Below are 57671 nucleotides of genomic sequence, written 5' to 3'. Positions count from 1 at the left end.
CCGCATCATTACTCACCTCATTTTTACACAATCTATTCTTATCTTATCAGAGAGTACAGGAAAAGGAAATATGAAATCGCTTCATGATTAACGTTTCCATTGAATATTATGTAGGAAGACAAGGAAGAGGAGGATAGCCTATGATGGTGACCATTAACCCTTGCTTTCATTGGATTGGATATCACCTGACATCAAGTCTTCTTCAGGAAGGTATCGAAGTCATCGGTATTGACCCCATCGAGGATTCGAAGAGCGATCTCCTATATATGTATGTAGGCAGAAACAGTAATTTTCAACATTTTTTTCAACGAAGTGATAAAGAAAATCACGTCCAACAATCAAATGACGAGTGGGAAGTGGACTTAGTGGATGAGGGGTTGCTGGTCAGGCAAGGAGATACAGAGGAAAATTGGATTGAGACGCCCCTTCTTTATGGTGAATGGATGGATATCCGGAAGACAGGGGCTCAGGGAAAAGGTGAACTGGTGCAATGGATCATGGATCACCAGGCGACCTATATCGGGGATTTTATGGATGCCTTCCTGAGAAGCTTTCTTGATCAGGAACCGTTTCGTGTAGGAGAGCGACTCGAAGACAAGGATATCATCACAGAAAGAGTGGATGCTTTGTGGCGCTGTGAGCAGCTGCTTCGCAATGTCTAGAGGTCTCCATGTTGTCATTTACTTTTGATATGAAAAAAATGTAGAATAGGGAGAGGATATAAGTAGGTACTTAGGAGTGCTTGAATGTGAAATTACAGTCCATCATGATCCTCTCTCTATTATTTTCCCTTGTCGCATGTCAAGGTTTGCCAGATTATAAAAAAGATATAAAGGTCGGTATGCTGGTTGAAACGACGATCCATGACAAAGCATGGGGGCAGCAAGGGTATAAAGGATTGCAAGCCATCCAGGAGGAATATGGAGTAGACATTTACTTTAAAGAAGGTATACGCACATATCAACATACAGCCGAGGCCGTCGATGAGTTTGCAGCTAAAGGAATTGACGTCATCTTCGGACATAGCAGCTTATATGGAAATCACTTCAGGGAATTGCATGAGGTTTATCCTGATATGGATTTCGTCTATTTTAATGGCCAATTCTCAGCCGAAAATGTAACCAGCCTCAATTTCGATGCGCAAGCGATGGGTTTTTTCGCAGGAATGGTAGCTGGGGAGATGACTAAAACCGATCGTGTTGGAATCATTGGAGTATTTGAATGGCAACCAGAAGTAGAAGGATTTTATGAAGGTGTCATCTATCAAAATCCTGACGCTCAAGTTGACATTTCACTGACCAACAGCTGGGAGAACACGGAGATGGCCCTCATGTATTATGACTCGATGAAAGAAGAGGGTGTGGATGTGTTTTATCCAGCAGGAGATGTTTTTAATGTTGCGGTCATTGAAAGGGCCCAAAATGACGGGAATTTTGCCATCGGTTATGTACAGGACCAATCTTCCGTAGCTGAAAATACGGTGCTCACAAGTACTGTCCAAAAGGTAGATGAAGTATATAAACTAGCGATGGAGCGTTATATGAATGAGGACCTACCTGGAGAAATGCTTACATTTGATTTTCAGGAAGGTGCTATAAAAATGGGGGACTACAGCCCAAGTATCCCGGAAAATTTCCAAAGCAAAATGGAAGAAGTCGTAGAAACTTATAAAGAAACAGGAGATCTCCCTGAAAAAGACCTCTGAAGCAGACAAACAGCTTCAGAGGTTTTCTTATGAATTCATTTCAGATTTAAGGAACTAATTTTTATTTCTTAAACTTATCCATCATTGGTTTGATCATCGGTGAGACGGACTTCCATGTTTTTGAAGCTTCTTGAAACAGATCATTGAGTTTTGGTTGCGAACCTTTCTTCCCTTCATGATCTTCTTGCTGACGGAATCCCCAGAAATCATCAAATGGGGATGACTTTCTTTTGCCCATACAAGCACACCTCCTCTGTTACAATTTATGAAAGATCTCCCTGTATTTTGTAGGCAGGTACAACAGATAGTAAAAAGAAGTACAAGTTCAAGGATAGACTTCTGTAAAACTTGCAGATTAGTCCAAGATGAATTAAAATTAGTACCAAGTCATAAGAATTGATATTAGATATTACCTTTAAGGGGATGAATATATGAACGCAGGATTCTTGGGCGTTGGACACTACGCGCCGGAAAAAGTGCTGACCAACAAAGACTTAGAGGAAATGGTGGAGACAAGTGATGAGTGGATTCGTACGCGAACTGGAATTGAAGAACGTCGAATCGCTTCAGACGAGATGGATACTTCTGACTTAGCTTTTCGTGCAGCAGAAGAAGCCTTGAAAGATGCAGATATGAAAGCAGAGGACCTTGATATGATCCTCGTTGCAACGGTTACTCCAGATACGCCATTCCCATCTGTAGCTGCCATGCTTCAACATAGGCTTGGTGCCAACAAAGTTGCTGCTATGGACGTGAGTGCAGCCTGTGCTGGGTTCATGTATGGTGTCATCACAGCTAAGCAATTTATTGAAACGAATGCCTACAAAAATGTTCTTGTTGTAGGGGTAGAGAAACTCTCGAAAATCACGGACTGGACAGACCGTAATACTTGTGTCCTGTTTGGTGATGGAGCAGGAGCTGCTGTCATTGGGCCGGTAAGTGATGATAAAGGAATTCTTTCCTTTGAACTTGGTGCTGATGGAGCAGGAGGACCGCACTTGTATCAGACTCCTGAGGACACATTGTTCATGAATGGTCGTGAAGTATTCAAGTTCGCTGTCAGACAAATGCCTGAATCCTCAGTCAATGTCGTTAAAAAAATCGGCTTGAGTGAACAGGATGTTGATTATTTAGTGCCACACCAGGCGAACATAAGAATAATGGAAGCAGCCAGACAACGCTTAGGAATCCCTGAAGAAAAAATGTCTACGCAGGTGAAGCGTTATGGAAATACTTCTTCAGCGTCTATTCCAATCGCTTTGTCAGAGGACGTGAAGGCAGGAAAAATTAAAGAAAATGATCTAGTCGTTCTTGTCGGATTCGGTGGCGGGCTCACATGGGGAGCCGTTGCCCTTCGATGGGGGAAGTAACCAAGGAGGTATGGAATGATGGATAAACATCGTGTAGTCATTACCGGAATGGGAGCGGTGACTCCTGTCGGTAATTCAGTAGAAGAAATGTGGAACAATATTAAAAATGGTGTCTCCGGAGTCGGAGAGATTACGAAAGTGAATAAAGAAGACTATCCTGTCCATGTGGCAGCAGAACTGAAAGATTTCGACCCTTCTGATTATGTGGATCGTAAAGATGCACGTCGCATGGACCCGTTCGTCCAATATGCGATGGTGGCTGCTCATATGGCTGTAGAAGATGCAAAGCTCGAGATCACAGACGATGTCGCTCATCGAACAGGTGTATGGATTGGCTCTGGAATCGGTGGTATGGGTACGTATGAATCCCAATTTGAAACGTTTCAGAAGAAAGGTTACCGCCGTGTCAGCCCGTTTTTCATTCCTATGATGATCCCGGACATGGCTGCAGGTCAGGTTTCTATTGCGCTTGGAGCTAAAGGGATAAACTCCTGTACAGTAACGGCCTGTTCTTCAGGTGCAAACTCCATCGGGGATGCTTTTAAAGTCATTCAACGGGGCGATGCGGATATTATGATTGCTGGTGGTACAGAAGCACCGATGAATAAAATGTCATTTGCAGGTTTCGCATCTGCGCGTGCGTTATCCCTTAATGAAGATCCACAAACAGCCAGCCGTCCATTTGATAAAAACCGTGATGGTTTTGTCATGGGTGAAGGTGCAGGTATTCTCATCATGGAAACGCTGGAATCCGCGAAAAAACGTGGAGCGAAAATCTATGGTGAGCTTAAAGGCTATGGTTCGACAGGAGATGCTTATCACATCACTTCCCCAGCGCCTGAAGGAGACGGTGCGGCGCGTGCGATGAAACAAGCGATTGATGATGCAGGGTTGAAACCGGAAGATATCGATTACTTGAACGCTCACGGAACGTCGACAGAACTGAATGATAAATTCGAAACTCATGCTGCCAAGACAGTATTCCAAGAACATGCGAATAAATTTGCCATTTCTTCAACAAAATCGATGACTGGGCACCTTTTGGGTGCGGCAGGTGCGGTTGAAGCGGTTATTTCCCTAAAAGCAATTAATGATGGAATACTGCCACCGACGATCAATTACGAAACTCCAGATCCAGAGTGTGATCTTGATTATGTTCCGAATGAGGCGCGTAAACAAGACGTCAACACCGTAATGAGTAACTCGCTCGGTTTTGGCGGTCATAATGCTAGTCTGATCTTCCAAAAATACGAAGAATAAAAAAAGCCCGATGTCTGCTATTCAGACATCGGGTTTTCTTTTAGTTCCTTTTTAAAAAAATGCTGAAGCGTTTGTTTTGTAGCTTCCTCATCGTGGTTAAGGACCAGGCCGATCGGATAAGGCTTCCGTTCATCCCATACATTATCTGTTGTAGGGATGCTGATCATATCCATGGATTCCACAGGGTTCAGCAAAAGGTCTTTCCCGATCTGGATCATTTTACTTCCTTCGAGATTTGTATCAATATAAGGCTGAATGTTTCCAATCAACCGTGGTGCTTTAAGGACCCCTTGGAAAGAAAGAAGTTCCTTTTTCATCAATTGAATGACCTTCTGTTGTCTCTCTACTCTGGCAAAATCCCCTCGTGCATCACTTCGATATCTCACATAACCAAGAAGTTCTCCCCCATTAAGGGTTTGTAATCCTTCTTGTACTTGGATGTCCGTCGTTCCATCCCCAGAGCGGTAATGCATGTTCTTTTCTACATCCACTTTCATTCCATCCGGTGATAAGGTGTCCACAATTTGAGTAAACCCTTGAAAGTCCACGATCGAATAGTATTCGGCTTCAATACCTAAATTAACCTCAATAGTCTCACGTAGGAGTTCCGGGCCCCCTAAAGCAAATGCAGCATTCAGTTTATTGTATCCGTGCCCCGGGATATCAACATAAAGGTCTCTCATTAATGAAGCAATCTTTGCTTCTTTAGAAGCGGGCTCATATTCAGCAATCATGATCGTGTCCGTTCTTGCAATCTCTGACCCTCGCTGATCCACTCCCAATAGCAGCACGGTTATCTTCCCGTCACCGTTGTCTTTTCCTTTGAAGTCTTCTTTATACACACTTTCGACCGTTTCTACCTGGTCTATACTCTCGGCAGCAGAGGCCTGTTGACTCATCGCTTGATGTTTGCCTGCTAAGTATTCATACCCAGAATAACTGATGATTAGTAGAAAAATAAGAGCATACATACCAATAAATAACTTGCGTTTTCGCCTTCTTTTGCTGCGTTTCCGCAAGGATCTCGACTGTGACAAGGTCATCATCCTTTCAAACTTAACCCACTCTAAAAGCTTGTTTAAAAAAATTATCTGTAATTAAATGTACCTGTTCTTGCCAATGAAGTAAAGACTAGGATTTAAAGGGAATTCACCGCATGACAAAGCACTTCCTCTCATAAGATAGCAATAGGAGGACGAGCCGGAGGGGATGGAGTTATGTGGTATTGGATGCTGTTGTTGACAGGGTTTGGTTTTGCTGTCGCAGGAGGAACGGTAACAATCACGTATTTGAACCTCGTTCCTGCCGGGTTAAGTTGGATTGAATTCTTTATCCTGATTCGTACACGGGTGGAGTGCTATCTTTTTCCTATTGGATTGATCTTCATTACGACAGCCTTAATTATGATGGAAGATTAATTTTCTAAAATATGGTTTCAAAGAATAAAAAAGCCAGCATTGGTCATAATGTAACCAAAAGAGATCACCGAGTGAAAGTGAGGGTCCGAAATGTTATACATGCATGATCTGTGGGTGAACTGGTTTGAAGGTGAAGAGAATGGGTATAACGTCTGTCGTTTTCATGAATGGCGCAAAGAGGATGGAATTGAACTGATCGATCAAATACCTTTGATTTTAATCAGTGATGAATTATTTAATTTTATTGAAAATGATTTGCAAGACCTACCAGCTTCGTTACTCCAGGATGTCCACCGCAAAACGTATATGAAGAAAAATCAAGAACGTCACACAGTTGAATATGCAGCCGTTGTAACGAATGGCAAGGATGTTATGGTGTTTGATACGATTGGCTATACGCTCCCTGTTAAGAAAAGCCGCTTAATTCCTAGACAGGAGCGACTCGTGTTTGAAATGGTTCAAGGCAAAGAGCCCGAGCACTATTTAATAGAAGAAAGAGTTTTAAAAGAACATCATATCTTATCATTAGCCCCAACGAAAATGTCTGGATTGACGCGGAGAGAACGACAGTTAAAACAGCTCTTAATGATGGCACTTGATCAGTTGAAACAATCCGACCATCCCGAAGAGATCCGCTACTGGTTGACGGAATGGAACCCTGCACAATATCCAACGATCAAGCAATTCTCGAACGATGAAGCATGGGATCGTTTATATGAAGGAACATGTAATGGATGGTCAATGGCTCACGAAGAACTATGCAAAAAGATGGTGAAAGGTCAGCCATTCTTTGAAACCATATGGCAAGGGGAGAATGAAGGGGTCTCTCAACATATGAAAAGCCAGAATTGAGGAGAAAACTCAATTCTGGCTTTTTATTATTTCTTCTTCTTCACGCGGCCAAGGCCCATAGCTTTCTTTGCTTTGCGAATCATTTTATTTGCTTCAAAGGATGCTTTTTCCGCCCCTGTATCTAGGATATCATCCAATTCTTCTGATTGAATCAATGTCTCGTAACGTTCTTGAATCGGTTTTAAAACGGAAATGACCGCCTCTGCGACCCCCACTTTGAAATCGCCATAGCCTTTCCCTTCATACTTCTGCTCTAACTCTTCGATACTTGCGCCACTACAAGCGGATTCAATCGTTAACAGGTTAGATACACCAGGCTTGTTTTCTTTATCATACTTCACAATGCCATCTGAATCTGTAACGGCACTTTTAATTTTCTTCATTATTTTCTTTTCATCATCCAGCATGGAAATGAACGCTTTTTGATTTTCATCAGACTTGCTCATTTTTTTCGTAGGTTCCTGAAGGGACATGATGCGCGCACCTTCTTTTGGAATACTTACTTCAGGAACGGTGAAAATATCATTGAACTTATTATTGAATCGTTGAGCTAAGTTTCTCGTAAGTTCCAGGTGCTGTTTTTGATCGTCCCCGACAGGCACGATGTCTGTTTTGTAAAGGAGAATATCTGCCGCCATCAACGGAGGGTAAGTAAGAAGGCCGGAAGATACGCCTTCCTTTCCACCTGCAGATTTGTCTTTGAATTGCGTCATTCGCTCCAGCTCACCAATGTAGCTGACGCATTGTAACATCCAACCCAGCTGGGTGTGGGCGGGGACTTCCGATTGAATGAAAAGGGTCGCTTTCTCAGGATCAATCCCTGAAGCTAAGTATAGAGCTGCGAGTGAACGGATGTTTTCTCTCAACTTAAGGCGCTCTTGCGGAACAGTAATCGCGTGTTCATCAACGATACAAAAATAGCAATGGTTATCATCCTGCAATTTTGTAAAGTGTTTCATAGCTCCAATGTAGTTTCCAAGTGTTAGCGTACCACTTGGTTGAATGCCTGAAAAAATTGTTTTTGTCATCATCATCACCTCATCGTTTATTTTTGAACAAAAAAAGATCATTCATCTCTTCCATATTGGAAGGGACGAATGATCCGCGGTGCCACCCTGTTTACTTCTATATAAGTAGAAGTCGTCTTGAATCGTTAACGCCGATTTACGTCTTTAGAAGCTCCGAAGGCCCAATTCCGTATAGTGTCCTCAGCTGTTTTCACCGACCACAGCCTCTCTGTAGAGGGTCCACCCTACGTACTTATCCTTCTTCATTGCTTTTCGTACTATATTAGTAAGTCAGTATTATATCGGATTCATTCCCAGGATGCAAGCTCTTATGCTGAATAGTAAAGGAAAAGTAAAGCGAGCAAACTTATGCTTAACAATGTCCCGTGAAACAAGAAGAACTTGGGTAGAGATTGATGGACAGTTTGAGAGGGGAGGGGTTTCTCTTCCCAATCATCCAAGTAATCTCTTTGTTTAGACATTCGGTTAGTAAAACGTCTGAATCCGTAAGTGATGCCGTCAAAGAATCCACCACGCACGACCCACATTATAATACCAATGAAGATATAGAAGTATGCGATGTAAAAGAGTTGGTTAATATAATGAAATAAATCGTAAGCAGGGGCAAGGACGATAAACAGGATCGAAACGATCGCCATATTCAAACTGAAAATCAACCATTTATTCTTAATGATCGTCACATGACTTCCACCTTTCATACAAACTCGAACTATATTATAGCATGTTTATCAAGTATGAAGGAATTGTTAACACAATAAATAAACTGAAAATTCAGCTTTGGTAAAATAATGAATGGTGTATTCAAACGCTTTAACGGATAACCGTAATAAATAACATTGTTTCAAAATCCCATATCTTTTTTTATGCATATGAGCTTATAAATAATAAGTTATGGTCTATAATATTGTAAAATAAACTAGGTAAATAGTCTCATTTTGTGTTACTGAAACGTAATAATGGTGGGAATCCTGACGATTTTCAAAAAAAAAGGTAATGCAAAATAGTTAGAAAACTTGTATAATTCGATATGTGGACAAAACGCCACAACAAATTTTTAGAAAATTTTTAGGGGAGGTCATTTTCTATCATGAAAAAGACAAATTGGTTATTGCTAGTACTTGCACTAGTACTTAGCATGTTCCTCGCAGCTTGTTCTGGTGGATCAGACGATACGTCAAATTCCACAGACGATGCTGACTCCGAGGAAACAACAGAAACTGAAGACACTTCCGGTGAAGAGGGAGAAGCTTCAGGTGAACAAGTACTTAACATTACAGACAGTGCAGAGATCCCAACAATGGATGCATCTCTAGCAACTGACGCTGTAGCATTCCAATGGTTAGGTTCTACGACAGACGGTCTTTATCGTCTTGGTGAGAACGCTCAGCCAGAACCAGGAATTGCTACAGACCACGAAGTAAGTGAAGACGGTCTTACTTGGACGTTCAATCTTCGTGAAGACGCTGTTTGGTCAAACGGCGATCCTGTCACAGCGAACGATTTCGTTTACGCTTGGCAACGTGCTGTAAACCCTGATACAGGTTCTGAGTACGGCCCTTACATGATGGGTGGCGTAATCAAGAACGCACAAGCTGTCGTAGACGGGGAAGCTCCTGTCGAAGAGCTTGGTGTTAAAGCTGATGGCGACTACACACTAGTTGTTGAGCTTGAAAAACCAGTTCCTTACTTCGAATCCTTGACTACTTTTGGTACTTTCCTTCCATTGAATCAAGCATTCGTTGAAGAGCAAGGTGATCAATATGCACTTGAAGCGGACACGCTACTTTCCAACGGTCCATTCGTTCTAACTGAGTGGAACCACGGTGAAGGCTGGACGCTTGAAAAGAACCAGGATTACTGGGATGCAGAAAATGTACAACTTGAAACAATCAACGTTAAAGTTGTTAAAGAAACATCTACGGCTGTAAACCTTTATGACACTGGTGAAATTGACCGTACTGGTCTTTCTGCAGAATTCGTTGACCAATACCGCACTTCTGATGATTTCAAAGTTGAAGAAGAGCCTGTATTGTTCTACTTGAAGATGAACCAAGAGAATGAAGTATTGGGTAACGTTAATGCTCGTAAAGCGATCCAAATGGTCATCGACCGTCAATCTATGGTTGATGTTATCTTGAATAATGGATCTATTCCTTCTGTAGGTCACGTACCACAGAACTTCACGAAGCACCCTGAAACAGAAGAAGATTTCCGTGAGCTTAACGGTGATCTAATCGAAACAAATGTTGAACAAGCTAAAGAGCTTTGGGCTACGGCTAAAGAAGAGCTTGGCATGGACACAGTTGAACTTGGCTACCTTGGTGGCGATAGTGAAGTAGCTATGAACATGGATGCTTACATTAAGGACCAGCTTGAGCAACTAGAAGGTCTAACTGTTAATGTTCAGTCCGTACCTTTCAAAGAGCGCCTTCAGCGTGATGAAAACATGGAATATGATATCCAGAACTCCGGTTGGGGTCCTGACTACATCGATCCGAACACATTCTTGAATATGTTCGTAACCGATGGCGGAAACAATAAGACTGGATACTCTTCTGAAGAGTACGATGGTCTAATTGAAAAAGCGAACACTGAGCTTGCACAAGAGCCAGTTGAACGTTTCGAAACATTCCTAGAAGCTGAGAAAATTCTAATTCAAGATGATGCAGTTCTTGCACCGCTTTACCAGCGTGCAGTTGCTCAACTTTGGAAGCCTTATGTTAAGGGTGTAATCACTCAGCCTATGGGACCTGACTACACTTACAAGTATGCTTATATCGAAGGTAAATAATTGAAATAAGAATTTCCAACCACATATAGGCTTGCTTTACAGGGGAGAGAGAGTATATGTCCAACGTGTTGGCGTATGCTCTCTTTTTCCCTGCCAACAAATTATTCAGATTATAGACAAATTTCTGTCAATTATGACAACATGATAAGTTTGTAGGTTTACACATTTGGAGGTGTTGATATGACTCGTTATATAATCCAGCGACTATTGTATATGGTTATAACGATGTTTTTAATTGCTACCTTAACGTTCTTCCTGATGAAGTTTTTACCAGGTACTCCCCTAAGTGCTGCAGATAAATTGTCAGATGAACAGCAAGCGGTAGTTTTAGAAAAGTATGGATTGAATGATCCTGTTCCTGTTCAGTATTTCAACTATATGGTTAACCTGGCTCAGGGTGATTTAGGTATCTCGTTTCAGTTCGACAATCGAGAGGTCACTACCATTATTATGGAGAGAATTGGCCCTTCGGTTCAGCTAGGTTTCCAAGCGATGATTATCGGAACAATCATAGGTATGTTATTGGGACTTGTATCTGCCATTTACCATAATGGAATCATGGACTATACGTCTACATTCCTTGCTGTATTAGGACAGTCCATACCATCATTTGTATTTGCAGGTTTATTACAGTTTTATATTGGTGTTAAGTTTGGCTGGCTGCCAGTTGCCCTGTGGGAAGGCTGGGAATACACTATATTACCAACCATTTCGTTGGCCATCTTCCCAATTGCAATTGCTGCCCGTTTTATGAGAACAGAAATGCTTGAAGTAATGGGCTCTGATTATATCGTGACCGCCCGCGCCAAAGGCGTAAATAAAGTCGGTGTTGTATTTAAGCACGGTTTAAGAAACGCTTTAATTCCATTGATTACAGTGTTAGGACCGCTAGCTGTAGGATTGATGACAGGTACGCTTGTTATTGAAAATATCTTTGCTGTGCCTGGAATTGGTGAGCAGTTCGTTAAGGCGATCAATATGAATGATTTCCCAATCATTATGGGTACAACGCTCTTAATCGCTTTCTTATTCATCTTCATCATCCTGGTCATCGACTTGCTTTATGGAGTCATTGACCCTAGAATTCGTCTGGCGGAAGGAGAGTAATCGACTATGGATAACCACAAACCATCGAAAGACTTATTTGTGCCCGTAGAAACGACAGAAACAGAAAATGAGAAGATAACACGGCCGAGCCTTTCCTTCTGGCAGGATTCCTTCATCCGTCTCCGCAAGAACGTTGGAGCGATGATTGGACTGGCTGTTTTAATTGTCTTAGGTTTAATGGCTGCCTTTGGTCCATATATGAATGACTATGACCAATATGAACAAGACCTTTCCCGTGCTAAAATGCCACCTAAGGTAGAAGGTCTAGCTTGGCTAGGTATGGATGGTACACTTTCTGATGTTCAGTCTGCTGACACATTAGAAGACGCCCAAACGAAAGCCTTGATGCGTTTTAACAACCAGGAAGAGTTTATCACTACAGAAGTATTGAATGATGGATCCAATGGTGAGCAAGCAGAAGTAAGAGCCACTTATGATGTTTATGCTGCCAAAGACATGGATGAGAACTTCTGGTTCGGTACTGACGGATTGGGCCGTGACCAGTGGTCTCGTACATGGATGGGAACTCGTGTCTCCCTTTACATTGCCCTGCTTGCTGCAGCTATAGATATGGTTATTGGGGTTGCTTATGGTGGAATTTCAGCGTATTACGGCGGTCGTGTGGATAACTACATGCAACGTTTTATTGAAATTCTAGTCGGTATTCCGAACTTGGTTCTTATCATCTTAATGATTCTAATCTTAGAACCAGGGATTATGTCTATTACCATAGCCCTTGCCATATCGGGATGGATATCCATGGCACGTATTGTCCGAGGTCAAATATTGAAATTGAAAAACCAAGAGTTCGTTCTTGCATCCAGAACATTAGGTGCGAAAGATGGACGAATATTGCAAAGACATTTAATTCCGAACACATTAGGATTAATTATTATTAACACGATGTTCTCGATTCCTTCAGCGATTTTCTTTGAAGCTTTCCTAAGCTTTATCGGGTTAGGTCTACCAACTCCGATGGCATCTTTAGGTACACTTATTGATGCAGGTTTCGATTCATTGCAGATTTATCCGCATATTCTATTATTCCCGGCAATTATAATCTCCCTTATCATGATTGCCTTTAACGTCTTAGCTGATGGTCTTCGTGATGCATTTGATCCGAAGATGCGCGAATAGGAGGTAGGTGTACACAATGGAAAAACTTCTAGATGTTAAAAACTTGCACGTATCCTTTGACACCTACGGTGGTGAAGTCAAAGCAGTACGTGGTGTTAATTTTGATGTAAAAAAAGGTGAAACACTAGCAATTGTAGGAGAGTCTGGTTCCGGTAAATCCGTTACAACCAAAGCTCTTATGCACTTGATTCCAAAACCGCCAGGTCGTATCAAAGAAGGAGAGATCCTTTTTGAAGGCCGTGACCTTGCAAAAATGTCTGAAAAACAGATGCAAAAGATTCGCGGTAAAGAGATATCAATGATTTTCCAGGATCCTATGACATCACTGAACCCGACGATGAAAGTCGGGAATCAGATCATGGAAGGTCTGATCAAGCACCAAAAAATGAGTAAGCCTCAAGCCCGGAAGCGTGTTGTGGAACTATTGGAACTTGTAGGGATTCCTGATGCGGAAAACCGTATGAAACAATATCCCCACCAGTTCTCAGGTGGAATGAGGCAGCGTGTGGTTGTTGCCATCGCGCTTGCGTGTAATCCAAAACTGTTGATTGCCGATGAGCCTACAACCGCCTTGGATGTAACGATCCAAGCTCAAATCTTAGAGCTGATGAAGGACATTCAAAAGAAAACAGATTCAGCGACCATTTTCATCACTCACGACCTTGGTGTAGTGGCGAACGTTGCCGATCGAGTAGCGGTTATGTATGCTGGTAAAATTGTCGAAGTTGGTACAGTAGATGATATATTCTACAATCCTCAACATCCATACACATGGGGGTTATTAGGGTCTATGCCTTCTCTTGATAGTGCAGATGAAGAGCTGTTTGCCATTCCTGGTACACCGCCGGATTTGCTGGACCCACCAAAAGGAGACGCTTTTGCCGCTCGTAATAAATACGCAATGAAGATCGACTTTGAACAAGAACCACCAATGTTTAAGGTGAGCGATACGCATTACGCAGCTACATGGTTGTTACATGAGCATGCACCAAAGATTGAACCACCAGAAGCGGTGAAAAAGCGTATGGAAGGTATGGCGAATTCATCCAGCAGTTCGGAAGGTGAACGAGTATGAGTCAAGAAAAACTAGTCGAAATTAAAAATCTAAAACAACATTTTAAAACAGGCCGCCAGAGTGTAGTAAAAGCCGTGGACGGTTTGAATTTCAACATCTACAAAGGTGAAACATTCGGTCTTGTTGGGGAGTCTGGTTGTGGGAAGTCCACAACTGGAAGAACCATCATCCGTTTGTACGATGCAACAGATGGAGAAGTCATTTTTGACGGGGAAAACGTACACGGAAAGAAGTCTCGTGAAGACTTGAAAAAGTTTAACCGTGAAATGCAAATGATTTTCCAGGATCCTTATGCATCGTTAAACCCTCGTATGAAGGTTGAAGATATTATCGCAGAAGGCATGGACATCCATGGGCTAGCGAAAGATTCAAAAGCGCGTAAAGCGAAAGTCCACGAGCTGTTGGAGACAGTCGGATTGAATAAAGAGCACGCCAACCGTTACCCGCACGAATTCAGTGGCGGTCAGCGTCAACGTATCGGGATCGCACGTGCCCTTGCTGTAGACCCAAGCTTTATTATCGCCGACGAGCCAATTTCTGCTCTTGATGTTTCCATTCAAGCACAAGTGGTTAACCTTTTGAAAAAGCTTCAAGAAGAAAAAGGTTTAACTTATTTGTTCATCGCCCACGATTTGTCGATGGTCAAATATATCAGTGATCGAATCGGCGTTATGTACTTTGGTAAAATGGTTGAGCTTGCTGATGCAGATGAATTGTACAAGCACCCGATTCATCCTTATACACAGTCTCTACTATCTGCCATTCCATTACCTGATCCGGACTACGAACGTTCTCGTGAGCGTTTCACATATGATCCTACGAAACATGATACGAGTGAAGAGCCAGAGTTCCGGGAAGTGCGCCCTGGTCACTTTGTACTTTGTACCACAAAAGAATTCGAACAGTACCAACGCGAGCACGGTACAGGAGAATAATCTATTAAAAAGGCTCTGTCGAGATGACAGAGCCTTTTTTCTTTTTGTTTAGGAAAATGGTCGTGTTGTAGGGAAAAATTATGAAAAATTGTCAGGCAGCTCTGTTATAAATTGACTTCCTCTTTTATAATGAGATTAGAAGAATTTAGGATAGGAGAAGGATGCACATGGGGAAAAGACAACTTTGGATGACAATATTCACGGGGATTCTCCTTTTTGGAATGATGGGATCATTACATAACGTGAAGGCGGAAGATGGAGAAGGAACGAAAGAGGTCGCTATGCTTACAAAGAAACAATTGGGTTTGAAAGAATTGGCCGTTCCTAGTCCGGCGGCAAGATTTACATACAACTCTGGGCTGTCTTTTGAATACCCAGATGCCGTCAGAGGTATTTTTGTAACAGGACCTTCTGCCGGTGGAGCGAAGATGGCAGAGCTAACCAAACTCGTTGAGGACACTGAACTAAACGCCATGGTCATTGATATAAAGGAGGATAACGGGAATATCACGTTTGAACCCGAAGAAGGTTCTCCTTATGAGGACGTGGCGGAGGGATTTATTGACGACCCTCGTGCGATGCTTGAAGAGCTTGAAGAAAAAGGAATTTATCCGATTGCTCGCGTTGTCGTATTTAAAGACAGCTTGCTAGCGAAGAAACGACCAGACTTATCTTTCACACAAAACGGAGAAGTTTGGAAAAATGGAAAAGGGGAATCATTCGTCAATCCATTTATGGAGGAAGTTTGGGAATATAACGTAGAGCTTGCGAAAATTGCAGCAGAAATGGGCTTTGAAGAAATTCAGTACGATTATGTTCGCTTCCCAGAAGGTTTCGGAAGCCGTGACGATGTCCTTGAATACGGCCAAGGGAAATACGGAGACATGGATATGGACAATGTGCAAAAACGGGTGCAGGCTGTTACGGACTTCGTAGAATATGCCAGTAAAGAGTTGGAGTACTATGGAGTGGATGTATCTGTCGATATCTTTGGTTACGCTGCGACCATTACAGAAGCACCGAATATCGGACAGAACTTCTCTAAGATTTCATCCAATGTTGATGTCATCTCTTCTATGATTTATCCAAGTCACTGGGGACCGTATTTTGGGATTTCTAAACCGGATACAGAACCTTACCGTCTTATTAGTGAATACGCTAAAGTAGAAAACGAGGTATTGGGAGCGTTAGAGAATGCGCCGACCTCCCGTCCATGGCTTCAGGATTTTGAAGCCCCTTGGCTTTACTCCGGACCTACGAAACAATATGGAAAAGCAGAAGTTGAAGCTCAAATTCGTGCTTTAAACGAAAACGGAATTAATGAATTCCTTCTATGGAATGCTGGAAATAACTATACCAAAAACGTAGACTATACACCCTTAGATTAGCAAAAAGGTGTGGAATCAAAAAGATTCCGCACCTTTTCCTATATTCAAAATAATTGCAGGAGTGTGGAGGACTGGATTTTGAGATGTTTGTGTGCGTTTATGGGCTCCGGGAAACCGCTCGCTTTCCATGGGACGGGCGGTGAGCCTACTCTGACTTGGAGAGACCCCGCAGAGCTTTAGCTCGAGTAGAGGCTCTCCGTCACCCCCCCGAAGGAAAGCGAGCAGCTTCCTAACCACCCTTAAAGCTCAATATGGCAAACGCCCCCGGTTATCTCGAAACTGAGTCTTCCACAATTGGGAGCTTAACCGGAATAATGAAGGTGAGAGACGGAAAGATGTTTTTTCGTGTTCATTTTAGGAAATGGATATATAGAGCATAGCATAAAGGGATCCTTCACATTCTATACACAGTTGACACTACAAATGCAAAAGAAAGTGTATAGAATAGCATTTAACAACTGAATGATTATTCGGTATAATAGAAGATGACTAAGGATAAGGGAGTAGATCAATGAATTGGTATGAGAAGTTGAACGAGTATTTCCCAGTAGAGGAAATGAAATCGAAAGAACACATGGAAGCATTATTGAAAGAGAAAAGTGATGTGTACTACAAAGATGAAGGAGAAAACCACGTGCTTATGTACGCGGAGTTTGAATCTTTTCTTTTCATCGACTATGTATACGTTTCCACTGCTTCACGTGGTCAAGGACTTGGTCATAAACTCATTGAAAAAATGAAGGCAAAAGGGAAACCGATCATCCTTGAAGTTGAACCTGTCGATTATGAGGACTCGGATACCGAAGCAAGGCTCCGCTTCTATCAGCGTGAAGGATTTAAACATGCGAAATCCATCGGGTATACTAGGCGTTCGGTTGTAACAGATGAACTCAATCAGATGGAAATCCTTTACTGGTCTCCAGAAGATGCATCGGAAGAACAGATTTATGAGCAAATGAAAGAGATGTACACTGAAATTCATACCTATAAGGATAAAGAATTTTATGGGAAATCTTATCAGCCAGTTGATGAAGTTCTGACTCATGATGAAGATCGTGATATGAAAAATATCTTAAAAGAACTGGATAAAACAAAAAACTGATCCCCTATACCCACCGTTAGTTAAGGTGGGTATTTTCAATGGAAGGCTGTTAGTTGAAAATAGAACAGTTTTATCTTTTCTATAAAAAAGATGTTTAACCCTACATATTACGTGGTATAAGTACATGGAAACGATTTATAATTGCTTTCTGTAACATATGTTCGTGTTTTTATAGATAAAACTTGACAGGTGTGTTATAGTAGAATCATGGTTAGATTATATTGATTACAAATAAAACAAGCAATTAAAGTTCTACCATAAAATATTGAGGAGTGAAGTTTCTGTATGGTTACACTTTATACCTCACCAAGTTGTACATCATGTCGAAAAGCTAAAGCATGGCTGGAAGAGCACGATATTCCTTACACGGAACGAAACATCTTTTCTGAGCCGCTAACGTTGGATGAGATCAAGGAAATTCTTCGTATGACGGAGGATGGGACGGAAGAAATCATCTCTACACGCTCAAAAGTATTCCAAAAATTGAAGGTGGATTTCGATCAGCTGCCAATGCAAGATCTCTTTGACTTGATTCAGGAGAACCCCGGTTTGTTACGTCGCCCAATCATTTTGGATGACAAACGACTACAGGTAGGTTATAACGAAGATGAAATTCGACGTTTCTTACCTCGAAGTGTACGCACATTCCAATTGAAAGAAGCACAACGCTTAGTCAATTAATAAATGAAAAAGCTGTGAAGGTGATTTTTACCCTCACAGCTTTTTTTATTTCCCTTGTCTTTCCTTAGAAAATGGGTGTTTTTTTTGTTAGACTGCCGTGCCTTTTCGTTTGTTTGAAAAATAACCTAGAGTAACGACTGTAATAACCATAGCCACTGCAAACCACTGATGGATGAGTGGGTAAGCCTCCATATACTGGAGAATATAGCGGTCTTCCATGATCATTTCGGCAGCTGTGTAGCTCAGTATTCCAGCGCCGAAATAAATGAGGAGTGGAAACTTGTCCATGAGCACGAGAATGATTCGACTTCCCCAAACAATGATAGGAACAGACACGAGTAGGCCAATGATGACTAGCATGATGTTGTTGTGAGAAGCTCCCGCTATAGCCAGGACATTATCGAAACCCATCACGATATCTGCAAAGACAATGGTTTTTACAGCAGCAGCCAGGCTGTCACCTGCTTTGATGTGATCGTTCTCTTCTGTATCAGTTAGCAGTTTCATGGCAATATAAAAGAGAAGCAATCCACCGATTAATTGAAGGTAAGGGATTTGGAGAAGATAAAGAGCAACCATAGTCAAAAGGACTCTGGCAGCGATGGCTAAGCCTGTCCCAAGAAGAATTGCTTTGTTTCTTTGCTCAGGGGGTAAATTGCGGCTAGCCAGTGCTATGACTACGGCATTATCACCGCCAAGAATGATGTCAATACTGATAATGATAAGTAGTGGTTCAAGCAAGTCCCAGTTCATTGAAAAATCCTCCTGCTATGTAGTGACAAACCTAAGGGAATAAGCTAAAATATAAAGTCAATCAACCGAATGAGGGCCTATTTCCATGTTTATTCATGACACAAATGGTTATATGCTGAAATCGAGCATTTTGTTTTCCAAACAGCCTTTGCTGTCATACAATAGAAGTACATCAACCCTTATCTCTACACATCATGACGGTTGAAGCTTTGGCCTAACGGGTAAGGTTTTATAAGCGACGCAAGGGTGAGTGTTCCCTTCCCCCTTAAAACATGACAAGAAGGGAGAGAAACGTATGGAAATCGAACGCATTAATGAAAATACCGTTAAATTTTACGTAACATATCAGGATGTAGAACAAAGAGGTTTTGACAGAGAAGAAATCTGGTACAACCGAGAACGCAGTGAACAGCTCTTTTGGGAAATGATGGATGAAGTGAACGATCAGGAAAACTTCCAGGCTGACGGGCCATTGTGGATCCAGGTTCAGGCAATGGACAAAGGACTAGAAGTGATTGTGACTAAGGCCCAAGTATCCCAGGATGGCCAAAAGCTCGAACTTCCGAATGAGGACGGTAAGGCAATTGATGTTCCAGTGGATGAAAAACTGGAATCACTGCTTGACGATAAATTCCATTCTTCCGAAGACTATGATCAAAGGAATGAGTACGAAGAGGATCAGGAGGAGTCAGATGAACCTCTGACATTCACACTCAAGTTCAATGATTTTGAAGATGTGATTCAACTGAGCCACTACGTGTTACCTGTTGAATCCATGGAGCAGCGCTTATTCCATTTTGAAGATCGTTACTATTTATATATTCAATTCAATGATGAAAATATGAGTGATGATGACCAAGAAAATGTACTGAGTCAGCTTATGGAATATGGCCATGAGTCATCCCTTACGATTCACAGGTTGGAGGAGTATGGAAAAACGATATTCAACGAGCAGGCATTGGATTCAGTAAAAGAATATTTTCCTGTCGATTAATTCGACGAGCACACAACTACGTGTGCTTATTTTTTTGTCTTTAAAAACAACCATTGAAATTCAATTTGCATGCCTTAATTTACTTAGTCGTAGGGGGCGTTAGCAGGATTATTGGTGGCTTTTGTCGAATAAAAGGGATAGGAGGTGATTAAGCGGTGTTGTATGCTTTAAATACAAATGGAGAATTACAATCATTGTATCAGCTGACTCAAGCGGAAATAGAATTAGTCAGGAAGACTCCTTATGTTTGTCCAGTTTGTCATGAGTTGTTGCAAATTCGATCGGGGAGACGTACGATTCCTCATTTCTCCCATTTTCCCAAGAGTAATTGTGCTGTTATAAAGGGAGGGGAAACTGTCGAACATGATCGTGGAAAATGGAGGTTGTTTACATGGTTGAAAAATCAAGGTTATGAAGTGCACCTGGAACAATACTTGCCAGAGATTAGGCAAAGACCTGACATATACTTACTCGTAAATGGAAAGAAAATAGCGATTGAGTATCAGTGTGCTTCTGTCACAAATCAAGAAATCAATAAACGTACTCTCTCCTACCGGGATGCAGGGATTTTCCCTCTTTGGATTCTTGGTACAAAACATCTTCATTCCTCTAACTCCTATCATCTTTCTCTCAGTGATTTTACCCGTTCTTTCTTTTATTACTTAAATGATGATTATTACTTATATTTTTTTCATGCTTCAAAAGGTCAGATTTGTGTGCTTTCCAATGTGAAATCAGCAGGTGGCCGCCGGGTCTTTGCAAAAACTTTCTCCTCAGCTATAACTAACCTTCGTTTTCCTCAGTTATTTACCCCGGGATCATATGATTACGGTGATGAACCTTTCTTAAGAGAAGTGGAGAGGTTGTGGTATAAGAATCGTACGGTTTATCAAAGTCAAGTAAGCTCTGAAGAACGCCAGTATCGTCAGTATCTTTACCTAAGGGGCTATCATTTCTCGTTAATCCCCAGCATTTGTTATCTGCCTGTCCCCGGCCAAGTTCAAACCGTCATGAGGCCATATGTGTGGCAGACCCGTCTTTTTCTCGATCATTTCTTTCACCTTCCTATAGAATCTTCCGTGGAATTCCCCATCCTGAGTATCGGTTCAACCCCAAACGGTTATGCCCCTCATTTAAGCCAACAATATTTGGACTTACTTACTCGATTAAATATCATAGAAAAAACAGGGAAGAATATTTATATCAAGATCAAACAGGTCTCCTTCCATAAACGGGTCGAGGATGCACTGGAAGATGACCGTAGGACGTTGGAACAATTGAAAAATTTACAAAGAATTAAGATTTAGGAAGGGATTTGCACCTCAATCGAGAAATTTTTAGGGTGACGAATTAATTTGAAGGAGGATGTTGGATGTCGTCTGCGAAAGAGCTACCCAAAAGAGAAGAAATACCTGTTGAGAAAACATGGGACCTTGAGGCCATGTTTGCAACAGATGAAGAATGGTATAAAGAATTAGAAGAAGCGAAGGAGCTGCTTCCTGAATTAGAAAAGTACCAAGGTAAACTTGGGGAATCAGCGGAACAGTTGCATGAGCTTCTTTCCTTTCAAGATAAAATTTCACATAAAATCGGTCTGTTGTACACTTATGCACATATGAGAAATGACCAGGATACGACAAATGCTCATTATCAGGAGATGAATGCAAAGGCCGAGAACTTATACACAAAAATCGCGTCGGCGATGAGTTTTATCGTTCCAGAGATTCTCGCTCTTCCTGAGGGGAAAGTGAAAAGCTTTATTGAATCTTATGAGCCTTTGGAGCTGTATGAACATACACTCGATGAAATCACACGTCAACGGGCTCATGTATTAAGTGAAAAAGAGGAGAAGTTATTGGCTGGATTCTCTGAGATCGGTGCCAACCCTTCGCAAACCTTCGGCGCCTTAAATAATGCGGATCTCACTTTTCCAACCATAAAGAATGAAAAAGGAGAAGAGGTCGATCTAACACACGGACGCTACATCAATTTTCTGAAGTCAGATGATCGTGAAGTGAGGAAATCTGCGTTTGATGCCATGTACGATACGTTTGGATCATTCAAGAATACATTTGCTTCAACGCTCGGGGGACATGTGAAGAAAAATAATTTTAATGCGTCTGTAAGAAAGTATGACAGGGCGCGACAAGCCAAATTGGACAACAATAATATTCCGGAGTCGGTTTATGATAATTTGTTGGAAGCCGTAAATGAGAGACTTCCTCTATTGCATCGCTATGCAGAGCTCCGAAAAGAAGTCCTCGATCTTGATGAAGTTCATATGTACGACTTGTACACTCCACTTGTGAAAGATGCAGAGATGGAAGTTTCATACGAAGAAGCTCAGGACCTGGTTACCAAAGGCTTGGAGCCACTCGGTGAAGAATACGTCAATATCGTCAAAGAAGGATTCGAAAATCGCTGGATTGACGTAGAAGAGAATAAAGGGAAACGAAGCGGTGCATATTCATCTGGACATTATGGAACGAACCCGTATATTCTTATGAACTGGCAGGATAATGTGAACAATTTATTTACCTTAGCTCATGAACTCGGTCATTCCCTTCATAGCTATTACACTCATAAAAATCAGCCATATCGTTATGGGAATTATTCTATTTTTGTCGCCGAGGTAGCGTCTACCTGTAATGAAGCGCTTCTTAATGACTATATGATTAAGAAAACCAACAGTGAAAAAGAGAAGCTCTATTTGTTGAATAACTTCTTGGAAGGCTTCCGTGGGACGGTTTTCCGTCAGACGATGTTTGCGGAATTTGAACATGAGATTCACATGCAAGCCCAGAACGGGGAAGCTCTGACGGCCGAAAAACTGACAGAAATTTATTATGATCTTAATAAGAAATACTTCGGTGATAACATTGTTATTGATGAGAAAATTGGTCTTGAGTGGGCGCGTATTCCGCATTTCTACATGGGATATTACGTGTACCAGTACTCTACAGGCTATGCAGCAGCGCAGGCATTGGCAGGGCAGATCCTTGAAGAAGGCGAGCCGGCTGTTGAACGGTACAAGAACTTCTTGAAGGCTGGCAGCAGTGACTATCCGATTGAGGTCCTAAAGCAGGCAGGAGTCGATATGACATCCAAAGATCCGATTTTATCAGCGTTGGATGTTTTTGAAGAAAAATTAAATGAAATGGAACAGCTTTTGAAAAAATGACACAGATAAACCCACAGAACCATTTGGTTCTGTGGGTTTATTTATTTAAAGCCCCGAAAAGTTTTCTTGTGGCTTGGTATGGATACAATGAGGTAAATAGCAAGGAACAATAAAGGGGAACTAATGTAAATCGGATATAAATTCATGAGTGCGAACAAATGGAAAGCAGCAAGAAATAAAGTGCTGATGATAAAGAGAAGGACTACCCAAATTTTCATCTTACCCCCACCTCCATGGTTTATTTTATGGAGAGGATTGGATGGCCATGACTCCTTGTAATAGAAAAACTCCCGTTTCAGGGAGTTTTAACTTTCAATATATTGCCAAAAAGCTCCATGCTTAACGGGAATTTCACGCACTTTTTGCTTGAGTACAAGCTTCTTCATTTCCCGTTTGGCTTCTTGTTCTGTCCAGTCATATACGACGGCAATCTCTTTGTTGGCAACGAAGCGATAGTGTTGCAAGAAATCCTCCAAAGCTGGTTTTATTCCTGGCTTTGGATCTTTTTGCAGCATTTCTTTCAACACTTTCACATAAACGTCGTACGTGTATAATCCTGTAATTTTTAACCCGGCATCTTCTTCTGATTCGTTAAACACGACAATGGTAGGAGTGGAATCCACATCCATCTCATGAGCTAACTTCAAGTCACACTGCAAAGCTCTTCTTGCAGCGTCCCCGTGAAGGTCTTTTTTGAATTCAGTTACATCAAGGCGGGACTTTTCAGCACATTCGATTAACACGGATTCGTCTGAAATGTTTTGTTTTTCCAAGAAAACATATTCCTGTACTTTTCGTAAGAAGCGCATTCCAGCTTTTTTTCCTTGTAATTCAGCCGCTTTTACAGCAAGAGCCGTGGCAAACGGGGAGGATACAGGATTTTCAAGCCATACATCCCCATCACAGCACATCCCTGTCCGAGAACCGGTCTTGTCCCACGCCTCTTTTAAGTTTTCAGGCTTTTTCATTTTATTCTGGTGTAAAGAAGATAGCTTCCCGCTGATGATCGGCCGGAGAGTAAAGAAGCGTCCGTATTCGATCGTGAGCTTTTTGAGGAAGGGTTCCAGTGACCAGCATTCAGGGCATAGGGGATCAATGAATACATAGATCTCAATCGGTCGTTTCAGTAAATCGAAAAAACCGCTTGCTGTACCTGCTGTATCACGGTCACTGTTTAAACTTTTCCAACTCACATCGATTCTCCTTTCTCATCTTCTGGTGAATTCATCATATGGTTTGCAGTCATCGTAAGCCTCTCAAACATAAAAGAACGATGAGGTTCTTGAATATCCACCTCATTCATGGCTCCGGACATGCAGGATAACCATGCGTCTCTCCTTGTAGGCGTTATTTTAAAAGGCAGGTGTCGTGCCCGTAACATGGGATGGCCGTGTTCCTCAACATAGAGGGGAGGGCCGCCGAAGAACTGGGTTAAAAATTGCTTTTGTTTTCGTATGGTTTCTGTAAGGTCGTCCGGGAAAATGGGAATTAAATCCGGGTGATTACTTACACGTTTATAAAAAGCTTCTACAAGTTCGTCGATTTTTTCTTTTCCAATTTCCTCAAAAAACGTTTCTCGTTGTTGCATAGCATCCCTTCCTGTCTGTTCATCATTTTAGCAATGAGGGCTGGAGAACGGCAACTATTCTGATTGCAGTTGCTTTCTGTCGTAGAAACGTTTAATTTTATTATCTGTTTCACGGGCCGGAATATTGCATGAATGCAGAATTTCGTCGATCACATTCTTTCCAGTTTCTTTTGAGCTGGCTTCTACTTCCAGCTCATAGTCTTCTTTGTCATAGTAAAGGCTGTGATCAAGAACGACGATCGCTCCTTTGTACTCGAGTTCTTTTCTTCTCGTCGTTAGCGAACCAAGGTAGTGAAGATCCTCTAAAGAAATCCCTAGACCATCCAGTTGTTTGGATACATGGGGCTTTTCTGTCATTTTGTCTTGAATCCATAGATTGGCTTCTTCTTCTGTCAGTGAATCATGAGTTTCAAGCAGACCTTCCGCATGTGGCTGTTTTAAAGTCAATGTCCATTGACCATTTTTTTGGCGAATCCTCAAAGCAGCTCCTTGCTGCTTTAGATTAAGATCTTCTGTTTCAAAATAATAATTGGTTTGTTCCATGAGTTCAACTGATTTGAATGGTAAAAAATGATAAACCTTTTCATACTCATCTTCTGTTAATAAGTTTTTAAACTCGATTTCAATTTCCTGTGCCATGGTTAAGACCTCCTGATCGTAGTATAATGTCAGGCGCTCTGCTTATTCTGCAGGCTAACTTTATGATACAATGAATGGTGAACAAAACGCACATATTTACTATGAAGATTGGATACATAAAGGTGGTTGCTTGATGAATTGGGATATATTTATAGCACCTTATGCTCAAGTGGTGGAAGAGTTAAAAATTAAATTAAAGGGCATGCGCCGGCAGTTTGAATATGAGGAAGAACAATCCCCTATTGAATTTGTAACCGGACGCGTCAAGCCGAAATCAAGCATTATTGAAAAGGCGAGACGAAAAGCCATTAATCCTGAAAACATCGAAGAAGAACTGCAGGATATAGCTGGAGTGAGAGTGGTCTGCCAATTCGTTGATGATATCTATGCGGTGGTCACGATGCTTAGGAACCGCCATGATTTTGAAATCGTAGAAGAGAAAGATTACGTTTCAAGGAAAAAGGATAGTGGGTATAGATCTTTCCATGTCATTATTCGTTATCCAGTGGAAACCATTCACGGAGAGAAAAAAGTATTGGCAGAAATCCAGATCCGTACCCTTGCGATGAACTTTTGGGCAACCAATGAACACTCATTAAATTATAAATATTCGGGGAAAATACCATCAGAAATCAAATCACGGCTAAAACGTGCAGGTGAGGCTGCCTTTCAGCTCGACGAAGAGATGTCTAAAATTAAAAGTGAGATACAAGAAGCTCAACGCGCATTCTTAAGAAAAGAAGAACAAAAAAAGAACCCTAGAAAAACTTAAAGGAGTGGGTGGACCGATGAAGTTCTCGATCCTTTCTAAAGGTGATCAAAAATCGAACGAAATCCGTTCTAAAATAAAGAACTACTTGACGGAGTTTAAGTTGGAGTACGATGAAGATGAACCCGACCTTGCTATTTCTGTCGGTGGAGATGGTACATTGCTGGAAGCTTTCCACACGTATGTTCATCGTTTGGATAAGACAGCTTTTATAGGGATACATACCGGTCACCTCGGTTTTTATGCGGACTGGATGCCGGAAGAACTAGAAAAACTGATCATTGAAATTGCGAAGACTCCTTTCCAGGTGGTCGAGTACCCGCTCCTTGAAGTGACCATCCGACCGAAAAGCGGTGGAGAAGAAGACCGCTATCTTGCGTTGAATGAGTGTACGATTAAGACTTCAGAAGGCTCGGTGGTGATGGACATTGAAATTAAAGGCGATCACTTTGAGACGTTCCGTGGGGATGGTCTTTGTGTATCTACACCTTCCGGAAGTACTGCCTATAATAAAGCATTAGGTGGAGCCATTTTGCACCCTTCACTGGAAGCCTTCCAAATTGCTGAAATGGCTTCGATTAATAACCGGGTGTTTCGTACCATTGGGTCTCCATTGATTTTACCTAGTCATCATACGTGCATGTTCAAACCAAAGCATGACCGTAGTTTTCTTTTTACCATCGATCACATCACTCGGACGTATAAAGATGTAAAATCCATTCAATGCCGCGTGGCCGAAGAAAAAGTACGATTTGCCCGGTTCCGTCCATTCCCATTTTGGAAACGTGTCCACGACTCCTTTGTAGCAGATGACTACTCAGACTGATGTCACAAAGAGATGGCAGGTAACAGAGGCTTACGCCGGTTATTCCATTCGTGAGTTTTTGTTACAAGCGGGTGAGTTTTCCCGGCAATTGATCAAGAAGGTTCGTATGGACGGTGCGGTATTTGTGAATGGGTCTCAGGAGGAAATGTGGCGTCCGCTAGAGACAGGAGACGCCGTAGTCATCGTTTTTCCTAAAGAAGAAAAAGGTTCGATCTTTCCTCAGCAGGGGGCTTTACCGGTCGTGTTTGAGGATGATGACGTCATGGTCCTCGACAAGCCGTCAGGCATCCCGGTAGTTCCTCCTTTTGACCAAAAAGAGCCTTCGATCGCAAGTTACTTGCTTTTTGAATATGAAAAAAGAGGGTATCCTTGTACGGCCCATATTGTCACGAGACTTGACAGAGATACGTCTGGATTGATGTTAATTGCTAAACACGCGTACAGCCACAGCCTTCTTACTAAGAGGTTGGACTTGATTTCACGACAATACATTGCGATTGTTGAAGGGGAATTTCAAGAAAAAGAAGGTCTCATTGATGAGCCAATTGGCCGTGCAGAAGACTCCATCATTCAAAGAATGGTATCACCAGAAGGGAAGCCTTCACAGACTCAGTTCTATCTGATTAAACAGGGGGAAGATTACTCCCGGGTTCGGTTTAAACTTCTTACCGGTCGGACGCACCAAATTCGTGTCCATATGGCACATAGAGGGTATCCATTAGCTGGAGACAAGTTATATGGAGGAAACATAGTGGCAGGGATGGATGGTCAAGCCTTGCATTGTGAACAGCTTCATTTCATCCATCCTTGGACGAAGAAAAAAATGACCTTTACATCAGAACCACCAAAACTTTGGGAAGATATTCTTTAAGCAGGATGTGTTCGATTGAAAGGTCTACAAAAAAGCAGGAGCACTCGAGTGCTCCTGCTTTTTAATATCTAAACTTTTCTTCTACAAAAGCCATACTTGATGGTACACTGACGATTTCTTCTTCAGGCAGACGGAAAGCGGTCAGCCTGCCTCCGAACACACACCCTGTATCAATGTTGACGGTTTTGTTAACAAAACGCGGTTCCTGCACTGGGGTATGTCCATAAACGATCCATCGATTCCCTGTGTAATGCTGGGCCCAGTCTCGTCTGACAGGACGACCATCCGGAAGCTTTTCACCAGTAATGTCACCGTAGAGAACGAACGTTTCAATACTTTTACTTTTATGACCAATATCTTCTTCACGGATGCCTGCATGAGCAACAACCGCATCTACATCTTTCAAAATCAAGTGCAGAGGGGATTGCTCATACAAATGTTTGAATTGTTGTTTTACGTCCTTCTGTTCTTCTTTAGACAGGGAACGGTATTCCGCAGCGGTCGTTTCCAATCCATGCTTTTCTTGGACGGGGTTTCCTAGAAAAAAGCGATACAATTTGTTGCAATGATTTCCCGGGACATAATGAGCTCCCTTCTCTGTCACTAAACGATATACGAAGGTTATGCATTCAATGGATGACGGTCCACGGTCCGTAATATCCCCTACAAAAACGGGAGTTCTTCCGTCTGGGTGTTGCGGTAGGCCGTCGCTCCATTTATAGCCCATTTCTTCGAATAATTGCTTCAACTCGTCAAAGCAGCCGTGAACGTCCCCAATGATGTCGTAGTTCATGGTCATTCTCCTTTTTTCCATTCAAGTATTGTCGTGATCTTTAAGGGATTTGGCGCTGTCCTATATATGGAAGATATTTTTCCCAACCCTTCGAAATACTAAACATACGGGGAGTTTATTCCCTAACATCGATTTCTTCTGTTAAACTACATTTATGTGATGAATTTGGCTGTTGAAAATTGAGTGACATTCGTTGACAAACACGTGTATCGCCATTAAGATTAAACGGTCAAAAACGAAATAGACACTGGGGAGGGTTGCTTATGGAACACTTAGATGACCAGGAGCGCCAAGAAGTTTGGACGAATATTAAAGATGCCTTGTTCAATGATCATATTGACCAGTTCCGTGCAGAATTCCTTGAATTGCATCCATATGACCAGGCCCGGATCTTTGAGGATTTAGATGAAGAGATACGGATGCAGATTTACACCTACCTCTCTCCAGAAGAGGTCGCTGACGTTATGGAACACATCGATTATGATGAAATTGAACCTTTCTTTACTGAAATGACTCCGGCTTTTGCTGCGCAAGTCTTCGCTGAAATGTCCACGGATGATGCCGTTGATATTTTAAACGAATTAGATAAAGATAAAGTGGCGAGTTTCTTGACGATCATGGATGATGATGCAGCTGACGAAATCAAAGACCTGCTTCATTATGAAGAGAAAACCGCTGGTTCCATAATGACAACAGAATTCGTTGTCGTTAAGGCTGGTATGACGATCAAGGAAGCAATGGTTCATCTGAGAACAGAAGCCCCTGACGCCGAGACGATTTATTACACCTATGTCATTAATGAAGATAAACGGCTCGTCGGTGTTATTTCGTTGAGGGATTTGATTATATCTGAAGAAGAATGGCTGATATCCGACGTTATGAATGAACGAGTGGTATCGGTCTCAGTCGGTGAAGACCAGGAAGAAGTGGCACGCATGGTGCGCGACTACGATTTTCTTGCCTTACCGGTCGTTGATTTCCAGGACCATCTCCTTGGAATCATCACCGTCGATGATATTATGGACGTCATGGAAGAAGAAGCTAGTGATGATTATTCTAAACTTGCAGCCGTTTCTGACGTCGACAGTCCTGATGAAAATGCTTTTGCATCAGCCAAAAAGCGTTTGCCCTGGCTTGTCATTCTCCTCTTTTTGGGCAGTCTGACAGCAAGTCTTATTGGGCGTTTTGAGGACACCTTGGATCAAGTAGCAATCCTCGCTATTTTTATTCCGCTGATTGCCGGAATGGCGGGAAATACAGGAACGCAGGCACTAGCCGTTGCTGTCCGCGGTATCGCGACCGGGGAAATTGAAAAGCAAGGGAAATGGAAAATGATGATGAGAGAAGCGGGCACTGGTATTATTACTGGGCTTTCCTGTGGTGTACTAATCACACTCATTGTATATATATGGCATGAAAACTTCTTTTTAGGCGTATTAGTCGGATTGTCCATCTTTATGACCTTGGTTGTAGCAACATTGGCTGGTTCTCTCGTTCCCCTTCTTATGCATCGTTTAAAGATCGACCCTGCTGTTGCTTCAGGACCATTCATTACAACGGTGAATGACCTGATTTCCATTCTGATTTATTTTGGACTTGCGACAGCTTTCATGAATTTATTGATTTAAGGAAGGAGGGCGAGTATGGAACATGGCGCTTCAGTAACTTCATTAGTTATTGTAATTATCGCAGCATTCATAACTCCCATCTTACTACACCGCTTTAAATTGAATTTCATCCCGGTTGTAGTTGCAGAAATTATTGTAGGATTAATCATTGGTCAAAGTGGCTTTGATATTGTAGAACAAGGCAGCTGGTTAGAAATCCTGTCTACATTAGGATTCATTTTCTTGATGTTCCTCAGTGGATTGGAAATTGATTTTTCTATTTTCGCAAGTAGAAAAAAGAAAGCGAAGCCCGAAAACCAAGGGACAGGTGCTCCGAACCCGGTATGGGTCGCGACCCTCGTCTTCATAGGGATCTTCGTCATCTCCTTAGCCCTTTCTTACATGTTTGTTTGGGCAGGTTTCATTGATAATGCATTCTTGATGACGCTGATTATTTCCACAATATCACTAGGTGTGGTCGTGCCGACATTGAAGGATGCACAGATGATGAAGACAACGATTGGTCAGACCATTCTCCTTATTGCGGTCATCGCCGATCTCGTAACCATGATTCTGCTGGCTGTATTCGTATCCATTTACGGAGAGAGTGGTGGAAACACATGGTTACTGCTGCTACTTTTTGTAGCAGGTGTTCTTTTCTATTACATCGGCAAAAAGTTCCGTCATCAGTCGTTCGTAGAAACGATGGCCAAAGGGACTATCCAGATCGATACGCGTGCTGTGTTCACGCTCATCCTTCTTCTAGTCGCTTTATCTGAAACGGTAGGAGCAGAAAACATTCTTGGTGCTTTCTTAGCAGGTACTCTCGTTTCCTTGCTGTCTCCTAACCCTGAGATGGTGAAGCGTTTAGACAGTTTCGGGTATGGCTTCTTAATTCCAATCTTCTTCGTGATGGTTGGTGTGGAAATTGATATTTGGAGTCTATTTACCGATTCCCGTGTGCTCATATTGATTCCATTGTTATTTATCGCCTTACTCGTCTCGAAGATTGTTCCTGCTTTAATTTTGAGTAAGTGGTATGATAAGAAAACCGTTTTTGGCTCAGGTTTTATCCTGACTTCCACACTCTCCCTTGTAATTGCAGCTGCTGCCATCGGGAAGCGGGAAGGAATGATCGATGACCAAATGGAAGGCGCTCTGATTCTTGTGGCTGTCCTGACATGTCTAGTGGCGCCGATCGTCTTCAAAAAGATTTATGGACGATTTGAAGATGAAGACCATAAGACGGTCGTATCCTTTATCGGTTCTAACCGCATGACCTTACCGGTTGTAAGAGAACTGGACATTCATACCTACGAAACTCATCTGTACCATACAAAAATGGACAAAATTGATGAACGGATCAGTCGTAATTGTTTCGACATCAAAGAGTTAGATGGCTATGATGTTGAAAAGATGAAGGAACTCGGAGTCTTCGAAGTAGACTTGATTGTTGCTTCTACGGGGGATGAAGAACGAAATGCTGAGATTGCCCGCTATGCAAAAGAGCAAGGAGTAGAACGGATCATCGTCCGAGTAGAGTCCCCAGACCTATCTCAGGAAATGAAAGATCTTAATATCAATGTATTCTCGGTGTTCTTGTCGTCTAAAGCGCTCCTGAAAGCGATGATTGAAGCACCGAATGTTGTAGATATCTTAACAAAACAAGATAGTGCGCTTTATCAAATCAACATGAACAATTCGGTCTATAATGGCATCCACCTTCGTGAATTTCCATTTACCGGAGATGTCATTATGGTCAGAATCTTCCGCGGCAAAGATTCCATCGTGCCTCACGGGGATACAGAATTGAAGATGGGTGACCGCCTGATTGTTACAGGCTCCCACGAGTATGTGGAAGAACTGAAATTAGAACTGGAATACTGTGAATGGTGTTAACCCTCAACCGCTCCTTCTCGTCACGAGAAGGAGCGGTTTTTTTCATTATCTATCCACTATATCTCCCTATAGTGGAAGACTCAGTTTCGAGATTTTTGTGTGACCCTAATCTCCAAATCAAGTCTTCAACAGTCCTGCCATTAGATTGTATAACACCAATTATCCTATTTTTGGATAGAGACTGGGCTTATGTGAGTGGAAATAGGGAATGGATAAAGGGAGATTTGTTTTTCAAAAGTTTATGGTTTAAAATAGGAGCAGGTACTAATAACAAATACTAATTCAAATCCTACTACCTCAAGGAGGGTGTTCATTATGAATTTTTCACTAGAAGGACGCACCTATGTCGTCATGGGAGTGGCGAATAAACGAAGCATTGCCTGGGGGATTGCCCGCTCGCTTCACTCTGCTGGAGCGCGTTTAATTTTTACAGTGGCCTCAGAGCGTTTCAAGAAGTCGGTGCAAGACCTTGCTGATACTTTAGAAGGTGGGGAGGAGTCACTTGTTTATGAATGTGACGTCACGGACGATGAAGCGATCATTCAGACATTCGAACAAATCGGGAAAGATGTAGGGACGATTCACGGCCTTGCGCACTGTATCGCATTTGCGAATCGTGAAGAGTTGAAAGATGAGTTCTTAAACACAAGCCGCGATGGCTTCCTGACTGCTCACAATATCAGCTCTTATTCTCTAACAGCGGTCGCTCGTGCAGCTCAACCGTTGATGACGGATGGAGGAAGTATCGTAACCCTCACGTATCTTGGAGGCGAACAAGTGGTGAAGAATTATAACGTTATGGGTGTAGCGAAAGCGAGCCTTGATGCAAGCGTTAAATACTTAGCGAACGATCTTGGTAAACATAACATCCGGGTGAATGCTATTTCCGCTGGACCGATCCGTACACTTTCCGCTAAAGGTGTAGGCGACTTTAATCAGATTCTTAAAGTGATTGAGGAACGTGCACCTCTTGGGCGTCCCGTCACTCAAGAAGAGGTCGGCGACACCGGGTATTACCTAATGAGTGATCTATCCCGCGGCGTGACCGGAGAAGTGATTCACGTGGATTCCGGATTTAGCATTGTCGCTTATTAACCCAACCTCAAAACCCCGTTTCCACATAAAGTGGAAACGGGGTTTTCTCATGTGAACCAGGATTGAAGATGGGGCCATATGGGTTCTTCTCTTTTTTCACTATGGGATGCAGCAAAACGAACCACCTCCGTTAATGCAAGCACTTCTTTTCCAGAAGGAGTATCGTTCATAGCGAAACGGTGATCATAGCTCCCTTCATATGTAGCGGTCCATCTCAACAGCTCAGAAAATGTGGTATGCTCATCAATTTTCAAAGGAAACCAATGATTGTTTCTTTGCTGCTCTACTTGTTTAGAAATGAACCGAGGCAGTGGGGGAGGAGGGAAGTCAGGCTTTCCAAAGTAATACCCTTGCATAAGGGAGACTCCCATTTGAATCAAATGATGACACTCTCCTTCGGTTTCCACTCCTTCAGCAATAATCCCTGCTCCTAACTTCTTTCCGATATGTTGTAAGGCCTCCACCATGTATTGTTTTTCGCGTAATTGATCGATATGAGTGATCAGGGATCGATCGATTTTCAAGTAGTCTGGTTTTAATTCAGAAATCATTTGCATGGAAGAATACCCGGCACCGACGTCATCGATCGCTACTTTAAACCCTTGTTCTCTATAATGTTCCAATAGCTTCCGAAAACTTTGGAAATCAGAAATGGCGGAGTGCTCTGTAATTTCAAAGACAATCTGGTCCGGATTCACCTCTGTATTTTGTAAAACAGTATGGGTGAATCCGGGAGTGAACGAATCATCGTGAACGACATTCGGTGTTAAATTCACCCACAATTGCTGATCCTTTTGTAAATAAGGGGTGATGGAGTCGATGGCAAGCTTCCGTGTATGTTTTTCAAGTTGAAACAACCGATTGGTCTGAGCAGCAAGCTGAAACAGTTCGACGGGACTTTTGAATGAAGCGCTTGGAGGAAATCTTGTCAGTGCTTCAAAACCGATGACATTATCTTTATGTAGATCGACGATGGGGTGATATTGGATGAAAAGCTTGTCCTCATTCATGTATGAAGCGAGTACATCTTCTGATGACTTGCATTCTCGTTGTTGTGCAAGGCTCATGGAAACACTCCTCATTGATGGTCTACATTTACCATAACAATCGTAAGATAAGCGAATCACCTGGTTGTGTTAAATCTATGTAAAATCATAAGAGATTTTGTCAAAAGAGGACAAAAGTGAACATGGTCTGCCATTTGGGCATATACATGAAATGATGAACGAATGGAAAAGGAGAGATCTTGATGGCAGATGAAAAGCGACTTGCTAAGCAGCCGATGCTTTATATTGTCCAGCCTAAGGGCTTGAAACCGGCAGAAGTACCCATGCAAACTAGCTTTCGAAGTCAGCGTTCTTCTAAGTCAGAAGAGAAGACAGAACAGCCGCAGACAGAAGCTCCATCGAATGAGCGTGAAATACGGATGCGCAGACAGAATTCCCCTCACCGTCAAGAGTTGGCTAAATTAAACAAATCTGAAGAGATCGAGGCGAGTGGAGATGAAAGAAAGGAAGCTTCTTCAGCTGTAAATGCGGAAGAGAAGGCGGAAAAGGATGCTCCACGAGATCGAAGACAACGATTTCATGACATGACACTTGAGGAAAAAGTTTTATATTTCTTCAATCTATCCCCACACGTGCCGAAAATGAAATGTGAGGTAACGACTGAGGAAGACAATTACAGGGGGTATATTACGGATTATGTAGATGGTGTCGTGCACATGAAAGTTTTTCAGCGTCCGTTTCAGCGGGAGATAGCATTTGAAGACATTAAAGATATTAGACTCTTGGGGTTTTAGTAAATGAGGAAAAACCGCGCATCTGTGCGCGGTTTTTTATGAATCTTAAAGTGTTGCTGCTGCCGGAAGACATGTTACGTGGCAGAAGCAGTTCAAATCTACAGTGATGCAGATTCCAGAAGCACGAAGGTTTTTACAGCTTTGATCTGCTGGTGATTTTGGATCGAAACCTTTACGGCGGTGTGATCCTTCAACCTCATCTTCGTCGTCGTCATCATGGCGGCGTTCAGCAAAAAGAAGTTCAAGGATGGCGCAACCATCGTCGTCTACAGATTTAACTCTGAAGAAGAAGCTTCCTTTCACTTTGCAATCATCGCCGCTTCGTTTGGAACCGTAGCCTTTGAAAGGTGTGCATCCATCTTTGCAGTAAAGGATGACAGGAACCGTGTCAAAACCGGACCCTCCACCAGTGTCACCTAAAAGGTCTGCGATTGAACGCTCACAGCTTGTCGTGCAATCGTGCATGACATCATTCTGAGCATCGACGATATCTTTAAGAATATCAATCACACATGAACCTGAATCGAATCTTTTTCCACAGCTCATTTTCTAATTTCCCCTTTCCATACGCATTGACGTATTGTCTTTACTAGAATATGAAATGTGTCTGGGTCGGTGTGGGCATTTGTCTCTTTTCTGTTAATCCGGAGTTTTTTTGTCCTTAATGGGCAAGAGACTATACCCAACTGGGGCAAACGCCATAGATTAGAAGTGAATTCGATTAAGGAGTGAATGGAATGTCTGATAAAAAGAAGGTCATCCATGTGAAAGACCTTGTCATTAAAGCGGATAACGTCGTCATCGAACCCCAGCGTCGTGATCGTCATGATCGCGACGACCGTGTCGATCCATTTTTCGGTGGACCGAGACGCCGTAGAGAAGAAGAGTCAAGAGAAGAAAGCAGCTCCAGTCGCCGTCATCATGATGAATCTTCCGATCGACGTGGGGGATTTCGCTGGTTTTAAGAAAATAAAGAGTGAGCCACTACAAGAAACGTAGTGGCTTTTTCTTCATGGGAGAGAGGTAGAAGAATGTTTACTTACATGGAAATCATATTGCTGGCCCTTGCTACTTTTCGTTTCACGCGTCTGATCGTCAGGGATTCCATTATGGAATGGATCAGGCGTCCTTTTATTGAAGTAAAAGTTATCAAAAATGAGCATGGTGTTGAAGAAGAGTGGGTGGAGCCGAAGGGTTTTATCGGAGAAGGATTGAGTTGCCAGTGGTGTGTCGGGGTATGGTCGGCTTTGATCATGCTTTTCTTCTATATAATAGTTCCGTATGGGGAGTGGTTGGTGCTGTTGCTAGCTCTTGCAGGACTACAATCCATCATCTATACATGGGTTGATCGACAATGACAGATAAAAAGGAAAAAACATTATTTGAAGTATTAAAGGAAATGGATGTAGAAACGTCGAAAATGAATGGAATCATTAAACAGCCTGAAAAGAAATTCAATGAGTGGGAAAAAGACTTTCAGGCATGGGATCGTCGTTTCTCCAAGCGAATGACGGATATGGAAAAGTTCTTAACCAAACAGATGGGGAAGATGGAACGTTTCTTTGAGTAGGAAATAAGGGTATGGATAAGCAAAGGAGGCGTCGATATGGGATATATTCTGCCTGTAAATCATTATCAGTATCAGGATTATCAAACCAGAACGACCCAGCGTGAACGTTCACCTTTTGTCCTTGAAAAGATTTTTAAAGCCACGTTGGACAGTAATATGAAGCACAATCAACCCCGTGAGCAAGGTCGTGTAGAAAACCAGCGTAGGAAATCCATCCATACAACGAGGAATACCCATGCTGTGAACATCGCCCACTCATCTATTAAGAAAAGCGGTACAGAGAAGATTCTTTCCCATATGACAGGAAAAGGGCAGTACTTTAGCGAAACTGTATGAAAAAGCTAAAGGAGTCGTGGATATGTCTTTTCAACAAGTGGATGAATGTTGTTACTACTATCACAGTACGGTCAATATTGGATACGTACATCAAGGGATGAATGGGGTACTCATCGATGCAGGAATCGATGCTTCATCCGTGAAAAAGGTGCTCAAGGAACTCGAGAAAAGAGAGCTTCCCTTGACGCACCTTTTTATTACCCATGCCCATGCGGATCATTATGGAGGGGCAAGGTATGTTCAGGAAAACTACGAAGTTTATACCGTCGCTCCTGTGTTTGAAGAAGCTATTTTAAGAAATCCAGCTATGGAACCCCTTTATTTATTCGGAGGAAATGATCCGTTGCCAGAGTTACATAACAAATTTTTAGAAGGGCCATCTGTAAGGGTGGATGAGGTCGTAGATGAAGGGGAGATAGGGTTTGGTTCGTTAAGGGCGGAAGCTTACCATCTTCCTGGTCATAGTTATCATCAGTTAGCTTTGAAAGTTAATGGCATTCTCTTTGCGGCTGACAGTTATTTTAGTGTAGAGACACTGAAAAAACATAAGATTCCTTTTATGACAGATGTCAGTTTGGCGTTGGACAGTTTGGACCGCCTTTCTCAAATTCCATGCAGGGGGGCGCTTCCCGGGCATGGTAGGTTTGAGGCTTCTCCCACCACGACAATCCAAAACAACATGGATTACCATGAGCAGCTGTCCGCCTGGTTGCACCAATACCTGGCTGAAGAAGGTCCAGCTGCGCATGAGGAGATCGTTAGGGCTATGTGTGAGCACTATCATGTTGAAGCTCAGGGTTTATCCCAATGGCTACTATTCAGAACAGCGGTCACCGCTTACTTAATCGGATTAAAAAAAGCGGGCCTCGTGGAGGACCGCATCATGAATAATACGTGGAGTTTTTATATTACAGACCAATGACGAATAAGTCCGGTTCGCCTTCTTTGTGTTCGGCGTACATGACTTCAGCAGGATCGTTATAGCTTTGTGCTCTCAGTTGGTCATTCAGCCACTTCTCATCAAAACCTGCTTCTTTGAGATTGTCCCAGATGACCTCTCCATCACTGATGATGGTACGAGGAAGAGGAACAGGTTGAGGGGCTAAATTCATGTCGTTACGTGTGACATTTTGATACTGGGAGGACTTAAGGACAGAGATTGTCCCGTCTGTCTCAAGAACAGCGTATTGAACTTCCTGGATAGAAAACACATCCTTGGAGCGTAACAAATGCTGGAGTTGATTAAGATCCAACTTATTTTTCTTAAGTTGACCACGATCGATCTTCCCTTTATATATGACGAGTGAAGGACTTCCTTCCAATATCTTACGTGTCCCTTTAAACTTTTGGGTAATTACTTCTGTTGTGAAGATAAGGATAGTCCATAACAAAATGGCGAAACCGACATCAAGGATTCCGACTTCTTTATCATATAAAGCATTACCGACGAGCTCGCCGAGGACAAGAGCAGAGATGAAGTCGAAGGCGGTAATTTGAGTGATTTGTGTTTTTCCGAGCACTTTTGTCATAACAAATAGTGCAGCAAAACCAAACAATGTTTCTAAAGTGATTTGTAAGTACTCCATAGTGTTTCACGACCCTTATCTGTAGCCTATACGCTTCATTTTAGACAAAAGGATCTTAGGATAAACAAAAAACTCCGGGTGCCCGGAGTTTCTTTGAAAATGATTTATAATTTTTTTACCATCGTGACGTGCGGGATACCGGCATCCATGAATGGTTCTGAAATGGTCACATATCCGAGCGATTCATAGAATGCCTCTGCATGGGTCTGCGCATTCAGCTTGGCTTTATCAAATGCATAATCACGGATGACTTCTTCCATCGACTCGATGATCTGTCTGCCGAATGAGCGGCCCCGGTGTTCCTTGGTGACGCAGATTCGCTCAAGTTTTCCAAATCCTTGAACAAAGCGTAATCGGGCAGCGGCGACCGGCTGATTTTTCTCATATCCAACAAAATGGATAGCGGTATCATCAAATTCGTCGATTTCTATTTCCAAGGGAACCTGTTGTTCATCTACAAAGACGACGCGTCTAACATAAAATGCGTCGTCTCTTTGCTGTTTATTCTTAACCTTTATGATGTCCACGTAAAATCACCCTTTGCCGAGGCGGAACGTTTCATACACACTCCATGCCCCATTTTCGAGCTGATAAAGCAGCTGGAAGCGATCGACTTTATCATTCAAGTCGAACTTCAGCATACGCAGGCTGCCATATACATCAGAGAACTCTTCATCGGAAAGTTTTTGGGCAATTGTAATATGTGGGACAAAAGCGTAATCTTTTTCCTCTGGAAGTTCTCCTGCATGCAGCTTGTCGTTCAATTCGAAAATTTCATCAGACGGTTCGATTTTCAAATAAATCGTATTTGTGACGGGGGAGAAAGAGCTCACCTTATAAACGCCGTACGAAAAAGGCTGCGTGTTTTTAGCAATTTCACTCAATTCAGGGATGATTTTATTCTCAATTTCTTCTTCTTCTGCTTCAAATGCTTCTTTCATCGTGATGTGTGGGGGAATCAATGCATAATGGGGATCGTACCGCTTGCGGTATGAATTCGCCACATCCTGTACTTTTTTTGATGGAAAAACTGCTATTCCGTATCTCATTGGACTAACCCTCCTGTTTCCTTCTATATCGTTACTCCTTACCAAACATTTTCAATAAAGCACGTTCAAAATCCTTCTGCCATGTACCCCATGTATGATCACCATCTAATTCATGGTAGGTATAAGCAAGAGGCTGGCGATTTAAAAATTCGCGCAGTTCACGGTTAGGAGCAAGGAAATTCTTTCTTGCTCCTTCAGTCGTTTCGACATCTGTTTCTTCTAAGCCAATGGTATGATAAATGGTCAATGAAGAAAAATCTTTGGTCGATTGCACAACTTCTTTCACATGTTCATCCACATAAGGACTCTGCATGATGACATTACCAAAAATGTTCGGGAATTTCACGGCAGTCATCAACGCGAGTGTTCCTGCTAAAGAGTCACCGACAAGTGTTCGACCTCGTCCCATGCAGTAACCAGGTAATTCTTCATCAAGGAAAGGGACAACTTCACGAATAAGGAAATTGACGTACTCTCCTTGTTTTTTTCCGTCTGGATGGTATTTGTCCTGACGGTCGTATTTGTCATTGTAATGGATGCCGATGAAAATGGTGTTCTCGATCTTTTCTTCTTTATGGAGCTTATCACTCAACGTGGCCGCGCGCCCCATTGAGTAATAATCGTTTCCATCCTGCATGATACAGAAATGGTATTTGTATAATGGAGAGAAATTCTTTGGGGTGTACACCCTCAGTGTCATTGTCTCCTGTAAGTATTGACTCTCAATGGTATATTCTTTCATGGATCCATCTCTACCCATTTTCCGACCACCTCCTTACAGCATGGAAAGTTCCTTTAGGCTTTCCCATTAAATTTTTCATGTAAACGTTCCACTTTTCATTTTATCATATAATTGTCGAAAAAGTGGAAAAGATGATGGGTGGGATTTTTAGGTAAAATGATCTTTGTTTGATTGGGAGAGGATAGGACGTTCGTGGCTGAAATAAGTGTATGAGGTTTTGAAGTAAGAAGACCATTTAATGAGAGCCTGTTGACATTGTTCGTGTTTCATAGTATACTATTTCTTGTCAGCAATTTCTTTGGTTACATATGATTCCGTAGCTCAGCTGGGAGAGCGCCACCTTGACAGGGTGGAGGTCGTTGGTTCGAGCCCAATCGGAATCACTAATCAAAAAGCGAGCATCCATCATGGATGCTCGCTTTTTTGTCCAAAACAATTAAACAATTTGTACACCCATCCCCTGGCTCTAGAGGAGACCTCTTTCTCCAGACTTTTAAAGCCTCCGTGCAGAGGGATTTGTCCGCTTATTGTTTTTGTAAGGTGAAGTCTTTGTTACAGGCTTTGGCTAATTTTTTTACTTCGTTGTTGAACCTCTTGTAATCGAGTTCATCCAATTCATCTACTTTTACTGCATTGATGATTGTTTCTCCAAAGGTCCAAACGTCTTCTTGAACCGCTTGGTCGTGCATGGCGGCGATTTTGTATAAAGATTCGAGAACACCATTCATTACGGATATGTCATGATAGCCGTAAATTTTTATTTGGTAGAAGCTCTTATAAAGGTATTCTTCAAAGGATTTCGGCTGTGCAATTAAACGAAGCTCGTCATCATCATCAATGTAATATCGGATGGGCTCATAAACCGATCCCAACTCTATAAGCAGTGACCCAATCCGGTTAATGCAGTTCGTTGCCGTATGGGGGTCGTTCAGGCTTGGTGAAATGGCTCTGACTGCAATCTCCACAAGCTTTTGTATGGAGAACTCGACATCCTGTGTATCGATCCGTTCATTCCCAATCAAGACAAAAGCTGTGCATTCCTGCGGGTTAGAAAGTTCCTGATCCGTATCCTTCCAGTAATAAAAGAGAGGCATTCCTTTTTGAATATAGTCTCCCATTAAAAAACTTGTTTCAAGAGTAAGCGTGTGATTTTTAGCCCACTTAATAAGAGATTCATATTGAACATTTTGTACATAACCGGATTTCTCAGCTGCGATCACATGAGCTTTTGATTGGTCTAATGCTTGTAACTCTTTATCGTCCCATTCGGTGGCTGTTTGATAATTCTTTTCTTTAAAAGTTTTTGTGATCAGGGTAGAAGTGCTTTTTCTAATGGCACCAATCAAGTTATTCACTTTCAGGAATCGGGAAGAATGGTGAATGAACAATATGAAAAAGGCTAAACAAATAATGGAGACGATAACGGTAAAGAGAGGGCTCACCAAACCTAGACCCGGTTCTTTTCCTAATAGGAACAAATTAATGAGGGAAAAAATAAAGCCAAATGAAAACACACCCAGCACATGTTGAGTTACACGACTCTTCATGAAATCCTGCAGGGTTCGTGGTGAAAACTGGGTTGTATACGTTGTCAGCACAACCATGATGGTCGAAAAACTGATGGTCGTCATCGTTAAGATGGATGTTACCATCGAGCCATATAACGTTTGAGCGACTGAAGACTTTGTCAAAAATAGAGAAGGGATGTTGCTTTTATATTCTGATATGATCCATTGATCAATGAGCGCGGTTAGCGCGACAGCAATGATTGAAAGGATACTGTATATCGTAGGGAGAAACCAAAAACTGTCTCTGAGATTGATCCAAACCTTTCCTTTATTCATAAAAAGACCTACTTCCTCGTTTAGGGTATGATTCTTAGTATGACCGATTATGGCAGGGATAAAAAGCTACTTTTACATGAACTTAAAAAATTCTTAAAATTTCATTGACACTTTATTTGTTCCGTAGTATATTATTATTTGTCAGCAAAACAGACGACAAATTTCTACATACGATTCCGTAGCTCAGCTGGGAGAGCGCCACCTTGACAGGGTGGAGGTCGTTGGTTCGAGCCCAATCGGAATCATCCATACTAAGTGCCGGAATGGCGCAGTTTCTCATCCAGGGAGAGGCTGCGTCATTTCTTTTTTATTTGATGCAATTATTTATTTTTTCTCATAGAAAAAGAGACAGACGAGAGCTGTCTCTATAAACAGGTAGAGCCTTAGGATACTTCCTTGAGATTGATTGTAATGATTCGGTCTGTCGATGGATTATAAATAACTGTCCCTTCAATGCTCATCGTTTCCTGAGAGGATTCCATGACAAACTTATAAACTTCCTTCACGTTACCATTCTGCTGGGTTTGGCTTAGTTTACTGTAATCCGTGGCATTATAATTCGGGTAAGCCGACTGAGCGATCTCTAGTAAATATTTGCCCCATTTTTCTTCTTCTAATTGAGGGTTGGGTGTGATTTCTACATTGATCACACCCAAATCCACACTTGCACCTAACGCTTCAAAGGCTTTTCGGTGCAGGTTGATTTTATTTTCTGGGTAATTAGGAACTTGGTCTACGACCGTGACTAAAACGACCCGTTGATTGGCTATGTTTTTCACTTTGATCGTTTGTCCGCATTGGTAAGGTGAATTTTGACCGACAGCAGCCGTCATGTATCGGTTATTCGACCATGGGATTCCGCATTTGGTCACTTCTCCGCCTTCTGTCCAGCTGGCCTGGCCGCTCACCGGTTGCCTGAAATCGTAGCCGTAATAGTTCTGGTGGGTACCATAGGGTTGAGGATAGGCATAGCGAAAATAAGAGTGGTAGGGATTTGCCCCATAGGGATAGCCATAACCATAAGGACCATGGTTAAAATTGGAGTGCATTTATTTTCCTCCTGTCTTTACTTTATATCCTCCATAGCCTATGACATTTTTGGCTGGTGTGTGAACGTCCATGATGCACTCCGTTTTTCCGATCAATCACCATATGTAAAGCGGGGCTAATCTACGAGAATTACCCAGTGATCATCTTTTAATGCATTCGGTGAATGGTTAAAAATATTCCTATAAACTGCTTTCATTTCATCGTATAGTGTTTTCGAATGTATAGTTCTTAAGTACTTATCAGGATTGTTTTTAAACGATTGAAGCTTGTTTAAGTCAAGATCGATTTTATAGGAGTAGAAGCGTTCAGATGATCGTAAGAAAGATTTTTCTGTTGGCTCTGCATCACTTTGCGCAAGTGGATGTTTGCTATGTACCCTTAGCCTTCTTGACGTTTGATCATCATCCTCAAGTTCTTCGCTCACTTCATAAAATTTTCTGAAAGGGGCAGCGGAATAACTGTCGATATAACTGGTGCGGAAGCTGAACTCTACAGCTCCATGCTCACCAGATACGACACAAAAAGCGAGGTATGTACACTTATCTGTGATTCCTCGGTCGATCTCCTCCTTGTTACTAAAACAGTGGCAAAAGCTTTTGGTCATGATTACACACCCTTTTCGTTTAGATTTTGACCTATTATACCACGCTTGTCCTTTTTTTCGTTGATTATTAGTTTTCAGTCCATAGACCTAATTCTATTTTCTTAATTTGTGAATTTACGCTAGATTTACAGTTTATTAACCAATGTTTCATATTCCCCAAGTAATATGCGTATTGCATCGACATATGACGAGGAGGAATAAAGTTGTTTAGTAAAAAGTATATGAAAAAATTATTGCCAGTGGCTTTAAGTACATCTTTGATTCTAGGAGGTTCTGCTTTGACCTTTAACGATGAGGTTTCTGCAAAACCTAAAGATGATAAAGGAAAGGTAGAGAACATCATTTTTCTAATTGGAGATGGCATGGGACCTAACTACACATCCGCATACCGTTACTTCAAGGATGACCCTTCTACTCCTTATACAGAAAACACAGCCTTTGATGAACATTTAATTGGCATGCAGGAGACTTATTCTTGGGATCCAGATGAGAGTATTACGGATTCTGCTGCGGCTGCAACTTCAATGGCAGCAGGAATTAAAACTTACAACAATGCCATTGCGGTGGACATGGAAAAGAATGAAGTGAAAACTGCTCTAGAGTTGGCGAAGGAAAAAGGCAAAGCTACGGGTCTAGTAGCGACATCCCAAGTCAATCATGCTACACCTGCATCATTCGGTGCCCATGATGAATCCCGACACAATTACAATGATATCGCTGATGATTATTTTGATGAAAAAGTGAATGGTGAACACAAGATTGATGTATTGCTTGGTGGAGGTACTTCCTATTTCAAAAGGGAGGACCGTGACTTGACCAATGATTTCCAAAAAGATGGATACAGCTATGTGGAATCTCGTGAGGAACTTATGGAAGATTCCAATGATCAAATCGTTGGTTTATTCGCACCTAAAGGGATGGACAAGATGATTGACCGCTCTTCCGATGCTCCTTCCTTAAAGGAAATGACGTCTTCCGCCTTGGACAGGCTAAGCAAGGACAAAGATGGTTTCTTCCTTATGGTGGAAGGCAGTCAGATTGACTGGGCAGGTCATGATAATGATGTAGTAGCGGCTATGAGTGATATGCAGGACTTTGAAGCGGCTTATGAACAAGCTATTGAGTTTGCCAAGAACAATAAGAATACTTTAGTTGTTACGACAGCCGACCACTCTACAGGTGGAATGACGATGGGACGGGATGGAGAATATCAGTGGAATCCTGAACCTTTGAAAGCTGCGAAACGTACGCCTGACTTTATGGCTGCTGAAATTTCAGAAGGAGCAGGGGTCGAAGAAACTTTAAAGCAGTACGTGGACCTTGAATTGACGGACAAAGAAATCCAATCCGTGAAAGATGCAGCTGAAAATGGATCAGTAACAGAGATTGATAATGCGATTGAGCACATTTTCGATATTCGCTCTGGTACCGGTTGGACAACAGGCGGCCATACTGGGGAAGATGTGATTGTGTACGGTTATGGTCCTCAGTCTCAAGAATTCGCAGGACTTCATGATAACCATGAAGTTGGACAAAAGGTCATGAACTTGATGGAGAATGGAAAGATGAAAAAGCAGGCACATAAATAATTGAAAAAGCTTCCCTTCCATAGGGAGGCTTTTTTAGGAAAAGGAGAGATGAACGGTGAAACGTTTGCTGTTATTTTTGAGTTTAACTATTTCCATTATCCTCACTGGGTGTTCAAACCAGGTGGCTGGAGAAGGAAATGAATCGGAGGATCCACCTCCTTTATTCGAAATTCCGGAACAAACGAAGTATAAAAATAATCCCCAAGCTCCCGACGATCAGAACTTAAAAGAAGTGGGGGCCAAGGTAGAAGATATGGATGGACAGTTAACCCTTAAAGGTATAAAGCAGATCGAGAAGTATATAGAAGTAGGGCCGGTCCAGATGGCGGTGAAGGATGTTAAAGTACTCAATTATTCTCCATCCCCTGATTTGGTGGATTACTTCCATGCCTATACTCATAACGAAACAAACTTTAACTATATCAAGTTTACGGTAGCTGTAAAGAATACTGGTGATCAGAAAGTGAATGTAGCCCCCGTGGAAGTCCTGGAGACGAATAACGGGGAGAAGTTGGGGTTCAAGGACGACTTTTATCTAGAAAAGCTAAAAGGTATGTATGAACCAGGTGAAACACGTGTCGGACAAATGGGATTTGTCCTCGAGCATGATTGGAAAGAATTAGAGTCTATGAAAATCGCAACCAGTGATATTTTTGACGAGGAAGGAAGCGTGTTGGTAGAAGGCGATCAGCTAAAAGTAGACCTGCCATGATTGATCGTGAATGTATATGAAAAGAGCGGTCCCCAACCTTTTAGGTTTAGGGACCGCTCTTTTCTGGATGCCATGCTTTTAACCGTTGACGGGTACGCCGCCATTAACGTGGATCATTTGTCCTGTGACGTAGCTGGAGTCCTGGCTTGCTAAATAAACATAGGCAGGAGCAAGTTCATACGGCTGTCCCGGACGGCCCATCGGATTGTTGGAACCAAACTCCGCAACTTTTTGCTTATCAAAACTTGCAGGAATCAATGGTGTCCAGATCGGTCCAGGTGCGACGCCGTTCACCCGGATGCCCTTACTGACCAAGGACTTGGCGAGAGAACGCGTGAATGTAGTAATAGCTCCTTTGGTTGATGAATAGTCAATTAACTGCTCATTCCCCTCATAAGCGGTGACCGATGAGGTGTTGATGATCGTGCTTCCTTTTTGTAAGTGAGGGAGTACGGCCTTAGCCATGTACACATAAGAAAAGAAATTCACCCGGAAGGTCTTTTCAAGCTGCTGATTCGTGATGGCTGTCAGGTCTTTTTGGGGAAATTGCATGGCCGCATTGTTGACGAGGATGTCAATCTGTCCAAATTCAGTCTTTATTCGTTGGACGGTTTCTTCACAAAACGAAGCACTCCCGATATCTCCATTATATAGGCGGCATGTACGGCCTTCTCCTTCAATTAATTGTTTCGTCTTCTCGGCATCCTCTTGTTCGTTAAGATATAAGACGGCAACGTCCGCGCCTTCCTTTGCAAAATAAAGGCTGACAGCACGACCAATCCCGCTGTCTCCCCCTGTGATGACAGCCACTTTTCCCTTTAATTTTCCGCTTCCTTTATACTTTGGATCCACGTATTCCGGAAGTGGCTTCATTTCATATTCAAAACCCGGCTGCCGATCCTGGTGCTGCTTCGGCTGAATTTCCTTCTTTTGATTGCTCAACAGAACCCCTCCTATATGTAAAATACTGGATGACCTGGTCACCCAATAATAGGATGCCCAGGTCATCCAGTATTATCCAAATGACGAATCAAATCTCTACTAAAGGTCATTGTGTCAAAATGGGAGGTTTTTGATTTGACACTTCGTCCATTGATGTAAAAATTTTCTGAATTTATAATATATTCGAAGGGTGTAAAGGAACAGAATCTACGAGTAGAGGTGAAAAAATGGAGACAACTTTCTCAAAGAAGAATCAAGTAACCATTCAAAACTTCATTGGAGGCGAGTGGGTTTCGTCTGAAAACGGGCAAGTGGAGGACGTACCCAATCCTGCAACAGGAGAGATCATTGCACAAGTTCCCATTTCATCGAAAGAGGATGTAGATAAAGCGGTCCAATCAGCGAGAGAAGCATTCAAGACATGGAAAAAAGTACCTGTACCAAAGCGGGCCAGAGTGATGTTTAAGTACCATCAGTTGTTGGTAGAAAATCGCGAAGAGCTGGCAAAGGCACTCACACAGGAAAACGGAAAGACGATGAAAGATGCGACAGGTGAAGTGCAGCGAGGTATTGAATGTGTCGAATTCGCAGCCGGTGCACCCAGCCTTATGATGGGTGACGTCCTTCCGGATATTGCTGAAGGAATTGACTCTGGAATGTACCGCTATCCGGTCGGGGTTGTCGGGGGGATCACACCATTTAACTTCCCGATGATGGTGCCATTGTGGATGTTCCCGCTCGCAATCGTGTGTGGGAATACCTTTGTACTAAAACCATCCGAACGCACGCCGATTCTTGCGAAGATGCTCGTTGAGCTCATACATGAAGCGGGTCTTCCAAAAGGCGTACTCAATGTTGTCAATGGTGCCCATGACGTTGTAAACGGGTTGCTTGAACATGATGAAGTCGACGCCATTTCTTTCGTTGGTTCTCAGCCTGTTGCTGAATATGTGTACAAAACAGCTGCCAACCACGGCAAGCGCGTTCAAGCACTCGCTGGAGCCAAGAACCACTCCATCGTTCTTCCGGATTGTAACTTAGACAAGTCGGTAGAAGGAATTATCAATGCAGCTTTCGGAAGCGCGGGGGAGCGTTGCATGGCTTGTTCTGTAGTCGTAGCCGTCGGTGATGTAGCTGATGATCTTGTCGCTAAATTAAAAGAAGCGGCGGATCAGTTGAATGTAGGAAATGGACTGGATGAGGAAACGAGTCTCGGACCATTGATTCGTGACTCCCACCGCGAGCGAGTTCTCGGGTACATTGAAGCAGGGGAACAGGATAATGCGAAGCTTGTGCGTGATGGCCGGGTGGAACTTCGTGAGAATGAGTCTGGATATTTCCTTGGTGCGACAATCTTTGATTACGTCACCGAGGATATGAAGATTTGGAAAGATGAGATTTTTGCTCCTGTTCTTAGTATTGTTCGGGCTGACACGCTTGATGAAGCGATTGAAACAGCCAACAAATCTGAATTTGCCAATGGTGCTGTTATTTACACAACAAGCGGAAAAGCCGTTCAACAGTTCAGAGAAGAGATGGATGCCGGTATGCTTGGTGTCAATGTCAACGTACCTGCCCCAATGGCGTTCTTCCCATTCTCTGGAAACAAAAAGTCCTTCTATGGCGATCTCCATGCCAATGGTAAAGATGGACTCAACTTCTATACGAAGCGTAAAATGCTGACCCAACGCTGGTACTAATTTTATAGGTGCGCGGAATTTAAACATTTCGCGCGCTTCCCACTATTTGAATCCACAAAATCCCTGCCAATCTTACAAAAAATCTAAACGCAGAGTGCAACATTTAACATTTTGTATAATGGAATTTTTAAATTTTTGATGTAAAGTATAATTAGTTATTTAAAAATTCAGTAAATAATGAAAATTCAATCATTAGGAGGTTGCGGGTTTACAAGAAATCCTAGTCTTGGGACTTGGTTTCAAGGTGAATGGACAACAAAAAGGATTACATAAGGAGGAATTATAGTGTCTGATAAAGTCCAAATTGGTTTAATCCAGGCTTCACATGATGTGGACGGGAGTGAGCCAGTAGAAGTTCATAAGCAACAATCGATTGAAAAACATATCAAACTAGTAAAAGAAGCCGCGGATAAAGGGGCGCAGATCATCTGCCTTCAGGAAATTTTCTATGGCCCATACTTTTGCTCAGAACAAAATCCGAAGTGGTACGAATCAGCGGAAGAAATTCCTAATGGTCCGACAACGAAACGTTTTCAAGACCTTGCAAAAGAACTAGGCGTCGTTATTGTTCTTCCGATCTATGAAAAAGAAGGCATCGCGACCTACTATAATACAGCTGCCGTGATCGATGCGGACGGCTCTTATCTAGGGAAGTACCGGAAACATCACATTCCACAAGTCGCTGTCGGAGACAAAGGACACGGTTTCTGGGAAAAATATTACTTCAAGCCAGGAAACCTCGGCTATCCTGTATTCGATACGGCCTTTGCCAAAGTCGGTGTTTATATCTGCTATGACCGCCACTTCCCTGAGGGTGCTAGATTACTAGGGTTAAACGGGGCCGAAGTGGTCTTCAACCCATCAGCAACTGTCGCTGGACTTTCTGAGTACCTATGGAAACTCGAGCAGCCTGCTCATGCTGTAGCGAATGGGTATTACCTTGGCGCAATCAACCGTGTCGGTTATGAAGGGCCGTGGAACATGGGTGAATTTTATGGACAGTCTTACCTTGTCGACCCACGCGGAAACTTCGTTGCAACCGCCAGCCGTGATCAAGATGAAGTCCTCGTTGCAGAAATGGACAAGAAGTTTATCCGTGAAGTACGTGACACATGGCAGTTCTATCGCGACCGCCGTCCTGAAACTTACGAAAACATGGTTGAGCTTCTCCCTTAAAACCTATCCATCAGACACAAAGTAGAAGTTCTGCATAGAGCAAAAGAAAATGAACCATTTTCTCTATGTGGAACTTTTTTATTAAGAGGCTAATCTAAAAGCCTCTCTTTCATTAAAGGAGGGAAACATCTTGACCCAGTTAAAGAGTAAAGGAATCTCATTAGAAAACTTGAAGGTGAACTTTGAGGAAGTCCATGACGGGCTGAATGCTCAGGAAGCGATGGAGGAATCCAACCGCTGCTTATATTGTTACGATGCGCCTTGTATCCAGGCTTGCCCGACAGGGATCGATATCCCTAAATTCATTAAAAAGATCGCATCCGGGAACTTAAAAGGATCGGCCACGACAATTATGTCTTCCAACCCAGTCGGAGCCACCTGCGCTCGTGTTTGTCCGACCGAAGAGTTATGCGAAGGGGCCTGTGTTTTGAACCATTCCACTGAACCAATCTTAATTGGCGATCTGCAACGATTTGCCACAGACTGGGCAATTAAAAACGAACAGCTACTGTTCAAACCAGGCAAGAAAAACGGGAAAAAAGTTGCGGTTGTTGGAGGGGGCCCTGCAGGCTTATCTGCCGCTAGAGAACTGGCCAGGTTCGGTTACGATGTGACGATTTTTGAGGCGGAGGCCGAAGCGGGTGGTCTTGATACTTATGGGATTGTCTCTTTCCGTCTTCCTCAGGACATTTCTCGCTGGGAAGTCGATCAAGTGGAAAAACTGGATGTTGAAATCCGAACAAATACTCGCGTTGGAACAGATGTTTCTTTTGAAGAGCTGACCAATGATTATGATTCGATCGTTCTGACGATCGGCATGGGAAATGTTCCGATGCTAGGCATTGATGGAGAGGATCTGGACGGTGTGCACGACGCGATTGAGTTTGTGAAAAGCACGAAGTCCGGCCCAATCACTGACGAACTTCTGGGTAAAAATGTGGTCGTTGTTGGTGCTGGTAACACGGCCATTGATGCAGCGACTTGTGCCGCTCGAAAAGGAGCAGACGATGTGAAAATCGTCTACCGCAGGACAAGAAACGAAATGACGGCCTATGAATTTGAATATGACTTTGCAAAACAGGATGATGTGGAATTCAACTGGTTGACCCAGCCTATTGAAATCATCGGTGATGAAAGCGGAAAAGTCACGCACCTCAAATGTGTGAAGATGGCCCTTGGCGAGCCGGATGCTGATGGACGTCGCAGACCATCTCCTGTAGAAAACTCTGAATTCGTCATGGAAGTAGACGCTGTCATTAAAGCGATTGGACAAAGTCGTTATACCGACCTTATCGAAGGGTTCGGGCTGGATCATGAAGGTGGCGTGGTCACAGTCGATCCAGAAACATTGCAGACATCGAACCCGAAAGTTTTTTCAGCGGGAGATGTCATTTTTGCTAAAGGTCAGGGAGAAGCAATGGTCGTGACAGCTGCTCAGCAAGGAAAAGAGGCGGCGATGGCGATCCACAAACAACTGGCACCTGAACCGACGAACGCCTACAAATCTTTCAACAAGGAGGAACATACATGGCTGACTTAAGTTTGAATTTAGCAGGAATTAAATCACCGAATCCATACTGGCTCGCATCTGCACCTCCAACAAACTCAGGCTATCAGGTCCAGCGTGCATTTGAAGCAGGGTGGGGTGGTGCCGTTTGGAAAACATTAGGTGAACCAATTTTAAACGTATCCTCCCGTTTTGCTGCCGTAGGATTTAATGGAAAACAAGTGGCCGGCTTCAATAACATTGAGCTGATCACAGACCGTCCATTGGAAGTGAACTTGAAAGAAATTTATGAAACGAAAAAAAGGTTTCCAGACCATGCGATTATCGCCTCGTTAATGGTTGAACCGACTCAGGAAAAATGGCATGAAATCGTCAAACGTGTCGAAGATGTCGGGGTGGATGGACTGGAGTTGAACTTCGGGTGTCCACACGGGATGGCGGAACGCGGCATGGGAGCAGCCTCCGGCCAGGTTCCAGAGCTCGTTGAGAAGCAGACGATGTGGGCGAAAGAAGTCGCTCAAACGCCTGTCATCGTAAAACTCACACCGAATATTACCGACATTACCTTCACAGCAGAAGCAGCCGTCAATGGCGGCGCGGATGCAGTTAGTATGATTAACACGATCAACAGTCTCGCTGGGGTTGATATCGATTCATGGGATACGATACCAAACGTAGCCGGCAAAGGAGCACACGGTGGATACTGTGGTCCTGCCGTGAAGCCGATTGCATTGAATATGGTCGCAGAATGTGCCCGCCATCCGAAAATCAATGTGCCAATATCAGGAATGGGCGGGGTATCGAGCTGGAGAGAAGCTGTCGAGTTCATGCTTATGGGAGCGACAGGTGTCCAGGTTTGTACAGCAGCGATGCACCACGGATTCAGTATCATTGATGATATGGTCGAGGGTCTCGACAATTACCTTGACGAAAAAGGCATTGATTCTGTCATGGATTTGGTCGGGAAGTCTGTTGAGAAATACAGTGACTGGGGGAATTTAGACCTCAATCACCAAGTCGTCGCTCAAATTAACAACGATGTCTGTATCAACTGTAATAAGTGCCACATCGCTTGTGAAGATACTTCTCACCAGTGTATCGATATGTTGAAAGACGCTAATGGCAACGACATTCTGAAAGTTCGGGAAGAGGATTGTGTCGGATGTAATCTTTGCAGCATCGTCTGTCCAGTCGATGGCGCGATCGATATGGTGGAATATGCGAACGGCAAGCCTCCGATGACATGGAATGAAAGACAAGCAGCCATAGGTGCGGCATCCTCTTGTGATGTCAATTTAATTAAGTAATTTTAATGGAGGGATTAGATGAAGAAAATCATCAAAAATGGAACGATTGTTACGGCAGCTGATACGTACAAAGCGGATATCCTCATCGAAAATGAAAAAATTGCTCTGATCGGTCAGGATTTGACCGATCCTTCAGCAGAAGTGGTGGATGCGGAAGGGAATTACATTTTCCCTGGAGGAATCGATCCTCACACGCACCTTGAGATGCCATTTGGTGGGACGGTTAGTAAAGATGACTTTGAAACAGGTACCATCGCGGCTGCTCATGGTGGGACAACTACGGTCATCGACTTTTGCCTGACAGACAAAGGAAAGCCACTACAGAATTCGATCGATCAGTGGCACGCGAAATCAAAGGATAAATCCGTCATCGATTACAGCTTTCATCTCATGATTGGTGAAATGAACGATGATGTCCTCGAGCAGCTTCCAAGTGTCATTGAGGATGAAGGCATTACTTCATTCAAGGTTTTCATGGCCTATAAAAATGTGTTCCAAGCAGACGACGGCACACTTTTCCGTACATTAGAACAAGCGAAAAAGCTGGGTGCCTTAGTCATGGTCCACGCGGAAAACGGGGATGTGATTGATCACCTAGTAAATAAAGCATTGGAAGCTGGACAAACAGATCCGATCTATCATGCATTGACGCGTCCTCCTGAAGTAGAAGGAGAAGCGACGGGACGTGCAGCGGAATTGACGGGACTTGCTGACTCCCAGCTCTATGTCGTCCACGTAACTTGTGAACAGGCGGTCGATGCTATCGCAAAAGCTCGTAAGAAGGGGTACAACGTCACAGGCGAAACGTGCCCGCAATACTTAGTCCTCGATCAAAGTTACCTAGAAAAGCCAGATTTCGAAGGAGCCAAGTATGTGTGGTCTCCACCACTTCGTGAAAAGCACCACCAGGAAGTGTTATGGAAAGCCCTAAAGACAGGCGATCTCCAAACACTTGGTTCCGATCAGTGTTCCTTTGACTTTAAAGGTCAGAAAGACTTAGGAAAAGGAGACTTCACGAAGATTCCAAACGGCGGTCCGATCATTGAAGACCGTGTAAGCATCCTTTTCTCTGAAGGTGTGAAAAAAGGACGCATCACACTGAACGAGTTCGTAGATATTATGTCGACGAAAATTGCGAAGACATTCGGACTGTTCCCACAAAAAGGAACCATTTCCGTTGGCGCAGATGCGGATATCCTCATCTTCGATCCGACTGTAGAACGGACAATTTCCGTAGAAACGAGTCACATGGCTGCCGATTACAATCCATTCGAAGGAATAAAAGTGACAGGACAGCCAATCAGTGTCCTCTCACGTGGTGATTTTGTCATTAAGAACAAAGAATTTGTCGGTAAACTTGGCAAAGGAAATTATTTAAAACGTTCCCGTTACGGGGAACTGACATCCTCCAAAGAAGAACTTTATCAGAAGTAACCTGTCCGTATGCCATGGAATGTAGGCTGCCTCGCTTTATAGAAAGTCAGGCAGCCTTTTAAAAAACAGGTATAGGTAGGAGGAGTCCAAAGTATGGACAAAAAAACAAATCATTTGATGTCACCAGATTTAATGCCCATCCCCCACAATGAGAAAAAAATCAGCACCTTAGGATTTTCGTTTATGTGGGTCGGGATGGCTGTTGTACTGGCAGCTTTCGCTATAGGGGGAGCGGGTGTTCAGGAAATATCCTTGATCTGGGTCGTTCTTGGCACATTGGTGGGAACGATTCTAATCGGTCTTGCGATTTCTGTGACGGCTGATATTGGAATCGAACATGGGATATCTTTCCCAGTATATATGAGAGCCCCTTTTGGGACGGTAGGTACCCATTTTCCATCTGTCGTGCGCGGGGTTGCTGCATCGATGTGGTTCGGGATTAATACGTTTTTCGGTTCAACAGCCATCAATGGAATTTTAAACATTTTATTCGGTTTTGATAATTGGTTTGTTTGCTATATTCTTTTTGCTTTATTTCAGTTATTCAACACGGCACTAGGCATCAAAGCGGTAGAAAAATTCGCTGACCTGGCAGCCCCGATCATAATCTTGATTGGAGTATGGATGTATTTTACTTTAGCTGGAACAGCATCTGAACAGGGGAAAGACATATGGAGCTGGGTGGAAAGCCCCGTAACCGGAGGAGCAGCTTTTACAGCTTTTGTTGTTGTCGTTGTTGGGAATATGGGATATTGGTCGACGCTTGCAGCTGATATTTCCTCGATCTCCCGTTTTATAAAAGCACCGAAACTGGAGCGTAATTGGGTAAAAAGAAACAAAGGGGCTCTCGTAGGAAGCCTTGTCGCACTGCCATTGACCCAAACTTTCATCGTTGTTCTTGGTGCTGTCTCTTACATTGCTGTATCCAACTTTGACCCTGTTGTCGCTTTACAGGAGTCAGCCAGTGGACTTGTTTTAGGGATTCTTTTATTGATGATCGTTCTTGCCCAGTGGTCCACAAACGTTTCTGCAAACATCGTCCCAGCGGCTACCATCTTTTCAAATGTCGGCGGGCCGAAGCTTCCATTCTGGGCCGGCGTTTTTATCGCAGGTTTAGTAGGTACAGTCATTCAGCCGTGGAGTATTTTTAACTTATTGATTCCCGTATTGCTGATTGCCGCAGCTATTCTCTCTGTCATTGTAGGCATCATTTTTGCCGATTACTATTTATTGAGGAAGCGGAGAATGAACGTTCACGACTTGTATAAGCAAGGCGGCCAATTCCGTTACGATGGAGGAGTCAACTGGGCAGGCATCATTTCATGGGTCATCGGAAGTGCCTTCGCCTACACATTCTCCACCTACTCTTTCTTCGTAGGATTTGGCGTTGGTGCCTTATGTTATTACTTATTAGCTAAACATTGGTATTTTAAAAAGCATCCCCAGGCAGAAATCGATAACCCAAGTGACGATGAATACCTTGGCATAACCGTCGGCCGGGACTGGGTGATCGGAGAAAAATTCGTAGAAGAAAAGCTGGGGCGTAAGACAGGAACAGAGGGATCCACACAGAAAATGGATGCATAACAAGGAGGAATTCAAATGTCTGACCATCGCGAGTTTGAAGCAGAACGCGAAAAAATCGACTTTTTATTGGAACAAGGTTATGTGATCAGTGGAGTCACGGAAAATTTAAGTGGAGCATTCGTTGAGTTTCAATATAAAGGAAACGAATCCGGCAAAGGTGAAAAGGAACGGCTTCATATCCTGCACCCGGATGCGAGGAAATATTTCTCTACCATCCTCGTCCAGCAACAGAAAAAACAGAGTGTGAAATAGAAAAAAAGAGGATTGGCCAACGCCAATCCTCTTTTTTGATCTAAACATTGAAGTCACTGATAAAAGTGCAAAGCAACAGATAAAAGCCTATAATCCGCTGAAAAAAATCAAAATCCCACCGATAAAAGCTTAAAACTCACTGATAAATTTGTAAGCCCTACAATAATTGAAAAGCGTAAGCGTTCTGTACAAGAACAAATGGATCTCGGGTTCACTCAAAATTCCACCACACACAGACCTTCCCATTTACTGAATATCTAGGCATGTTAGATTTACTAGGACTATTAAACTTTTTTGTTAGAAAATCTCACAATCTATTAGATTTTTCTGAAAAATTATTGTACTTTAAAAGAGGGGTCATTCAATGAACGAACACATGTCGATTGAGAACATCCTGAAAAGGGACCATTTCGCTTCTGCTGAAGTTATTGCTGGTCGGAGGGGCATCGACCGGCTGGTCAAATGGGTTCACGTTTATGAAATGATCGAAGTGAGAAAGAATTTGAAAGGTGGAGAGCTTGTCCTCTCAACAGGATTTGGTTGGAAGGATGATCATGAGCTTTTTCTCCATTTATTAAGACAATTAGTTGAAAAAGAAGTAGCCGGAATTTGTATAGAAATTGGGAGTTTCGTTGATTACATAAGCCAGGAAGCCATTGATTATGCAGAAGCCAACGATTTTCCAATTGTCTTATTCCGGGAAGAAGTTTCTTTTGTAGAGATCACTCAAGATATTCATGCGGATCTCATCAATCAGCAATACGAGTTCATTACGAACTTAGAAGATTATTCCCAGCGTCTGAATAAACGCTTGTTGTCGATTGATAACTACTTTGAGATTCTAAAAAACTTGCAGCAATATGTGAATTGCCAGCTCGTTTATATTGCCAAGGATCATACGGTCGTCACGATCCCAGCCTTGAGAGAGAAAGAACGCGAGCAAGTGTTGATGGAGCTGAGCAAGCCGAATACCGGGTCGAGAAGAGTCTTAAAACAGCCGGTCCAAGTATTTGATCGGGAATTTGCGAATATTTACTTATTGTCCAACCGGAGAGAGTTTGGTGAATTCGAATCATTATTATTGGACCGAACAGGGACTGCACTTGCGCAATACTTATTAAGAGAACTCTATACAGAGGAAAAAAGAAAAGCCAAAGAAACAGAATGGCTGATCGAATGGTTGCAGGGAGAGCATGAAGAAGAGGAGATTCGTGACAGACTAGCCATTTACAAACTGGACAAAACCGTAAAAGGAGCGATTGTACTCACCATAAAGTTGAATATGGTGGACAGGCAGAAATCCAACCCTGACCTCACTTATATGAATATGCTAATCCACAATATTTTTGACCAGAACGGTTATTATGTTTTCCCAGTAGAAAAGCGTCATCAGCTTACTTTTATTCTTTTGAATAGAAAAGAAGCAGAAGATTGGAAGGAAAGGATCAAACGGGGGGTTGTGAGGCTGCAGAAGATCAGTCTGTTGAATGATTCTAGTATTTCATCTTTTCAAATTGCAGGTGGTAAATACGTCAAAGAACTATCCAGGTTGCATGAAAGTTTCCAAACCGCCCAGGAGACCTTAACTCTACAGGAGAAGCTTCCAGAAAGTCAGTCCAAATTTTTTTACGATGACTTACACATGTACCGATTGATTTCACTCGTCCATCAGCACAGTAACCTCGGTGGATTAGTCGAAGAGTACTTAGAACCGATTATAAAATACGACGAAAAAAATAACACCAACCTCCTGGAAACATTAAGGGTCTATTTGGCGTGCAACGGATCCAAAAAAGAAACCGCTTCCAAAGTTTTTGTTGTCCGTCAGACGCTATATCATCGCTTGGAGAAGTTAGAAAAACTGTTGGGACCGGATTTCATGGAATGTGAAAAAAGACAGGTCATCGAGTTTGCACTTCTCGCCTATGAATACCAAAGAGCCGTCACCTAACCGTTCTTGCTTAAACACTTATTCGTTTTTTTGAATAAGTGTTTTTCTATTATTCTTTTCCAACTAAA

Annotated in this window: 60 protein-coding genes, 2 tRNA genes and 1 other annotated feature (1 of these 63 running past the window's edge); of the genes, 41 read left to right on the top strand and 21 right to left on the bottom strand. The window is 42.7% G+C overall.

Translation table 11 applies throughout. From position 1 onward, the window contains the following. Positions 1–9, bottom strand: partial view of a YjzD family protein gene (locus HFA01_RS05715; protein WP_237417175.1) — the beginning only. It extends 168 nt beyond the left edge of the window; only the first 9 of its 177 coding nucleotides appear in the window; its start codon is at positions 7–9; its stop codon lies off the left edge, out of view. A 131-nt stretch (positions 10–140) separates the two neighbouring features. Here HFA01_RS05715 and HFA01_RS05710 point away from each other — a divergent pair, with 131 nt between their 5' ends. Then, complete coding sequence (locus HFA01_RS05710; protein ID WP_146814127.1) at positions 141–662, top strand: hypothetical protein; 522 nt, start codon at positions 141–143, stop codon at positions 660–662. 86 nt (positions 663–748) lie between these two features. Next, positions 749–1705 (top strand): BMP family ABC transporter substrate-binding protein, encoded by a 957-nt coding sequence (locus tag HFA01_RS05705; RefSeq protein WP_246139281.1) that lies wholly within the window; start codon positions 749–751, stop codon positions 1703–1705. Positions 1706–1766: 61 nt separating this feature from the next. Here the strand turns inward: HFA01_RS05705 and HFA01_RS18845 are convergent, their stop codons facing one another. Next, the gene (locus tag HFA01_RS18845; RefSeq protein ID WP_167506174.1) at positions 1767–1943 is read right to left on the bottom strand and encodes a hypothetical protein; all 177 of its coding nucleotides are present in this window, start codon (positions 1941–1943) and stop codon (positions 1767–1769) included. Between the two features lie 193 nt (positions 1944–2136). Between HFA01_RS18845 and HFA01_RS05700 the strand changes: the two genes are divergently transcribed. Both HFA01_RS05700 and fabF read left to right on the top strand, forming a co-directional pair. Then, positions 2137–3075 (top strand): beta-ketoacyl-ACP synthase III, encoded by a 939-nt coding sequence (locus HFA01_RS05700; RefSeq protein WP_146814124.1) that lies wholly within the window; start codon positions 2137–2139, stop codon positions 3073–3075. Positions 3076–3093: 18 nt separating this feature from the next. Continuing rightward, positions 3094–4335 carry a beta-ketoacyl-ACP synthase II gene (fabF, locus tag HFA01_RS05695; protein ID WP_146814182.1) on the top strand — a complete coding sequence of 414 codons (1242 nt, stop codon included), beginning with the start codon at positions 3094–3096 and terminating at the stop codon, positions 4333–4335. Between the two features lie 17 nt (positions 4336–4352). On the opposite strand, the gene HFA01_RS05690 is transcribed toward fabF, so the two are convergent. After that, entirely contained in the window at positions 4353–5372 is a 1020-nt protein-coding gene (locus HFA01_RS05690; protein WP_246139280.1) for an LCP family protein, read from the bottom strand. 180 nt (positions 5373–5552) lie between these two features. Between HFA01_RS05690 and HFA01_RS05685 the strand changes: the two genes are divergently transcribed. Continuing rightward, positions 5553–5753, top strand: a complete 201-nt coding sequence (locus tag HFA01_RS05685) for a YuzI family membrane protein (protein WP_146814123.1) — start codon at positions 5553–5555, stop codon at positions 5751–5753. Between the two features lie 90 nt (positions 5754–5843). Further along, positions 5844–6605, top strand: a complete 762-nt coding sequence (locus tag HFA01_RS05680; protein WP_146814121.1) for a YjbA family protein — start codon at positions 5844–5846, stop codon at positions 6603–6605. A gap of 26 nt (positions 6606–6631) precedes the next feature. Here the strand turns inward: HFA01_RS05680 and trpS are convergent, their stop codons facing one another. Beyond that, positions 6632–7633 (bottom strand): tryptophan--tRNA ligase, encoded by a 1002-nt coding sequence (gene trpS / locus HFA01_RS05675; RefSeq protein WP_146814119.1) that lies wholly within the window; start codon positions 7631–7633, stop codon positions 6632–6634. Between the two features lie 58 nt (positions 7634–7691). Continuing rightward, positions 7692–7888: a binding site (T-box leader), on the bottom strand. 53 nt (positions 7889–7941) lie between these two features. Then, positions 7942–8313 (bottom strand): DUF3899 domain-containing protein, encoded by a 372-nt coding sequence (locus HFA01_RS05670; RefSeq protein ID WP_146814117.1) that lies wholly within the window; start codon positions 8311–8313, stop codon positions 7942–7944. A gap of 407 nt (positions 8314–8720) precedes the next feature. Between HFA01_RS05670 and HFA01_RS05665 the strand changes: the two genes are divergently transcribed. The 8 genes from HFA01_RS05665 to spxA all read left to right on the top strand — a co-directional run bounded on the left by HFA01_RS05665 (position 8721) and on the right by spxA (position 17849). Next, positions 8721–10424: a peptide ABC transporter substrate-binding protein gene (locus tag HFA01_RS05665; protein ID WP_146814114.1), complete on the top strand. Its 1704-nt coding sequence runs from the start codon at positions 8721–8723 to the stop codon at positions 10422–10424. A 180-nt stretch (positions 10425–10604) separates the two neighbouring features. Further along, positions 10605–11531, top strand: a complete 927-nt coding sequence (gene opp3b, locus HFA01_RS05660) for an oligopeptide ABC transporter permease (RefSeq protein WP_146814112.1) — start codon at positions 10605–10607, stop codon at positions 11529–11531. Between the two features lie 6 nt (positions 11532–11537). Then, the gene (gene opp3C / locus HFA01_RS05655; RefSeq protein ID WP_146814110.1) at positions 11538–12668 is read left to right on the top strand and encodes an oligopeptide ABC transporter permease; all 1131 of its coding nucleotides are present in this window, start codon (positions 11538–11540) and stop codon (positions 12666–12668) included. Between the two features lie 16 nt (positions 12669–12684). Next, positions 12685–13743, top strand: a complete 1059-nt coding sequence (locus HFA01_RS05650) for an ABC transporter ATP-binding protein (protein ID WP_146814107.1) — start codon at positions 12685–12687, stop codon at positions 13741–13743. Continuing rightward, positions 13740–14678, top strand: coding sequence for an ABC transporter ATP-binding protein (locus HFA01_RS05645; RefSeq protein ID WP_146814105.1), 939 nt, complete (start codon positions 13740–13742; stop codon positions 14676–14678). Before HFA01_RS05650 ends, HFA01_RS05645 begins: the two co-directional genes overlap by 4 nt. Before the next feature lie 167 nt (positions 14679–14845). Beyond that, on the top strand, positions 14846–16066 hold the full coding sequence (locus HFA01_RS05640; RefSeq protein WP_146814103.1) for a putative glycoside hydrolase: 1221 nt from the start codon (positions 14846–14848) through the stop codon (positions 16064–16066). Positions 16067–16577: 511 nt separating this feature from the next. Continuing rightward, entirely contained in the window at positions 16578–17168 is a 591-nt protein-coding gene (locus tag HFA01_RS05635; protein WP_146814101.1) for a GNAT family N-acetyltransferase, read from the top strand. A 285-nt stretch (positions 17169–17453) separates the two neighbouring features. After that, a complete protein-coding gene (gene spxA / locus HFA01_RS05630; protein ID WP_008638741.1) occupies positions 17454–17849 on the top strand; it encodes a transcriptional regulator SpxA in 396 nt (131 codons plus the stop codon). A gap of 87 nt (positions 17850–17936) precedes the next feature. On the opposite strand, the gene HFA01_RS05625 is transcribed toward spxA, so the two are convergent. Then, positions 17937–18602, bottom strand: a complete 666-nt coding sequence (locus HFA01_RS05625) for a TerC family protein (protein WP_146814099.1) — start codon at positions 18600–18602, stop codon at positions 17937–17939. A 295-nt stretch (positions 18603–18897) separates the two neighbouring features. On the opposite strand from HFA01_RS05625, the gene mecA reads away from it, so the two are divergent. The 3 genes from mecA to pepF all read left to right on the top strand — a co-directional run bounded on the left by mecA (position 18898) and on the right by pepF (position 22777). Continuing rightward, positions 18898–19596 carry an adaptor protein MecA gene (mecA, locus tag HFA01_RS05620; protein WP_146814097.1) on the top strand — a complete coding sequence of 233 codons (699 nt, stop codon included), beginning with the start codon at positions 18898–18900 and terminating at the stop codon, positions 19594–19596. 155 nt (positions 19597–19751) lie between these two features. Further along, positions 19752–20903: a competence protein CoiA gene (locus HFA01_RS05615; protein ID WP_146814095.1), complete on the top strand. Its 1152-nt coding sequence runs from the start codon at positions 19752–19754 to the stop codon at positions 20901–20903. A 65-nt stretch (positions 20904–20968) separates the two neighbouring features. Beyond that, positions 20969–22777, top strand: coding sequence for an oligoendopeptidase F (pepF, locus tag HFA01_RS05610; protein WP_146814092.1), 1809 nt, complete (start codon positions 20969–20971; stop codon positions 22775–22777). Positions 22778–22818: 41 nt separating this feature from the next. On the opposite strand, the gene HFA01_RS18840 is transcribed toward pepF, so the two are convergent. The 4 genes from HFA01_RS18840 to HFA01_RS05595 all read right to left on the bottom strand — a co-directional run bounded on the left by HFA01_RS18840 (position 22819) and on the right by HFA01_RS05595 (position 25004). Continuing rightward, positions 22819–22995, bottom strand: a complete 177-nt coding sequence (locus HFA01_RS18840; protein ID WP_167506173.1) for a hypothetical protein — start codon at positions 22993–22995, stop codon at positions 22819–22821. A gap of 87 nt (positions 22996–23082) precedes the next feature. Beyond that, positions 23083–23970, bottom strand: a complete 888-nt coding sequence (locus HFA01_RS05605) for a ClpXP adapter SpxH family protein (protein WP_146814090.1) — start codon at positions 23968–23970, stop codon at positions 23083–23085. Beyond that, the gene (locus HFA01_RS05600; RefSeq protein ID WP_146814088.1) at positions 23967–24365 is read right to left on the bottom strand and encodes a globin domain-containing protein; all 399 of its coding nucleotides are present in this window, start codon (positions 24363–24365) and stop codon (positions 23967–23969) included. Before HFA01_RS05600 ends, HFA01_RS05605 begins: the two co-directional genes overlap by 4 nt. 54 nt (positions 24366–24419) lie before the next feature. Further along, on the bottom strand, positions 24420–25004 hold the full coding sequence (locus tag HFA01_RS05595; RefSeq protein WP_146814086.1) for a CYTH domain-containing protein: 585 nt from the start codon (positions 25002–25004) through the stop codon (positions 24420–24422). A gap of 133 nt (positions 25005–25137) precedes the next feature. On the opposite strand from HFA01_RS05595, the gene yjbM reads away from it, so the two are divergent. The 3 genes from yjbM to HFA01_RS05580 are packed head-to-tail and all read left to right on the top strand — an operon-like array spanning position 25138 to position 27470. Continuing rightward, positions 25138–25776: a GTP diphosphokinase gene (gene yjbM / locus HFA01_RS05590; RefSeq protein ID WP_089653949.1), complete on the top strand. Its 639-nt coding sequence runs from the start codon at positions 25138–25140 to the stop codon at positions 25774–25776. Positions 25777–25792: 16 nt separating this feature from the next. Next, positions 25793–26599 carry an NAD kinase gene (locus HFA01_RS05585; RefSeq protein ID WP_115824145.1) on the top strand — a complete coding sequence of 269 codons (807 nt, stop codon included), beginning with the start codon at positions 25793–25795 and terminating at the stop codon, positions 26597–26599. After that, positions 26583–27470, top strand: a complete 888-nt coding sequence (locus HFA01_RS05580) for an RluA family pseudouridine synthase (protein WP_146814084.1) — start codon at positions 26583–26585, stop codon at positions 27468–27470. The genes HFA01_RS05585 and HFA01_RS05580 overlap by 17 nt, the downstream gene beginning before the upstream one ends. A 61-nt stretch (positions 27471–27531) precedes the next feature. Here the strand turns inward: HFA01_RS05580 and prpE are convergent, their stop codons facing one another. Beyond that, the gene (gene prpE / locus HFA01_RS05575; RefSeq protein ID WP_146814082.1) at positions 27532–28263 is read right to left on the bottom strand and encodes a bis(5'-nucleosyl)-tetraphosphatase PrpE; all 732 of its coding nucleotides are present in this window, start codon (positions 28261–28263) and stop codon (positions 27532–27534) included. A gap of 263 nt (positions 28264–28526) precedes the next feature. On the opposite strand from prpE, the gene mgtE reads away from it, so the two are divergent. The 3 genes from mgtE (at position 28527) to fabI (ending at position 32864) form a co-directional block, all read left to right on the top strand. Next, positions 28527–29891 (top strand): magnesium transporter, encoded by a 1365-nt coding sequence (gene mgtE, locus HFA01_RS05570; RefSeq protein WP_146814080.1) that lies wholly within the window; start codon positions 28527–28529, stop codon positions 29889–29891. A 15-nt stretch (positions 29892–29906) separates the two neighbouring features. After that, positions 29907–31769, top strand: a complete 1863-nt coding sequence (locus HFA01_RS05565) for a monovalent cation:proton antiporter family protein (RefSeq protein WP_146814078.1) — start codon at positions 29907–29909, stop codon at positions 31767–31769. Between the two features lie 315 nt (positions 31770–32084). Next, positions 32085–32864 carry an enoyl-ACP reductase FabI gene (gene fabI, locus HFA01_RS05560; RefSeq protein WP_089653955.1) on the top strand — a complete coding sequence of 260 codons (780 nt, stop codon included), beginning with the start codon at positions 32085–32087 and terminating at the stop codon, positions 32862–32864. A gap of 47 nt (positions 32865–32911) precedes the next feature. On the opposite strand, the gene HFA01_RS05555 is transcribed toward fabI, so the two are convergent. Continuing rightward, a complete protein-coding gene (locus HFA01_RS05555; protein ID WP_167506172.1) occupies positions 32912–33931 on the bottom strand; it encodes an EAL domain-containing protein in 1020 nt (339 codons plus the stop codon). A gap of 182 nt (positions 33932–34113) precedes the next feature. Between HFA01_RS05555 and HFA01_RS05550 the strand changes: the two genes are divergently transcribed. Further along, positions 34114–34665 (top strand): CotO family spore coat protein, encoded by a 552-nt coding sequence (locus HFA01_RS05550; RefSeq protein WP_146814073.1) that lies wholly within the window; start codon positions 34114–34116, stop codon positions 34663–34665. A 45-nt stretch (positions 34666–34710) separates the two neighbouring features. On the opposite strand, the gene HFA01_RS05545 is transcribed toward HFA01_RS05550, so the two are convergent. Beyond that, positions 34711–35211 carry a CotY/CotZ family spore coat protein gene (locus tag HFA01_RS05545; RefSeq protein WP_146814071.1) on the bottom strand — a complete coding sequence of 167 codons (501 nt, stop codon included), beginning with the start codon at positions 35209–35211 and terminating at the stop codon, positions 34711–34713. Between the two features lie 191 nt (positions 35212–35402). Between HFA01_RS05545 and HFA01_RS05540 the strand changes: the two genes are divergently transcribed. From HFA01_RS05540 to HFA01_RS05520, 5 genes are all read left to right on the top strand, one after another. Continuing rightward, entirely contained in the window at positions 35403–35630 is a 228-nt protein-coding gene (locus tag HFA01_RS05540; RefSeq protein WP_146814070.1) for a hypothetical protein, read from the top strand. A 66-nt stretch (positions 35631–35696) separates the two neighbouring features. Continuing rightward, entirely contained in the window at positions 35697–36023 is a 327-nt protein-coding gene (locus HFA01_RS05535; protein ID WP_146814068.1) for a DUF1360 domain-containing protein, read from the top strand. Then, positions 36020–36235: a hypothetical protein gene (locus tag HFA01_RS05530; RefSeq protein ID WP_146814066.1), complete on the top strand. Its 216-nt coding sequence runs from the start codon at positions 36020–36022 to the stop codon at positions 36233–36235. Before HFA01_RS05535 ends, HFA01_RS05530 begins: the two co-directional genes overlap by 4 nt. A gap of 36 nt (positions 36236–36271) precedes the next feature. Next, positions 36272–36571 (top strand): hypothetical protein, encoded by a 300-nt coding sequence (locus HFA01_RS05525; RefSeq protein ID WP_146814064.1) that lies wholly within the window; start codon positions 36272–36274, stop codon positions 36569–36571. 22 nt (positions 36572–36593) lie between these two features. Further along, the gene (locus HFA01_RS05520) at positions 36594–37493 is read left to right on the top strand and encodes an MBL fold metallo-hydrolase (protein WP_146814062.1); all 900 of its coding nucleotides are present in this window, start codon (positions 36594–36596) and stop codon (positions 37491–37493) included. On the opposite strand, the gene HFA01_RS05515 is transcribed toward HFA01_RS05520, so the two are convergent. From HFA01_RS05515 to HFA01_RS05500, 4 genes are all read right to left on the bottom strand, one after another. Beyond that, complete coding sequence (locus HFA01_RS05515; RefSeq protein ID WP_146814060.1) at positions 37480–38157, bottom strand: DUF421 domain-containing protein; 678 nt, start codon at positions 38155–38157, stop codon at positions 37480–37482. The genes HFA01_RS05520 and HFA01_RS05515 overlap by 14 nt on opposite strands. A 104-nt stretch (positions 38158–38261) precedes the next feature. Further along, positions 38262–38684 (bottom strand): GNAT family N-acetyltransferase, encoded by a 423-nt coding sequence (locus HFA01_RS05510; protein WP_146814057.1) that lies wholly within the window; start codon positions 38682–38684, stop codon positions 38262–38264. 6 nt (positions 38685–38690) lie between these two features. Beyond that, positions 38691–39206 carry a 2'-5' RNA ligase family protein gene (locus tag HFA01_RS05505; protein WP_146814055.1) on the bottom strand — a complete coding sequence of 172 codons (516 nt, stop codon included), beginning with the start codon at positions 39204–39206 and terminating at the stop codon, positions 38691–38693. A 31-nt stretch (positions 39207–39237) separates the two neighbouring features. After that, entirely contained in the window at positions 39238–39966 is a 729-nt protein-coding gene (locus HFA01_RS05500; protein ID WP_146814053.1) for an alpha/beta hydrolase, read from the bottom strand. Positions 39967–40258: 292 nt separating this feature from the next. Between HFA01_RS05500 and HFA01_RS05495 the strand changes: the two genes are divergently transcribed. Beyond that, positions 40259–40331, top strand: a tRNA-Val gene (locus HFA01_RS05495). 141 nt (positions 40332–40472) lie between these two features. On the opposite strand, the gene HFA01_RS05490 is transcribed toward HFA01_RS05495, so the two are convergent. Next, entirely contained in the window at positions 40473–41792 is a 1320-nt protein-coding gene (locus tag HFA01_RS05490; RefSeq protein WP_146814051.1) for a DUF2254 domain-containing protein, read from the bottom strand. A gap of 172 nt (positions 41793–41964) precedes the next feature. Between HFA01_RS05490 and HFA01_RS05485 the strand changes: the two genes are divergently transcribed. After that, positions 41965–42037 (top strand) — tRNA-Val (locus HFA01_RS05485). Positions 42038–42175: 138 nt separating this feature from the next. Here the strand turns inward: HFA01_RS05485 and HFA01_RS05480 are convergent. Beyond that, a complete protein-coding gene (locus HFA01_RS05480) occupies positions 42176–42841 on the bottom strand; it encodes a DUF3889 domain-containing protein (RefSeq protein WP_146814049.1) in 666 nt (221 codons plus the stop codon). A gap of 116 nt (positions 42842–42957) precedes the next feature. Then, positions 42958–43446, bottom strand: coding sequence for a hypothetical protein (locus HFA01_RS05475; protein WP_146814047.1), 489 nt, complete (start codon positions 43444–43446; stop codon positions 42958–42960). Between the two features lie 203 nt (positions 43447–43649). Between HFA01_RS05475 and HFA01_RS05470 the strand changes: the two genes are divergently transcribed. Beyond that, the gene (locus tag HFA01_RS05470; RefSeq protein ID WP_146814045.1) at positions 43650–45035 is read left to right on the top strand and encodes an alkaline phosphatase; all 1386 of its coding nucleotides are present in this window, start codon (positions 43650–43652) and stop codon (positions 45033–45035) included. 55 nt (positions 45036–45090) lie between these two features. After that, positions 45091–45747, top strand: coding sequence for a hypothetical protein (locus tag HFA01_RS05465; protein ID WP_146814043.1), 657 nt, complete (start codon positions 45091–45093; stop codon positions 45745–45747). Between the two features lie 78 nt (positions 45748–45825). Here HFA01_RS05465 and HFA01_RS05460 read toward each other — a convergent pair whose 3' ends face one another. Next, positions 45826–46689 carry an SDR family oxidoreductase gene (locus tag HFA01_RS05460; RefSeq protein ID WP_146814042.1) on the bottom strand — a complete coding sequence of 288 codons (864 nt, stop codon included), beginning with the start codon at positions 46687–46689 and terminating at the stop codon, positions 45826–45828. A 227-nt stretch (positions 46690–46916) separates the two neighbouring features. On the opposite strand from HFA01_RS05460, the gene HFA01_RS05455 reads away from it, so the two are divergent. From HFA01_RS05455 to HFA01_RS05420, 8 genes are all read left to right on the top strand, one after another. Next, entirely contained in the window at positions 46917–48389 is a 1473-nt protein-coding gene (locus HFA01_RS05455; RefSeq protein WP_146814039.1) for a CoA-acylating methylmalonate-semialdehyde dehydrogenase, read from the top strand. A gap of 285 nt (positions 48390–48674) precedes the next feature. Continuing rightward, positions 48675–49565 carry a nitrilase-related carbon-nitrogen hydrolase gene (locus HFA01_RS05450; RefSeq protein ID WP_146814037.1) on the top strand — a complete coding sequence of 297 codons (891 nt, stop codon included), beginning with the start codon at positions 48675–48677 and terminating at the stop codon, positions 49563–49565. A 130-nt stretch (positions 49566–49695) separates the two neighbouring features. Further along, the gene (locus tag HFA01_RS05445) at positions 49696–51105 is read left to right on the top strand and encodes an NAD(P)-dependent oxidoreductase (RefSeq protein WP_146814035.1); all 1410 of its coding nucleotides are present in this window, start codon (positions 49696–49698) and stop codon (positions 51103–51105) included. After that, positions 51093–52379, top strand: a complete 1287-nt coding sequence (gene preA / locus HFA01_RS05440) for an NAD-dependent dihydropyrimidine dehydrogenase subunit PreA (RefSeq protein WP_089653978.1) — start codon at positions 51093–51095, stop codon at positions 52377–52379. The genes HFA01_RS05445 and preA overlap by 13 nt, the downstream gene beginning before the upstream one ends. 18 nt (positions 52380–52397) lie before the next feature. After that, entirely contained in the window at positions 52398–53813 is a 1416-nt protein-coding gene (gene hydA, locus HFA01_RS05435) for a dihydropyrimidinase (protein ID WP_146814033.1), read from the top strand. A 93-nt stretch (positions 53814–53906) separates the two neighbouring features. Further along, positions 53907–55400 (top strand): NCS1 family transporter, encoded by a 1494-nt coding sequence (locus tag HFA01_RS05430; RefSeq protein ID WP_146814031.1) that lies wholly within the window; start codon positions 53907–53909, stop codon positions 55398–55400. Positions 55401–55415: 15 nt separating this feature from the next. After that, on the top strand, positions 55416–55652 hold the full coding sequence (locus HFA01_RS05425) for a hypothetical protein (RefSeq protein WP_146814029.1): 237 nt from the start codon (positions 55416–55418) through the stop codon (positions 55650–55652). A gap of 364 nt (positions 55653–56016) precedes the next feature. Next, the gene (locus HFA01_RS05420) at positions 56017–57603 is read left to right on the top strand and encodes a PucR family transcriptional regulator (RefSeq protein WP_146814027.1); all 1587 of its coding nucleotides are present in this window, start codon (positions 56017–56019) and stop codon (positions 57601–57603) included. The last annotated feature ends 68 nt before the right edge of the window (positions 57604–57671 follow it).

It is taken from the genome of Halobacillus faecis, from assembly GCF_007991335.1.
Lineage (GTDB): Bacteria > Bacillota > Bacilli > Bacillales > Halobacillaceae > Halobacillus > Halobacillus faecis.
Note: the sequence above shows the minus strand (reverse complement) of the source record. Positions and strands in the feature narration are given on the sequence as shown.

Bases quoted from the DNA above. Each gene is read 5' to 3' on its own strand.
- HFA01_RS05710 (WP_146814127.1), top strand. From the start codon at position 141: ATGATGGTGACCATTAACCCTTGCTTTCATTGGATTGGATATCACCTG.
- HFA01_RS18845 (WP_167506174.1), bottom strand. From the start codon at position 1,943: ATGGGCAAAAGAAAGTCATCCCCATTTGATGATTTCTGGGGATTCCGT.
- HFA01_RS05700 (WP_146814124.1), top strand. From the start codon at position 2,137: ATGAACGCAGGATTCTTGGGCGTTGGACACTACGCGCCGGAAAAAGTG.
- fabF (WP_146814182.1), top strand. From the start codon at position 3,094: ATGGATAAACATCGTGTAGTCATTACCGGAATGGGAGCGGTGACTCCT.
- HFA01_RS05685 (WP_146814123.1), top strand. From the start codon at position 5,553: ATGTGGTATTGGATGCTGTTGTTGACAGGGTTTGGTTTTGCTGTCGCA.
- HFA01_RS05680 (WP_146814121.1), top strand. From the start codon at position 5,844: ATGTTATACATGCATGATCTGTGGGTGAACTGGTTTGAAGGTGAAGAG.
- trpS (WP_146814119.1), bottom strand. From the start codon at position 7,633: ATGACAAAAACAATTTTTTCAGGCATTCAACCAAGTGGTACGCTAACA.
- HFA01_RS05665 (WP_146814114.1), top strand. From the start codon at position 8,721: ATGAAAAAGACAAATTGGTTATTGCTAGTACTTGCACTAGTACTTAGC.
- opp3b (WP_146814112.1), top strand. From the start codon at position 10,605: ATGACTCGTTATATAATCCAGCGACTATTGTATATGGTTATAACGATG.
- opp3C (WP_146814110.1), top strand. From the start codon at position 11,538: ATGGATAACCACAAACCATCGAAAGACTTATTTGTGCCCGTAGAAACG.
- HFA01_RS05650 (WP_146814107.1), top strand. From the start codon at position 12,685: ATGGAAAAACTTCTAGATGTTAAAAACTTGCACGTATCCTTTGACACC.
- HFA01_RS05645 (WP_146814105.1), top strand. From the start codon at position 13,740: ATGAGTCAAGAAAAACTAGTCGAAATTAAAAATCTAAAACAACATTTT.
- HFA01_RS05640 (WP_146814103.1), top strand. From the start codon at position 14,846: ATGGGGAAAAGACAACTTTGGATGACAATATTCACGGGGATTCTCCTT.
- HFA01_RS05635 (WP_146814101.1), top strand. From the start codon at position 16,578: ATGAATTGGTATGAGAAGTTGAACGAGTATTTCCCAGTAGAGGAAATG.
- spxA (WP_008638741.1), top strand. From the start codon at position 17,454: ATGGTTACACTTTATACCTCACCAAGTTGTACATCATGTCGAAAAGCT.
- HFA01_RS05625 (WP_146814099.1), bottom strand. From the start codon at position 18,602: ATGAACTGGGACTTGCTTGAACCACTACTTATCATTATCAGTATTGAC.
- mecA (WP_146814097.1), top strand. From the start codon at position 18,898: ATGGAAATCGAACGCATTAATGAAAATACCGTTAAATTTTACGTAACA.
- pepF (WP_146814092.1), top strand. From the start codon at position 20,969: ATGTCGTCTGCGAAAGAGCTACCCAAAAGAGAAGAAATACCTGTTGAG.
- HFA01_RS18840 (WP_167506173.1), bottom strand. From the start codon at position 22,995: ATGAAAATTTGGGTAGTCCTTCTCTTTATCATCAGCACTTTATTTCTT.
- HFA01_RS05600 (WP_146814088.1), bottom strand. From the start codon at position 24,365: ATGCAACAACGAGAAACGTTTTTTGAGGAAATTGGAAAAGAAAAAATC.
- HFA01_RS05595 (WP_146814086.1), bottom strand. From the start codon at position 25,004: ATGGCACAGGAAATTGAAATCGAGTTTAAAAACTTATTAACAGAAGAT.
- yjbM (WP_089653949.1), top strand. From the start codon at position 25,138: ATGAATTGGGATATATTTATAGCACCTTATGCTCAAGTGGTGGAAGAG.
- HFA01_RS05585 (WP_115824145.1), top strand. From the start codon at position 25,793: ATGAAGTTCTCGATCCTTTCTAAAGGTGATCAAAAATCGAACGAAATC.
- HFA01_RS05580 (WP_146814084.1), top strand. From the start codon at position 26,583: ATGACTACTCAGACTGATGTCACAAAGAGATGGCAGGTAACAGAGGCT.
- prpE (WP_146814082.1), bottom strand. From the start codon at position 28,263: ATGAACTACGACATCATTGGGGACGTTCACGGCTGCTTTGACGAGTTG.
- mgtE (WP_146814080.1), top strand. From the start codon at position 28,527: ATGGAACACTTAGATGACCAGGAGCGCCAAGAAGTTTGGACGAATATT.
- HFA01_RS05565 (WP_146814078.1), top strand. From the start codon at position 29,907: ATGGAACATGGCGCTTCAGTAACTTCATTAGTTATTGTAATTATCGCA.
- fabI (WP_089653955.1), top strand. From the start codon at position 32,085: ATGAATTTTTCACTAGAAGGACGCACCTATGTCGTCATGGGAGTGGCG.
- HFA01_RS05555 (WP_167506172.1), bottom strand. From the start codon at position 33,931: ATGAGCCTTGCACAACAACGAGAATGCAAGTCATCAGAAGATGTACTC.
- HFA01_RS05550 (WP_146814073.1), top strand. From the start codon at position 34,114: ATGGCAGATGAAAAGCGACTTGCTAAGCAGCCGATGCTTTATATTGTC.
- HFA01_RS05545 (WP_146814071.1), bottom strand. From the start codon at position 35,211: ATGAGCTGTGGAAAAAGATTCGATTCAGGTTCATGTGTGATTGATATT.
- HFA01_RS05540 (WP_146814070.1), top strand. From the start codon at position 35,403: ATGTCTGATAAAAAGAAGGTCATCCATGTGAAAGACCTTGTCATTAAA.
- HFA01_RS05535 (WP_146814068.1), top strand. From the start codon at position 35,697: ATGTTTACTTACATGGAAATCATATTGCTGGCCCTTGCTACTTTTCGT.
- HFA01_RS05530 (WP_146814066.1), top strand. From the start codon at position 36,020: ATGACAGATAAAAAGGAAAAAACATTATTTGAAGTATTAAAGGAAATG.
- HFA01_RS05525 (WP_146814064.1), top strand. From the start codon at position 36,272: ATGGGATATATTCTGCCTGTAAATCATTATCAGTATCAGGATTATCAA.
- HFA01_RS05520 (WP_146814062.1), top strand. From the start codon at position 36,594: ATGTCTTTTCAACAAGTGGATGAATGTTGTTACTACTATCACAGTACG.
- HFA01_RS05515 (WP_146814060.1), bottom strand. From the start codon at position 38,157: ATGGAGTACTTACAAATCACTTTAGAAACATTGTTTGGTTTTGCTGCA.
- HFA01_RS05505 (WP_146814055.1), bottom strand. From the start codon at position 39,206: ATGAGATACGGAATAGCAGTTTTTCCATCAAAAAAAGTACAGGATGTG.
- HFA01_RS05500 (WP_146814053.1), bottom strand. From the start codon at position 39,966: ATGGGTAGAGATGGATCCATGAAAGAATATACCATTGAGAGTCAATAC.
- HFA01_RS05490 (WP_146814051.1), bottom strand. From the start codon at position 41,792: ATGAATAAAGGAAAGGTTTGGATCAATCTCAGAGACAGTTTTTGGTTT.
- HFA01_RS05480 (WP_146814049.1), bottom strand. From the start codon at position 42,841: ATGCACTCCAATTTTAACCATGGTCCTTATGGTTATGGCTATCCCTAT.
- HFA01_RS05475 (WP_146814047.1), bottom strand. From the start codon at position 43,446: ATGACCAAAAGCTTTTGCCACTGTTTTAGTAACAAGGAGGAGATCGAC.
- HFA01_RS05455 (WP_146814039.1), top strand. From the start codon at position 46,917: ATGGAGACAACTTTCTCAAAGAAGAATCAAGTAACCATTCAAAACTTC.
- preA (WP_089653978.1), top strand. From the start codon at position 51,093: ATGGCTGACTTAAGTTTGAATTTAGCAGGAATTAAATCACCGAATCCA.
- hydA (WP_146814033.1), top strand. From the start codon at position 52,398: ATGAAGAAAATCATCAAAAATGGAACGATTGTTACGGCAGCTGATACG.
- HFA01_RS05430 (WP_146814031.1), top strand. From the start codon at position 53,907: ATGGACAAAAAAACAAATCATTTGATGTCACCAGATTTAATGCCCATC.
- HFA01_RS05425 (WP_146814029.1), top strand. From the start codon at position 55,416: ATGTCTGACCATCGCGAGTTTGAAGCAGAACGCGAAAAAATCGACTTT.
- HFA01_RS05420 (WP_146814027.1), top strand. From the start codon at position 56,017: ATGAACGAACACATGTCGATTGAGAACATCCTGAAAAGGGACCATTTC.